This window comes from Rhizobium sp. BK181 (genome assembly GCF_014193305.1).
Lineage (GTDB): Bacteria > Pseudomonadota > Alphaproteobacteria > Rhizobiales > Rhizobiaceae > Rhizobium.
In genome coordinates this window covers 170576-225407 of record NZ_JACHZA010000007.1, presented here as the reverse complement: position 1 = coordinate 225407, position 54832 = coordinate 170576, and the positions used below count along the sequence as shown (strand labels likewise).

Here is a 54832-nt window from a genome sequence, read left to right as displayed (position 1 = left end):
AACACCCACAGCAAACACTCAGGCACCGCCTGGGTCGGTTTGATCGCCGTCGCGGCGCAACAGCGCGGAAAGGGGCTTGGTCGGCTTATCAATGCCCTAGCGGTCAGAGCGGCCTTCGAAACGCTGGGAGCCGACGAAGTGGTTGAGTTCGTCCACGCTGACAACATCATTTCACGTCGGATGATCGAGGCCTGCAGCCTCCGCCTCGATCCCAGTATTCTTTGCGGGCTTGCAACGCCAATCGTCGACGCCCGCTTTACGACCTGAGGCTCGGCAAGTGCCACCAACACTGCGGCGCGAGCAAAAGAAAAAGCCGCCGGTCTCCCGGCGGCTTTCCCATCAACTCTGGCCGTCAGCTCAGTTGCGCGAAGCGACCGGGCGAACGAGCGCCGTCACGCGGCGGATGGTGACACGGCGGTTTTCCTGGTTCGGTCCTTGCGTATTGACCTTGAGGTAACGCTCGCCGTAGCCCTGCGTTGCCAGGTTTTCGGGCGGGATGCCGTAAACGTCGGTCATGACGTTCGCGACGGATTCAGCGCGCTGATCCGAGAGGACGAGGTTACTCTGGTCAGACCCCACAGCGTCCGTGTGACCTTCGATCAGGAAGGTTTCCGACGGATCCTTGCGCAGGACCTCATTGATGGCATCTGCAACCTTGCGCAAGCTGCGCGCTTGGCTCATCGGGATTTCGGCACTGCCCGTTGCAAAGGTGATCGTATCGAGGTCAATACGGCGAACCTTGTCGCGGATACGTGCCGAGTACTTCACTTCGTTCAGCGAATAGACACGCTCTACCGGTTCCACCGGCGGCTCGCGCAGGAAGTCGTAGTAGTCGCGGCCGTCGTCGCTGCTCGTGTCCATGATGTAGTCATCGAGCGGAATGCGCAGGCGCATCGGCGGCAGGTCGCGACCCGGATCTTCGAAGTAGCCACGGTCCGGATATTCGTAGAGATCAGGCGAATAGTAGAGAACCGATTCGCGTCCTCGGTTGTCGAGGCGGGACCGCTGGATGATATCGCCATAGCGATTGCGGATCGTCACAATCTGATAGCCGTCACGGTCGATGGTCTCGCGATAGCGATCCCGTGGCAGCTGCTCGTAGATTGGACGTTCGCCATCCCGCAGGAAGCGCCTGTCGTCATCGCCGCGAACGATCGTCTGGTTGTTGATCTGAATGATCACGCGATTGTCGTCGCCGCGCTCACCGAAACGTGCACCTTCCGGCCTGTCAAACTGCGGACGCCTGTCGAGGCGCCGGCCCTCTTCGCTGGTGACGGCTTCGATCTTGATCGGAGCGGCCTTGGTGCCTTCGGTTATGATCTGGGCGTCGGCATCCGACTTCGGGACGCGGAAGTTCTGCTCCTGTCCACGCTGCCTGTCGCGGTCACGGCGCGACTGGACCCCACCGGAGCGATCGGCGTCCTTGTCGCTGTCGAGAACGGCAGCACCGTTTTCAACCGGAAGAACGACGGTTTCCGTGCTCTTGCTCGGATCAGCGGCAATCTCCTTACGACGCTCAAGCTCCTCGGGCGTGACCTTCTCTGGAGCAGGGATAGCCTGTTCTGCCTGACCGGCTGCTGGCTGGTCAGTCGGCTGCGCCGGGACTTGTTCCCCTTGCTGAACAGCTGGCTCGCCTGGCTGAGGCGCGGGAGCCTGCTCACCCTGCTGCTGAGCTGGCTGCGTGCCGCCGGGTTGGGCTTCGATCGCCGGCTCCTGCGCGGGAACCGGCGGCTTTTCGGCCGTAGGCGCCGCCCCGGGCTTAGGAGCCTTTTCAGGCGCGGGCGACTCCTGCGGAACAGGCGTATTTTCGGCTGCCGGTGCCTCCTGCTGCTGAGCAGCCTTCGTGCGCGGCTTTACCGGCTGTTCCGAGCCATCCGTGGCCTGCTTGCTTCCCTTGCGCTTTTGCTGTGGCTCTTCGGCCTGCGGCTGAGCCTGCTCCTGCTGCGTGGCGCCCTGTTCGGTCTGCGGTTGCGGCGCGGCCTCTTCCTGCGATGGCTGCTTGTCACGCTTGCGACGTGGCTTTTCCTGGCTTTCCACAGGCTGCTGTTCCTGGGCCGCCGGCGCTATCTGCTCCTGCGGAGCCGCGGGCTCAGCCGGCTCGGAGGCCGACTGCCGCTTCTTGCGCGGCTTTTCGACAGGGGCTGCTTCCTGCAACTGCTGTTCCTGGGCCGGGGCTATCTGCTCCTGCGGAGCCGCGGGCTCTGCCTGCTCGGCGGCCGGCTGCCGCTTCTTGCGCGGTTTTTCGACGGGGGCTGCCTCCTGCAGCTGCTGTTCGACGACAGGCTCTTGCTGTGGCGCGGGCTGTGCCTCTGCTGCCGGCTCACGCTGCCTGCGTGGCTTTTCGGCAGGCGCTTCCTGCGATTGCTGTGGTTGCTCCTGCTGGGCGGCCGGCGCCTGTTCTTCACCGCCGCCGTGCTGCTTGTGGTGCTTCTTCAGAATCTCCTCGTCGGATGGCGCATCCTGTGCAACTTCGAAGCTGCCCGCGACTGCTTGCGGCAATGTGCGAACCTGTTCAACGCTGGCAGCTGCTGCGAAGGAATGTACTGGAGGGATTACGAGCGACAGCGACAACAGCGGAAAGGCGGCACTGGCAAACAATCTGGATTTCATTCCCATAGGGGCTCCTCGTTGTACTTTATGTTCTTGAGACGCAGTCGTGGCCGCGTCCGATTTTGGGGCATTCACCCACGACGAAAACCGCGCGGGGACTGCATTTGTTCCACGAGTCTTAGGAACTGGACTATTAACCCGGTATGAATGTGGCAGTGCGGCATTGTTCATCTTCGCCATAGTTGACCGTTCGCCGTGCCCCTGCGATTCCAGTTGCAATTCCTCAAAAAAAGGTTTGAGTATCGCGCCAAGGCAGCGCCCAGCGCCGCCCTGCTCAGCCGCCGTCCAAAAGAAGAACACGAGCGGCAGCACCAACAGAGAGGACTAACATGCGTATCTCCACCCGTATTCTCGCCGCCGCTTCTGTCGCCGCGATGTCTCTTTTCGCAGGCGCCGCCATGGCTGATGGTGAGAAGTATGTCATCGGCACGGACTCGACCTATCCGCCCTTCGAATATGTTGACGCCAGTGGGCAGTTCCTGGGCTTCGACATGGACATCGCCCGCGCACTCTGCGCCGAGATGAAGGCCGACTGCACCATCGTCAGCAGCGACTGGGACGGCATCATTCCAGCACTCCAGGCCAAGAAGTTCGACATGATCATCTCGTCCATGTCGATCACGCCTGAGCGCTCGAAGCTCGTCGACTTCACCAACAAGTACTACAACACCCCGCCGGCAATCGCCGTGCCGAAGGATTCGACCATCACCGACGTTGCCGGCCTGAAGGGCAAGACGATCGGCGCGCAGACCTCGACCACCCACTCGAACTACGCCGAAAAGCACCTGCCCGACACCGAGCTGAAGCTCTACCCGACGGCAGACGAATACAAGCTCGACATCGCGAACGGCCGTGTTGACGCCGTCATCGACGACATCGTCGTGCTGTCGCAGTGGGTCAAGTCGGATGCCGGCGCATGCTGCAAGATCCTGACGCCGCTCCCGGTCGACAAGGAAATCAACGGCGTTGGTGCAGGCATTGCCGTCCGTAAGGGCGACGACGCGCTGCGCGAAAAGCTGAACACCGCGATCGCTGCGATCCGCACCAGCGGTGAGTACAAGAAGATCCAGGACAAGTACTTCGACTTCAACGTTTACGGCGAATAAGAAAAGCTGTAGGTCGCTCATAAAGCTGATGGCGGAAGGCTTGCTCTTCCGCCATTTTTGTTTGACAAGGATGGAAAGATCAAAGCGGTACAAACCGCGAGGGGAAAACTGGCATGGGCGGATTATTTTCCGCGCTGGGCTCATTGTGGGCCTGGATTGGGCATATCTTCGATCCGCTTTGCGGACCTGCAGGACTCTTCACCTGGTTCGGCTCTTCGACGATCCTGGCCTGCGGCGACACTGGTTGGGGCGATGAGATCGCCGCCGGCCTGAAGGTCACCGTTGCAGTCGCTCTGGTAACGCTGCCGATCGGATTGATCATCGGCTTTCTCGTGGCACTCGGCCAGCAGTCGGAAGAGAAATCGGTCCGCCTGGCCGCCGGCATCTACACCACGATCTTCCGCGGCCTGCCGGAACTGCTGACGCTGTTCATCATCTATTACGGCATGCAGATCCTGATTCAGTCGGTCCTCGCCTCCTTCGGATACGAAGGCCGCATCGAGATCAATGCCTTCTTCGCGGGCATGATTGCCCTTTCGGTCGTATTCTCCGCCTATTGCTCCGAAGTGCTGCTGTCGGCTTTCCGCGCCATTCCCAAGGGCCAATACGAGGCCGGCGACGCCTTGGGCTTCCATCGCGGCCGCACCCTGTTCCTGATCGTGCTGCCGCAGCTGGTGCGAATCGCCCTGCCCGGCCTGGTGAACCTCTGGATGATCCTGCTCAAGGACACGTCCTACGTCTCGATCATCGGCCTTGCGGATATCCTGCGCCAAACAGGCGTCGCCGTTAAGGTCACCAAGCAGGCGTTCCTCTTCTATACCGTTGCCTGCGCTCTCTATCTCGGTCTCGCCGTTATTTCCTCCTTCGGGCTCAGCTACATCGAGCGGTGGGCCAAGCGATCGGAGATCAGCCGATGAGCCACGCCCAGACCCTCATTCCGGCGCAACCGGCGCCGAAGCAAGCGCACAAGCCGATCACCGTTGCACGCATCACCGGTTACGTGGTCGTCGCTCTCTGGATTCTTCTTGCCGCCGCGCTGATTGCAATGGTGGTCAGCGGTTGGGATCCGGAAAAATTTACCCGCTACGGTCCCCGCTATCTGCATGGCCTGTACACGACGATCATGCTCGTGGTGATCTCGGTTTTCTTTGGCGCCATCCTCTCCTTGCCGCTGGCCTTTGCCCGCATGTCGAAGAACAAGGTCATCAACGGCATCGCCTATTGCTACGTCTACGTGTTCCGCGGCACCCCGCTGCTCGCCCAGCTCTTCCTCATTTATTACGGCCTCGGCGGCTTCCGGCCGCAGTTGGAAGCCGTCGGACTTTGGTGGTTCTTCCGCGACGCATGGTTTTGCGGCCTGTTTTCAATGACCATCAACACGGCCGCCTATCAGGCGGAAATTCTGCGCGGCGCCATCCAGAGTGTTCCGCGCGGCCAGCACGAGGCCGCGGCTTCGCTCGGAATCCACAAGGTCATCGCCTTCCGCAAGATCATCCTGCCGCAGGCGCTGATTGTCGCCCTGCGCCCCTACGGCAACGAGATCATCTTGTTGATCAAGGGCTCAGCGGTCGTCGCAATCATCACCGTTCTCGACCTGATGGGTGAAACGCGCTACGCCTTCTCGCGCACCTTCGATTACCAGACATACCTTTGGGCGGCGATCTTCTACCTCAGCATGGTCGAGGCGCTGCGCCATCTCTGGGCTTGGATCGAGCGCCGCCTCACCCGCCACCTGAAGCGCTGAAGAGGTTGGCAGCACTCACTGCCGACAGCTGCTAACGACTTGAAATTAAAAGATAAATCCATGAGACACTAGCAATTCGTCAAGCTTGGGTTAAGCTTATCGTGGTTCCATTTTATGGATCGCTAATACGCGATCATTGGAACCAGAAGCGAGACGACGATGCACAAGGACATGGAAAGGCAGCTGCAAGGCTACGGCCTGACGACGGCCCAAATTATCTACCGGATGCCGGATCACCGAACGATCCTCCAGACCTATATCTGGCAGGACTACGACCTTGCTCCGGACTTTCCAGAAATGCGCAGTTTCCTGAAGTTCTGGCAGGAGAAGCTCGACGGGCCGTTGCATTCGGTGCGCTACATTCACCGCAAACTGATCTCGGCCACCGAATGGCGCGCGCTGAGAGGTGAATTCATAATCAACTGATCGGCCGCACGGCCGGTCAGACATGAGCCTCCCCTTTGACGAACTCGTCTTCGTCCATCTCTCGGTGCAGTGTGCCATAGAGGATGCCGGCATAGGCCAATCCAACGACGCAGAGCACTGCCCAGCCGGGAATTGGCCCAAGTGCCGCGTTCTCGACCACATAGGTCCAGGAATGTGTCTGCGTCAGCGGATTGCCTTCGGTCTGTAGCTTGGGTGTCGTGATTTTCAAGCACCATGCGAGCAGCAGGATCAGGTACATCCAGCAATAGTTTCGCCGCAGTCGACGCTTTACCGCCCCGTGGTAACTCAGCAGAAATTGCGGATTGCGCAAGCTCTTGGCAATCGCGCCGGCCCAATCGGCTTTGAAATCACCATTCGGCGCCAGGATCTGTGCGAAATAGCCTCGCTCAAGCTTCCGTACGCGGGCACGATAAATATCGAAGAAACGATAGCGACGGGCCTCGATGAGCAGCAGCAACGTAATCAGCATCATCCCGAAAAGCAGCACGCCGTGATGCGAACTCGGTGTCGAAAGTGAAACCGAAAGCAGCGCCGCCGCCACGGTGATCGCCCAATTCGATGTGCGGTCGATGCGATCCCGCCAGCTGATCATCCGGCCGAGCTCACCGCGGTAATAGTGGCTGAGCGTATTAGTGATCTCGCCTGGAGTTGCCGGGAGCGCCGGGCGCAGACTATCCAACTCCTTCTCGAAATTTGCCTTGCTGAGTTCGGCGACCATGGCATTTCCTCCATTTTGTTCTTGTTCATTAGAGGACGCTTACTTTGCTCCTCGAACGTCGCCATTGCAAAAGACATTCAGTCGCCGTAGACGCAGCTTTGGAATAAAATGATGGTGAATTGCTATGGCCAAGAAGATCGACGAAGACGCACTCGCGGAAGCCTATGACCGGGCACTTGCACTCGAGAAGGCGGGCGACGTTGACGCCGCCGTGAAGGCCTATGAAGAGGTCCTCGCCATCGATCCGGAAGATCATGGCGGTGCCGCCGTGCGGATCGCTTCCATGGGCCGCGGCGAGACGCCGACCAAGGCGCCGGACGCATATGTCGAGACCCTGTTCGACCAGCATGCCGAAGTCTTCGAGGATGTCCTCGTGGAACAGCTCGGCTACCATGTGCCGATGATGGTCCGCCAACGGCTTCAGGAATTAAAGCTCGGCCCCTTCAAGCGCATGCTCGATCTTGGCTGCGGTACTGGCCTCACCGGCAGCGCGCTCGGTGATCTCTGCGAAGATATGACTGGGATCGACATCTCCGAAAACATGGTCGAGATCGCCCACGAAAAGGAGCTCTACGAAACGCTCTTTGTCGCGGAGGTAGAAGATTTCCTCGACGACAATGACGAGGACCCGTTCGACCTCATCACCGCAACGGACGTCCTGCCCTATCTCGGCGCGCTCGAACCGCTGTTCTTCGGCGCGGCGGAAAATCTGAACCCGGATGGTTTCTTAATCTTCTCATCGGAGGAACTTTCCGAGGCTTCGGGAAACGGCCAGCCGTATATGGTCGGACCTCATCAGCGCTTCCTCCATTCGGCGACCTATATTCGCGAGAGGCTGGCGGCAACCGGCTTCACGCTCGTCGAAATGAGGGAGATCAACGTTCGCATGCAAGAAGGCCTTCCGAGCCCAGGCCATCTGGTGATTGCGCGACGTGGCTGATGGCAGTCGCGAAATATCCACGCGACACATGGTTTTGCGGCAAAATACAACCACTAATTGCGTCTCGTTGGTAGACGAGTGACCATTTGAGGCTGAACCTCTCCAAGCAACCCTGGGGAGAGGTCGCATGGGAGAGTCGCAACCATTCAACATCGCTAACTTCCTACGCTGGCTCCATTCGGAATTGCACGACTTGGACATCCAGTGGCCGGTTTTGCTTTTGGCAGTCTTTATCCCCCTGCTGCTCATCTACGCGCGCAATGACATACGCGTGCGACGCCTGCGTATCATTTCGGACTTCATAGCCTCCTATCCGACAACGAGGGACCAGGACCCAGCGAGGGCCGGCGTTCCATCGGACAGGCCGGGTAGCAATCCGGCCCTCGAGTTTGTGACATCGAAATATTTGTCCGATCTGCGCGAACCGGACGACCAACCGATCCGGCTCGGTTCCGAGGGCCTGATCAAGGAGATCGAAAGGCGGATGCGGTCGTCGCGCATCATCGGCAACGCGGGCGACCTCCGGCTGTTTCTTTCCGCGCTCGGCTTCATGGTCATTTGCTATTTTGGGTTCGGCAGCTTGCTCAAGGCGCTTGAAACCGGGCTGCAGGTTGCAGGCGTTGAGGGCGCCCCAATATGTGGCGCAACAACCACGTGCTGCCCACCGAACGCATTCCTGGGTCAGATCCGGATCATAGGCACGCTGGCATTCGCAGGCGCCTTTATTGCAGCGATCCGCCAGTTCATTCGCAGCCTCGCAGTCTTTGACCTCTCCGCCTACACAATTATCTGGCAGACAGCGGAGATATTTGCCTCCGTGGCGATCGTAATCTTCCTCTACGTCGCTTTCACCGATCCGACACGCCTGCTGGGAACGCTGGGCGCGGGCGGCGACGGAACACGCGATTGTACCCATATTTCATGGGTGTGGCTTGCGCTTGCTCCCTTGCTGGGTCTAGCGCCGCAGAGCGCGACCAAGTTCCTGCTCATCAAGATGCAGTCGATCATCTCGTGGATAAAGATGGACGACGACCGCTTCTATCCGGTGACCCGTGTCACCCCTCTGGATGTGCTCGACGGGATCGACTACGCCACTCGCTTCCGGCTTGAGGAGTGCGGCATCTACGACGTCCAGAACCTTGCCACCTACAATCCGATCCAGCTTCACATCGAGTCGCCTTACGGCATCTATCAGACGATTGACTGGGTCGGACAGGCGCAGCTCTGCAATATGCTGGGCCTCCCGAAGTATCTGATGCTGAAGCAACTGAACATCCGCACTGTCTTCGATCTGGAGCGCGCCATCGATTACGGAGGGCGGGAGGCTGCGCCCACCGAAAAAGCAGGGCCCGACGAATTCGATAAGATCTATGCGGGCGTTCTTTTTGCCGTTACCGCAGACGCGCGCAGGATCGGCGAACTTGGCGGCCTCAACGCGTTCATCATACGCAATGAACCCACAAATTCGCTGCCACCAGGAGACAGTCCTTCGGCATCCGCTCTTCCGCCCATCCAAGCAGCAACTGTCGATGAATATTTTACCTGGGCTTGCCGAACCATCACCGAGAATCCCGCGAAAACGAAGGCTTGCGTGGAGCACTTGATCGGATGGATCGCTGACGATCTCCACGTTCGGCGGCTCCGGCGGATCTGGCAAGAGATGTCGGATGATCTAGGCAATCGCTCAAAGCGACTGGACAACGGGCCGGCACCTTCTCAACCCGTCAATAGTTAGCTAATCACGCAACTTTTTCGTTGAATACGGGGTCACGACCTGATACTTAGCCAATCATGCAAGTTTCCAACAGCGTGAAAGGCTGGCCTCATGTCGCTCTTCCTCCACAGTCACCCGCTTGCATCCTTTTGCCACAAGGTCCTGATCGCCCTCTACGAAAACGCCACGCCGTTTAAGGCCGTGCACGTCGATCTCGGGAGCGAGGCGTCCAGATCTGCCTTCTTCAGTGTCTGGCCGCTCGGGAAAATGCCGGTACTGCGCGACGAAACCCGGGGCCGCACCCTGCCGGAAACGACGATCATCATAGAGTATCTTGATCGCTATTATCGGGGCGCAACACCGCTTATCCCGAACGATTTTGATGAAGCGCTCGAGGTCAGGCTGTGGGATCGGCTCTTCGACCTGCACGTGCAGGAACCGATGCAGCAGATCGTCGCGGAGCGGCTGCGTGGCGGCGGCGATCCGAGCCGCGTGGCGGACGCCGAGGCGGCGCTACGCAAAGCCTACGGAATGATCGAGCGGCAGCTTGGCGATTGCCTGTGGATCGCCGGAGAGAGCTTCACCATGGCCGATTGTGCGGCCGCTCCCGCCCTCTTCTACGCCGAGACACTGGTTCCTTTCGTGGACCAGCCGAGGCTGCAGGGCTACTACGACAGGCTTCTTGCGCGCGCCTCCTTCGCCCGGGTCCTTGAGGAGGCGCGTCCGTACTTCAAGTTCTATCCCTATCGTGAACGGCTGCCTGCCCGCTTCCGGCCAGATGAAGCCGCAAAATGATGCACGAACCCGCCGATCTCGATCAGATGTTCCACGCGCTGTCGGACCGCAGTCGGCGCGGCATGGTCGACCGTCTCGGCCACGGCCCTGCCTCGGTGTCCGAACTGGCCGAACCGTTGTCGATGGCGCTCCCGACGGTCATGAAGCACCTGGCGGTCCTGGAGCGAAGCGGCCTTGTCCGATCGGAAAAGAGCGGCCGTGTTCGGACCTATCGCCTGCAAAGGGACGCATTGGCAGAGATGGAACGCTGGCTTGCAGCGCATAAGGCGGGTTGGAGCAAGACTTTCGATCGCCTGGAGCAGTTCCTGGCAGATGAGCAAAAACCGGAGTGATGAAGCGATGACGACGTATTCCGCCATGCACGAGACGTTCGCGATCGAGCGAAAGATGCGGGCTCCCGTTTCACGCGTCTTTGCTGCCTGGGCAGATCCGGACGCCAAGCACCAGTGGTTCGCCTGCCACGATGAATGGGTGTCCCTTGAATACAGCCTCGACTTCCGCGTCGGCGGACAGGAGCGAAACCGCGTCGCCGACAGCGATGGAGTCCCACACGTTTATGAGGCGCGCTATCTCGATATCGTGCCGCAGGCGCGCATCATCTATGCCTATGACATGAAGCTCGGCGAAACACGCATTTCGGCATCGCTCGCAACAATCACCTTCGAGGCGACGGCATCAGGGACAACCATGCTCTTCACGGAGCAGGTGGTCTTCCTTGACGGTTACACCGACGGCGGTTCCCGCCGGCAAGGAACCGAGATTCTGGTCGACCGCATCCAAGCCTATGTCGAACGCGAGAGCAGCACAACACACTAAGCCGCTTTCATGCTAGGTTGCTGTCCGAACAATCCCACGGCTGCGAGTAAGACGGCATGAGCGCAGGAAAGAGGCCTTCCCAAACCGGAACCGCTCCGAAAAGGCGGCACAAGTTTAATCCCAAGCGCGAGCCGAGACCCGAAGTCCTGGCAAGGGCCAACCACACGGTCGCATGGGCAGCGGCCTGGGTCGTCGTAGGCTTTCTGGTGATTGCGACAGCCGCTAGATTTTTGTTCTAGTCGCCCTTGAGGCCGCCGTGGTCAAAATTCACTGAGCGGTCTCCGTTCCCAGGATCGCCGCCAACAGCCGCCCTTCAAGCTCTGCCAGTGCGGGATTGCCGTGTCTGCGCGGATGCGGATAGGGAATCGCCAGATCGAGCGCAATGCGCCCCTCTTCGAGCACGATCACACGATCGGCGAGATGCACTGCCTCGCTGACGTCATGCGTGACCAGCACGGCCGTAAAGCCCAATTCTCGCCAGACGCGATTGAGTAACTCCTGCATGCTGATCCGGGTCAATGCGTCGAGTGCCCCGAGCGGTTCATCGAGCGCCAGCACGCCCGGCTTGCTCACCAGTGCCCGCGCCAGCGCAACACGCTGCCTTTGTCCGCCTGAGAGACGGGCCGGCCATTCGTTTGCTTTTTCGACAAGCTGCACCTCGGCAAGCACCGCCTCGGCTTCCCCAAGTGCGGCACCTTTATCGACGCCATCGCCGAGCCCGACCGCCACATTTTTGGCAACGCTCAACCAAGGGAGCAGGCGCGGCTCCTGGAACACGATCCTCGCGTTCCCTTGGGCATCCGCACCGTCTGCGGTTTCAAAGTGCAGTTCACCGCTCGTCGGCTCATCGAGCCCCATCAGAATGCGCAGGAGCGTACTCTTGCCGCAACCGCTCTTGCCGATAACCGCGACGAACTGCCCGGCCGGAATGTGGAGATTGATGCCGCGCAGCACACGGTTGCCGCCGAAGCTCTTCTCAAGTGCTCTCAGGGTAATCGTCGCGGCCCCGGTGCGTTCCGGCGCCGCACGATCGGACTCGTATTCGAACTCGTCGGCGGCCCCTCGAAAACGTTCATGCGCAATGATGGTCACGACGCCTCTCCTACTTCTGATAAACCGGGTTCCACTTGAGCGCTCGACGTTCGAGCGCCCGGGCGACAACATCGGCAAGCTTGCCGAGGATGGCGTAGATCACCAGCGCCAGCACCACGATGTCCGTCATCATGAACTCGCGCGCGTTGTTCGCCATGTGACCGATACCGGACGAAGCAGCGATCGATTCCGATACGATCAAGGTCAGCCACATAATGCCGAGTGCGTAGCGCAGGCCGACGAAGATGGACGGCAAGGCGCCGGGAAAGATCACCTTCCTGAACAACGTCCAGCTTCTCATACCATAGACGCGGCCCATTTCGATCAGGTCACGGTCGACGTTGCGGACGCCATGATAGGTGTTGAGATAGATCGGAAAGAGCACGCCGAGCGAAGTCAGGAACAACTTGGATTCTTCGCCGATCCCGAACCAGAGGATGACGAGCGGGATCATGGCCAGATGCGGGATCGTGCGCAGCATCTGCAGCGTCGTATCCGTCAGTTGCTCCGAAATTTTCGAGACGCCGTTGGCGATGCCGAGCAGGAAACCGATCGAGCCGCCAACCAGCAGACCGGCAAAGGCTCGGCCGGCGCTGACGAGGATATCGTGTGGCAACTGCCCTGTGGTGGTCGTCGACCAGAACGCAACGGCTACATCCGCCGGTGACGGCATGATGCGGGAGGAGATCCAACCGGCCGAAGAGGCCAGTTGCCATACGGCGATGATCGCCACGGGCACGAGGAAGGGCAACAGCTTATCTCGCCCCGGAAGAGGCAGACGGATATTTCCCTTGCGTTCAACGCGGTCGGTTAGTGCCCGCCCAATCGGCGTGTCGAAAGTCGACATGAAGGTTTTTCCTCGCTGCTGCTTGCTCCACCTCAACTTCGGAGAGGCATGGGGGTGTGGTCATCAATGAAGAAGTGTCGCCCGATAGCGGGCGGCGCCATCTGGTGGGTCAGGAGCCGGAAACTACCTTCAGGTTTCCCCCATGGCTGCCGCCACCGAAAACCTGATGCTTGGCGAAATCGGTCTGGAAGCCGTGCCGTTGCTCGTCGCGTGCGATCCCGAGTTCCGGGAACAACAACTCGGCCACACGATAGGCTTCCTCGAGATGCGGGTAGCCGGACCCGATGACGGTATCGATGCCGACGTCCTGATACTCGCGCAGCCGCGCGGCCACGGTCTTCGGCGAGCCGACCAGTGCCGTTCCAGCCCCGGCGCGCACCAGGCCAACACCGGCCCACAGGTTCGGTGAAACTTCCAGCTTGTCGCGCCTGCCGCCGTGCAAGGCTGCCATGCGCTTCTGACCGACGGAATCGGATTCCTTGACGAAGCGCTCCTGTGCCTCGCGGATCGTCTCATCGTCGAGCTTCGAGATCAGGCGATCGGCCGCCGCCCATGCTTCCTCATCTGTCTCGCGGACGATGAAGTGCAGGCGAATGCCGAAGCTCACCTCACGGCCTTTTTTCGCAGCGGCCGCGCGCACCTTCTCGACCTTTTCGGCGACCTGTGCAGGTGGCTCCCCCCAGGTCAGGTACTTGTCAACGCGACCAACCGAGAAATCAATGCCGGCATCCGACGAACCGCCGAAATAGAGCGGCGGACGCGGGTTCTGGACTGAGGGAAAACCAAGCTTCGCATTCGTTGCCTTGATGTACTTGCCGTCATAGCTCGCGACGCCTTTCTCGAGCAGCTCTTCGAACACCGTGAAGAACTCATCGGCATGGGCATAGCGCTCGTCATGGGCCAGATGAATGCCGTCGCCGGCCAGCTCCGCCGGACTGCCACCGACAACGATGTTAAGCAACAGGCGGCCATTCGAGATGCGGTCCAGCGTTGTCGTCAGGCGAGCGTAGTAAGCCGGCGACGCCGTGCCCGGGCGGATGGCGACCAGGAATTGCAGCCTCTCGGTCTTGGCGGCAAGTGCTGCCGCCGTCACGAAGGATTCTTCACAGGCTACGCCTGTCGGCAGCAGCACGCCGGAGTAGCCAAGTCGATCGGCCGCCTGGGCGATCTGGGTGAGATAGCCGATCTCGGGCGCACGCGTCTGCTCGTTCGAACCGAGATAGGCGCCGTCCCCCGAGGTCGGGATGAACCAGAGGAAATTGATGGGATCGTGTTTGCCGGTCATGGAATGATGCCTTCTAGTCGGAATAGAAATCAGCTTGCCTTGGCGCGCCAGACGATGTCGCCGGTGTTCAACTGCTTCGGGACGATGCCGAGCTTGTAGAACTCATCGGCCAGCCCCTGCTGATAAGCCGCAGCCGCATCCGTAATGCCGGAAACACTGCCGAGGTCGGCCCCAGCTCGCGTCAGCGTCACACGCGTCACTTCGGGCGGCACGCCGGTGATTTCGGAGAGCTCCTTGATTGTCTGATCGAGATTGCTCTGTGCAGACCGCCCGACCTGCGTCAGCTCATCAAGCACATCGGTGATGACCTGGCCGTTTGCATCGGTGAATTCGGCATTCGCCAGGAAGAAGCTGTAGGAGTCGACGATGCCTTCGGCCGTTGTCAGGATGCGCGTTTCCGGATCCGCCTCCGCGATTGCGAGATATGGATCCCAAATCGACCAAGCCTCGATGCTGCCATTCTTGAAGGCGGCTGCGGCGTCCGCTGGGCTGAGATCGACGCCCTCGATATCCTCAGGCGCGAGCCCAACCTTGCGCAGTGCCTTTACCGTGACGTTATGGGCGCTCGAGCCGCGCTTGAAGGCAACCTTCTTGCCCTTCAGATCTTCCAGCGACTTGATCGGCGAGTCCTTCCTGACAAGGATCGCCGAGCCGGCCGGGCTGCCTCGATAAAGTCCAACATAGTAGAGGTGACCACCGGCGGCCTGCGCGAAAAGCGGGGGGACATCACCCGTCGCGCCGAAGTCGAGCGCACCGGCGCCGAGCGCCTCAAGCAGCGGTGGGCCCGAGGTGAACTCCGACCAGCTGACGGTGATGCCGCGATCAGCCAATCGCTTCTCCAGCGCGCCGCGGCGCTTGGCCAGAGCCAGAACGCCATTTTTCTGCCAGCCGATCCGAAATTCGGTCGCCGCCGCACGCGCGCCTTTGATCCCGGGGAGCAACGCCGTTGCCGCCGCCGCGCCGAAAAGCCCCAATGTCTGACGTCGTGAAATCATCGTCGTTCCCTCGTTGGGAGTCGGCCTTGTCCGTCGCCGCTCCAGCGTTTCGATGTTTCAATCTTGATAAAACCCATTAAATCGATCGACATTTATATTTATTATCTTTTGGCGCTTGCGGGATTATCCGAACCAGCATTCGGCCCTTTCGGGGAAAATTTTTCCCTCCAGATGTTGCTGGCTCTTCCGACGGCTTTTCGGGCGCCGTGCTTTCGGCTAATCCTCATGCCCTGCATTCGGGAAAGGATAGACACATGGCAAAAGTCGCATTCATCGGTCTTGGCGTAATGGGGTTCCCCATGGCTGGCCATCTCAAGGTGAAAGGCGGCCACGATGTCACGGTCTACAACCGGACCACGGAAAAGGCGGCTGCCTGGGTGGAGAAATTCGGCGGCAAGTCCGCCCCAACGCCGGCAGAAGCGGCGAAGGATGCGGACTTCGTCTTCACCTGCGTCGGCAACGACGACGATCTCCGCTCGGTGACAACGGGCGAGGACGGCGTTCTCCTGACGATGAAGCCGGGCGCTATCCTCATCGACAACACGACCGCAAGCGCGGAAGTTGCCCGCGAGCTCGATGCCGCCGCGAAAGCAAAGGGCTGTGCCTTCATCGACGCCCCGGTATCGGGCGGACAGGCAGGTGCCGAGAATGGTGTGTTGACGGTCATGTGCGGCGGTGAAGAAACCACATTCGACAAGGCGAAGCCGGTGATCGATGCCTATGCCCGCATGGCTGGCCTCATGGGACCGGCCGGTGCCGGCCAGCTCACCAAGATGATTAACCAGATCTGCATAGCCGGTCTCGTGCAGGGACTTGCTGAGGGCATTCATTTCGGCAAGCGCGCCGGCCTCGATATCGAGAAGGTAGTTGAGGTCATCTCCAAGGGCGCGGCCGGCTCCTGGCAGATGGAGAACCGCCACAAGACCATGAACGCGGGCAAGTACGACTTCGGCTTCGCCATCGACTGGATGCGCAAGGATCTCGGCATCGTCCTCAGCGAGGCGCGCCGCAACGGCGCGAAGCTGCCGGTGACAGCCCTCGTCGACCAATTCTATGGTGACGTTCAGGCCATGGGTGGCAATCGCTGGGACACGTCCTCGCTGCTGGCTCGATTGGAGAAATGATCGCCCCTTCCTCCGCCGCAGCGGAGCTCATCGCGCATCTGCGGACGCTGCGCTCTGAGGAAGGCATATCAGGCATGGCCCGTTTCGGGATCGTCACCGAAACCGCGCTTGGGATCTCCAATCCGGATCTGCAAAAGATCGCGAGGATAGTGAAGCGGAATCACGCTCGCTCGCTTGAGCTTTGGCAAAGCAACGTCCGCGAGGCGCGCCTACTGGCGCTCTATACGGCCGAACCTAAAAGGTTGACGCCGGACCTTGCAAGAACATGGTCCGATGACTTCGCCTCGTGGGAGATCGTCGATACCGCGGCAGACCTCTATGTCGAAGCCCGTCTCGAGGCGCTGATATCGGAGTTCGCGGCCGACGATCGTGAGTTTGTTCGGCGAACCGCCTTTGCCATGATCGCGAGCGCTGCAGTTCATATGAAGAAGGAACCGGACGAAACCCTGTTGGCGTGGCTTCCTCTCATTGAGTTGCATGCTGGCGATCCACGCAATTTCGTGCGCAAGGCGGTGAACTGGGCGCTGAGGAACATCGGCAAACGCAATTTGTATTGCTACGCGAAGGCGCTCGCGGTCGCGGAAAGCCTCGCCGCATCCAGCGACCGGACCGCGCGCTGGATCGGGAAGGATGCCGTGCGGGAACTGACAAGCGAGAAGGTCATTGCCAGGCTGGAACGAAAGTCCGCCGAACGATGACCGCGCCTCACTCGTGTTGAAAACAGCGGACGGAGAATCTTCCTCCGCCCGCCGTTCCTTCTACCCAACTATTTCTGGATGCACGTATCGACCGTGTCCTTCGTGCACTCGTCAAGACCGGTGAAAACAGGATCCGGGACGGTCTTGCCGGCAATCAGATCCATCATTACCGACGGTGCCTTGTAGCCCATTTCAAAAGGCCGCTGGCCGACGAGCGCCGTAACGAGGCCTTCCTTGGCAATCGCGACTTCATCGCCGATCGTGTCGGCCGCACCGATCACGAACTCGTTCTTGCCGATCTTGTCGGCCATCGGCTTGAAGAGATCCCGATAGGGCTGTGGTGCGCCGAACAGCGGCCAACCGCCCATGATGCCAAAGGCATCGAGATCGGTATTGGCGGCGAGAATGTCGGTCATGGCCTGAACGCCCTTGGCGCCATCGTCATTGGTAAAGACCGGGCAACCGGCAACTTCCGTCCACCCACCCTCGCCTTTCAGCGCCGTCAGGCCTTTCTGGCCGGTCAGCGTGTCACGCATTCCCTGCGCACGACGCAAAATGTTGTCGGCGCCAGGGTTGCCCTCGATCGTGCAGATCTTGCCGCCCTTCGGCTTGGCTTTCTTGATGTATTCGCCGATGCGGGCGCCCATCAGATAGTTATCGGTGCCGAGATAGGTTTTGCGCAGTGCCGAGTCCTCGGCAGCAAGGTCGGCATCGAGGGTCATGACAGGGACCTTCGGATTTGCCGTCTTCAGCGTCTGCGCGATCAGCTTGGCGTTTGACGGAGAAATAGCGATGGCCGCCGTTTCGGATTTACCCAATACGTCCTGAACGATTTGCGCTTCGCCGGCTTCATCGGAAGTCGATGCGGGACCGGTGTAGAAGCATTCATATTCGGAGTCCGGGTTTTCCTTGTTCCATTTCTGGCAACCCTGGTTGATTGCCTCGAAGAACGGGTTGTCGAGCCCCTTCACGACAATGACCAGCTGTTTCTTCGCGGCAAGGGCCTGTCCAGCCGTCAGCGCCAGCACCGCGGCTGTAAGCAATAATGCCTTCCTCATAGCTTCCTCCCATTTAAAAATGGCGGACGCCATCGCCCGCCACATGATCAACCCGGATACCAGACGATGCGAGGATCCTCCTCCGAACGCATATACCCCCAGGCCGAGTCGATTAGCATTTCCAGATCGTAGACGGGCCGCCATCCCAGCAGGTACTTGGCCTTGCTATTGTCCATCCAGTTCGAATGGAACTGGCTTGGGATGTCGACCGAGTTGAGTCCGCGCGTGCGCGCCAGATGGGCGGCGACCTCGCCGTAGTCGACGGGACGATCCATGCAGATGTTGAAGAGCTGCCCCTTGGCGCGCCGATTGTCGAGCGCGGCAAGGATCGCCGAAACAAGGTCATCCACATGCACGAAATTGCGCTTCAATGGGCGACCGTCAGCGTCACGCAGGAGCGGGATCGTCTGTTCCCGCGCATAACGCATAGCGTCGCTCGCCGGAACAAGCGTCTTCCAGTCCGGCCCTCCGAAGACGTCATCACCGAACGACAACGTGAACTTGAAATCATCCTTCTCCATGATCCAGGGCGCACGCAGACAGCAGCCATTGATGCCGTACTGGATCTGGAATTGCTCCAGCATCACCTCTTCCAGAACCTTCGACAGCGCGTAGCACCCGGGATAGGCTTGGTGCGGCGTGGCCTCGGTGATCGGCGCTTCATGGCGATAGAAGAAATGGCCGATTCCGGCATCACCGCCGATAAGAATGAATTGGCGCGCAGTGGCGCTCGTCCTGAATGCCTCGAGCAGCCAGAAAAGTCCCTTGACGGTGACGTCCATGACGTCCTCAGGCGTTTCCTTGCATGTCGCCAAATGCACGACATGTGTGACGTCGGCAAGCGCCTTGGTTACCGTCTCGCGATCGCTGATCGAGCCTCGGAGGGTTTCGACCCGCTCGGTTTCCGGGCACAAGCGATTATGACAAAGCGCGCGAATGCGCGCCTTTGAAAATCGCGGATCGTCGAGCAGCCCAGCGATGAAGTGCTGCCCGACCTTGCCCGTTCCACCGGTGACAAGGATCAGCATACTCTCCTCCACCAATAGCTAATATACAGACACCTACGCGCGTCAATCGAATTGTAGTACAAAACGAATAATTGTAACGGAGCCCGTAAATTAGCAGCATCCGATTGACGGTTTCGCGCGGTTCTGGGTAATGTTGCAACGGCTCGCGAGGGAGGAACTGGCGAGCTACATCACGGCCCGAAATAGGGGTTTCGGCTTTAGGAGGCTAGACGGCTGGTGGCAGTTCTCGAGCTCGCCAACATATCAAAACATTTCGGCGCCATACAGGCGGTCAACGACGTTTCGTTTTCACTGGAAGCGGGAGAGGTCGTCGGGCTGATGGGCGACAATGGCGCCGGCAAATCGACACTCGTGAAAATGATCGCCGGCAACTTTCGGCCGAGCCATGGCGCGATGCGGCTCGATGGTCAGGATCTCATCCTTCACAAGCCGATCGATGCGAGACAGCGCGGCATCGAGATCGTCTATCAGGAACTTGCGCTCTGCAACAACCTCACCGCCGCTGCCAACGTATTCCTCGGCCGCGAACTCCGCCGTGGCCTCGGCCCGCTGCGCATTCTTGACTACCGGACGATGTACAAGCGCGCAGGCGAAATCTTCAAGGAACTGAAATCGGAGACACGCCCGCGCGACCTGGTGAAGCAGATGTCGGGCGGCCAGCGCCAAGCCGTCGCGATCGCGCGCACCATGCTGGCCGAGGCGAAGCTTGTGTTGATGGACGAGCCGACGGCCGCCATTTCCGTTCGTCAGGTTGCGGAGGTCCTCTCCCTCATCCGCCAACTGCGCGATCGCGGCATCGCCGTCATCCTGATCAGCCACCGCATGCCCGACGTCTTCTCGGTAGCTGATCGGGTAATCGTTATGCGGCGCGGCCGCAAGGTTGCCGACAAGCAGATCGGGGCAAGCTCGCCGGAGGAAGTCACGGGGCTCATAACCGGCGCAATCGAACAGGTGTGAACAAGCACCGGATGCAAGCGAACGAAGGTCGACCATGGCAATAACCCTCGATCAAACGATAGCGCAGAAGCAGCGTAACTGGCTGTCGTCAGTCTTTGCGAGCCAGACGTTCTGGGTCCTCATCGCCGTCGTTCTCGCCTGCATTTTCCTGTCCTTCGCCACGAGCTCCTTTGCTACCCCCACCAACCTCTACAACATCACCCGCAATGTCACCTTCGTCGCGATCATCGCGCTCGGGATGACGCTTGTGATTGTCACCGGTGGCATCGACCTCTCGGTCGGTTCAGTGCTGTGCCTCTGCAGCATGGTATTGGCAGTCACCATGCATGCCGGCTATGGCATCGGAACCGGCATTGCGGCTTCGATCGGCACGGCGCTCGTCGTCGGCGCCTTCAACGGCCTCCTGATCGCTTATCTTGGGTTCCCGCCCTTCGTCGTCACCCTTGGTATGCTGTCGATTGCCCGCAGCCTCGCGATGGTTGCCTCGAACAACACCGTTGTCTTCCAGTTTGGCCCGGACCACGACAAGCTGCTGGCGCTTGGCGGCGGCGCATGGTTCTTCGGCATAGCCAATCCGGTGCTCTATATGGCAGTACTGGCCCTCCTCACCGGCTTCGTGCTGCGCTGGACCCGGTTTGGCCGCTATGTGTTCGCCATCGGTGGTAACGAGCATGCCGCAACGCTGACGGGCGTGCCCGTCAGGAAGATCAAGGTCGCCGTTTACATGATCTCGGCACTCTCGGCCGGGGTCGCCGGCATCATCCAGACGGGCTGGCTTGGCGCCGTGACCACGAACATCGGTGCGGGCATGGAGCTACAAGTTATCGCCGCCGCCGTCATCGGCGGCGCCAATCTCGCCGGTGGCGTCGGCACTGCGTTCGGCGCCATCGTTGGCGCGGCACTGATCGAGGTGATCCGCAACAGCCTTGGACTGTTGGGGATCAACGCCTTCTGGCAAGGCACCTTCATCGGTGGCGCGATCGTACTCGCGGTTCTGTTCGACCGGCTGAGAAATCTCCGCCAGAGCGAGTAGCTGAGGAGCCCTCAGTCCTCGTTCGACTTGGCGTTGTCGAGGATCATATAGTCGAGCGGCAACTGCGTCGAATACTTGATCTGTTCCATGGCAAAAGCAGACGAGACGTCACGAATCTCGATCTTTGCGATCATCCGCTTGTAGAATGCATCATAGGCTGCGATGTCAGGCACGACGACGCGCAGTAGATAGTCCACATCGCCGCTCATGCGATAGAACTCGACGACCTCGGGGAAGTCGGCGACGACTTCCGAAAAGCGTCGTAGCCACTCGATCGAGTGCGTTGCCGTCCGGATCGATACAAACACCGTGACCTTGGTGTTGACCTTCTCCGGATCGAGGATGGCCACACGGCGCTTGATGACGCCGTCTTCTTCCATCTTCTGGATGCGCCGCCAGCAAGGTGTTGTGGAGAGCCCGACCTTCTTGGCAAGATCGGCCACAGCCAAAGTCGAATCCTCCTGCAAGAGACGCAGGATCTTACGGTCAAGACGGTCCATACGGCAAAGCCCCTTCGAATTATTTTCTCTGTATAGCGCGATTCCGGGAGTTTAAAAGAATTTTGTTTCAGACAGCAATGCCCCAACCCGCTCGCGCAACGTCGGCAACAACTCTGTTGCGAACCAAGGATTGCGTTTGATCCAGCCGGTATTTCGCCAACTAGGATGCGGCAGCGGAAAAATGACCGGCGAGCCCGGACGCGAAAGGGCCGTCTGCCAGGCCCGCACCGTCTCGGTCATAGTCTCCCGGCGCTCCTGGCCCATGTGCCAAGCCTGCGCGTATTGGCCGACCACGATCACCAGTTCGATCTGCGGCATTGCCGAAATCACCATGCTCCGCCAATGCGGCGCACATTCCCGCCGCGGCGGCAGGTCGCTTCCCTTGGCGTCGTAGCCAGGAAAGCAAAAACCCATCGGCACAATGGCGAAACGGTCGCGGTCGTAGAACGTCTCCCGATCGACATGCAGCCAATCGCGCAGGCGGTCGCCGGATGCGTCGTTGAATGGCAGACCTGTGTCGTGGACCTTGAGCCCCGGCGCCTGCCCCGCGATCAATATCCTCGCCTTGGAAGAGATGACCACGACCGGCCGCGGCTCATGTGGCAATCGCGCACCAGGCCCACCGAACGGTGCGTCACGACAGATCCGGCAGGCGGCAATCTCCTGCCGAAGGCGATCCAGCGCGCGCTCGTCCGGCGCGCCTTCGTCAGTCACCATCCGAGCAATCCCGCAATTCCCCGCACATTCGATCTTGGCGCATGCTCGCGCACACTGCGCGGCATCTCAAACGTCCCAGCCCAGAGTCCGACCTTTTCCATTCTCGCTTGCCTCTCCTCGTCACCATAAGCGCCATAGGACACCGCCATGCCGCTCCGCACCATCGCGGCGTTCAAATCGACGCCGCCAGCCCGGCAGATCACAAGCAGGCGATCGAAACGGTCCCGCTCCGTTCCAGCGCACTGTGTATCGACCGCCCCAACAAGACGTTGCAATGCCCGCTTCGCCTCCTGACCGCAGGTCCATACGTCACCTGCCCGTTCGCAGGTCTGGCTGAGCTCGGGTGCATCGATGCCGTGGAGCCGCATCCGCTCATTGCCGAGATTCAGACTGTCACCATCCGCGGCATGAAATCGGCCGGAATGGACCGTTTCTGTCTTGTCGTTCAACTTCGCCGCAATCAGCCACAGGAACGCCAGCAAAGCCAGCGCCGTCACGCCGTCGCGCATCACCCGCCAACCGCGCGTCACGCTTTCGCCTCCTTCAGAAACAAATCCTTGGCAAAGATGGCTAACATCATCTTAAGGATTGGGCTCTAGGGTGTAGAGACCCGCGGATCAAATTTCAACGTGCACAATGAGTACTGGCGTTAGCACATCGACCGATAAGAACATCGTCGACAAGTCACGCAGTCACCGGAACAAGCCTGTATCGAAGGCTGTTCGGCTGACGCGGGAACGCCTGCAATCGAGCCACGCCGCGAGCGGCGGGTTCGATCGCGACGTATTGGTGATGTATGTCAATGCGGTCCTGCAGGGCGCTTCGATCGTCCCGCTCTTCGTCATCATCATTGCCGCATTCGGCGTTTACTTCACGGAAGACACGCAGATCTTTCTGTGGGCACTGCTGACACTGACAGCCCATGCGGCAAACGTCTTCATCGCGCGCCGCGCCCGCAGCCAGGAAATCAACGCGACGACCGCGCGCAGTTGGCGCCGCATTCTCCTGCTCGGCCAACTCATGGTCGGCTGCTGCTGGGCAGTGTTCGCTCTGCAGGACTGCGCCGTATGCGAACCGTCGAGCTTCCTGCTTTACAAGGGCGCTACGCTACTGATCGCACTTTCCGTGACGGCCATGTCGAATTTTATGCTGACACCGTCGGTGCTGATAACCTTCGCCCCTGTCGTCCTCGGCCTGGTCGCCAAGGCTGGTCTGTCCCGAGAAATCCTCGAGATCAGCCTGACCGCCATTTTCACAACCACCGTCATTTTCTTCAACTACATCGGCGACCGGCTCTTCCAATCCAACCTCAAGATCCTCGCCTATCAGGCAGAAAAGGACGACCTGATCGCCGAACTCGAAGTCGCAAAATCGATGTCGGATGAGGCCCGCCGTCGGGCGGAGGAGGCCAACCTCGCAAAGTCCCGCTTCCTCGCCTCCATGTCGCATGAGCTGAGAACGCCACTCAATGCCATCCTTGGCTTCTCGGAGGTCATGTCCGCCGAGGTCATGGGTCCGCTCAACAACCCGACCTACAAGGAATACACCAGCGACATCCACCGCTCGGGTGAGCATCTGCTGAATCTTATCAACGAGATCCTCGACCTCTCGCGCATCGAGGCCGGCAAATACGAGCTCAGCGAGGAAGCGATTTCGCTATTGAACATTTCCGAAGATTGCATTGGCATGGTGCAACTGCGCGCACGCGGCAAGAACATCACCATCTCGCAGCAGTTCGAGCCCGAATTGCCCGCCGTCTGGGCAGATGAGAAATCGCTTCGCCAGGTCGTCCTCAACCTGCTTTCGAACGCCGTGAAGTTCACGCCGCAATCGGGCGAAATCCACGTCAAGGTCGGCTGGACCGCCGGTGGCGGCCAATACATCTCCATCAAGGACAACGGCCCCGGTATTCCGGAAGATGAAATTCCGGTGGTCCTGTCCGCTTTTGGCCAGGGCTCGATCGCGATCAAGAGCGCGGAACAAGGGACCGGCCTCGGCCTGCCGATCGTTCAGGCGATCCTCGCCAAGCACGACGGCCAGTTCATCCTCAAATCGAAGCTGCGCGAAGGCACCGAAGTTATCGCCATCCTGCCTGCCAAGCGCGTGCTTCAGACCGTTCCGGCTGTCGAGGATACCCAAGCGGTTTCCCGCAAGCGCCGCAGTTTTGCGTGATGTCGACTATTTGACGATCCGCCAAAAATCATCACTCGTCGCAAAATCCTGCAGATCGTTATCGAACGCGCCTGCGTCAGTTAAGGCAATCAACCTCGCTCTATAGCTAGGATTGAGCTGGACGGTCTTTTGCACCGCGTCAAGCACAGCACGCCTTGCAGAAAGACGCTCTGCTTCGGGTGCGTCGGCGTCCAATAGTGCGTGATGCTTTTGGCCATAGGCTGCCGACATGAGAAACCAGTACCGTGCAAGCTTGACTGCTGGCGTGGTCACGAGTTTGTTGCCGAGCTCGAGTGCTCGCGCGTATCCATCGGTTTTATAAAGGAGATTTTGGATGACATCGAGACTGTCTGCTATCGAAATCTCCGAAGCCTTCGAAGTGTACGCCATCGATAGGTTATCAGTGCCCTCGGCAAGGCTCGCCGCCGCATTTCGGAACTCGGGGACCGCGGTTAGCAGTGGTTCCGTGCTTAGCTCGTCTCCCAGAATTTCTTCAACGCGCTGAAAGAGTGGCGACAAATAGATCCGGGTATACAGATAGAAAAAGATGAATCCGCTTACCAATCCGCAAACTAGCAGGAGAGGACCGATTGCGGGGAGAACGCCGGCATTTGGCTGTCCATCGACGAGGAAAACCCGGGCCTTCGCGTCGAGAAAGCCGCTAAGGCCCATTATTGCCCGATCGAGCGAGCCGATCTGTGTGAGCCCCACGCCAACGAGCATTGTCGTAAGCCACTCAGAGATGCGCTCGAGGTTCGTGTTCGAACTGAGCAGACGCTCGCGCTTAATCGCCGCCACAGCCGCCGGCGGGGCAGATGGACCCGTCCCATTTGCTGCCGCGCCAACAATGGCGCTGAGCGGTGCTGTGCTGTCCTTCGCCAGAATTCGCGGTACCGAGAACAAAAAGCCAAGGAAACCACCAATGGACATTCCAAGGAAGGTAATCAAACCGCCGACGCCTGTAGCAGCGATCCAACCGTCAAACTGCGAGAGAAGCATAAAGAGCAGGGTTACAACCGTTGCAACTCCGCCCACGATGCAGAGAAGAAGCGCATGTCGGCCGCGCTCGCGTTCCTCGGAAGTTGAGTTTGATCTCCCAGCCATCGCCGACATCGCCACCCCTCCAGTTGGTGCGCACCTGACAGCCAGCCTAGCGTAGGTTGAAATACACCCATAAGATGCACTTGTGTAGTAACAACAACCGATTACATCAAGAAGTGGAGGCGCGCCGTTTACCCAAACAGCAGATGCTTGCCGATCGTAAACAGCAGGAACACCCCGCACGCGGCAATCGTGCAGAGCACGGCGAAAGAGCCGAGATCCTTGGCGTGCTTTGCAACCATCGAGATCTCAGGCGAAATCCTGTCGATGACTTCCTCGATCGCGGTGTTCAGCGCCTCTACGGCAAAGAGCACGAGAAACAGGACGACAGCGATCATCAGCTCCGCCAGCGTCGCTCCGACGGAGACCAGCAGGATCAGTGAAACCACGAAGAACAACAGTTCCTGCCGGAACGCCGCCTCCTTGATCAGCCGGCGAAAGCCACCAAGCGAATAGCTGGCGGCTGCAAAGAAGTGGCTGATGCCGGTGAGTTTTGTCACGGCAGGTTTCATCAAGTGCCCTCGTCGTCCGTCAATGGCAGCAATTGCCGCCATCAGTCAGAAATTGCGATACCGGTTCACGGTCCCGGCGGCAAGAACTCTGTCATCAACCTGTCACAAACCTGAAGGTTTCAGTGCTTGTTGCTGACACCTGCCTGCGAGAACGTTGCCATGCCGGAATGGCAGGCCGCCGCTGCCTTCACGATACCGGCCGCGAGCGCCGCGCCAGTCCCCTCGCCAAGCCGCATCCCGAGCGCGAGAAGCGGCGTTTTGCCAAGCATTTCAATCGCCCGCAAATGTCCGGGTTCGCCGGAGACGTGGCCGATCAAGCAGTGATCGAGCGCCGAAGGATTGGCGGCCTTCAGGATGGCGGCGGCCGCTGTCGCGACATAGCCGTCGATCAGCACCGGGATCCTCTCGACACGCGCGGCCAGGATTGCCCCAGCCATCGCCGCGATTTCGCGTCCACCGAGGCGGCGCATGATCTCCAGCGGATCGTCAAGATGGTCACTGTGCAGCGCCACAGCCTTTTCGACCGCAGCTATCTTGCGGTCCAGCATTTCGCCTTCGGAACCGGTGCCTGGGCCAACCCAGTCACGCGCGTTCCCGCCGTAAAGGGCATAGTTGATCGCTGCTGCGATCGTGGTGTTGCCGATCCCCATCTCGCCGATGCAAAGAAGATCGGTGCCGCCTGCGATCGCCTCCATGCCGAACGCCATGGTTGCCGCACAATCGCGCTCGGACAATGCGGGCTCTTCGGTGATGTCACCGGTCGGGTAATCGAGCGCGAGATCGAAGACCTTCAGCCCAAGATCATAGGCCACGCAGATCTGATTGATCGCAGCGCCGCCAGCCGCAAAATTCTCCACCATCTGCTGCGTCACGGCCGGCGGAAACGGCGTAATGCCCTGCCTGGTGACGCCGTGGTTGCCGGCGAAGATCGCCACCAGCGGCCGGTTCACTGCAGGCGCCCTGCCCGTCCAGGCGGCAAGCCAGAACGCAATTTCCTCAAGCCGTCCGAGCGCGCCGGGCGGCTTCGTCAATTGAGCATCGCGCTCGCGCGCGGCTGCAAGTGCCCTGGCATCCGGTCCCGGGAGATCGCGCAGAAGTGCCCGAAAATCGTCGAATGGCAGGCCTGAAACGCTCATGAATGCGATTTCCTTGTCTTGGTCGGTAACTTGTCTTTTCGCTGCAAATCAGCTTCTTTCGTCGCCACTCTCTTAAAGGTAGGCGCCGGGGCGAACAACTCCTAAAGCGCTGCATATGGTCGCGGAGTCGGGGTCAGAATGAACATCGGAAACTATGCGGTCGACCTCGCTCGCGCCGTCGCCTTCCTCAGCCGCATTCCGATGCCGTCTTTCGCCTTCGCCGGCTTCGACGGCAAGCTTGACCGCGCCTCTCGCACCTTCCCGGCAGCAGGCATCGTCATTGCGCTGCTGCCCGCGCTTGTCTTCCTGGTCATGCTCGGCCTGCGCGCGGACCGTCTGATGTCGGCGTTTGCAGCCCTGGCCGTTCAAGCGGTATTGACCGGCGCGCTGCACGAGGATGGCCTTGCCGACTGCGCCGATGGCCTCGGCGGCGGGCGCGACCGCGACCACGCGCTCTCGATCATGAAGGACAGCCGCATCGGCACCTATGGTGCGATCTCGCTGATCCTGTCGTTCGCGCTTCGGGCGGCTGCACTCGCTGCGATCGCACGCGCAGCGCCGCCACTTGCCGCGGCGCTCACGATTCCCGCAATCGCCTGCATCAGCCGCGGCGCGCTCGTCTGGCACTGGCACCGGCTGCCATCGGCAAGACCCGTGGGCGTAGCCGCCGCCGCCGGCCAACCCGGCGAAGGCTCGATGCACATGGCGCTCGTGTCCGGCTGTGTTGTGTCCGCTCTGCTTCTCTGGCCTAGCCTTGGTCTCCTTCCTCTCGTTTGCGCTCTCCTTGGCTGCGGCTTGTCGGTCATGGCCTTCACCCGGTTCGTGCGCCGCAAGCTTGAAGGCCATACGGGTGACACGCTCGGCGCGGCGCAACAGATTTCGGAAATCGCCGCCGTCTGCGCCCTTGCCATGGCCCTGTGAAATCTCGATATAGATTGCATGCAAACACCCTGCATCGATGTCTGCTCTATCGACCCAAAGACCGGCCTTTGTACGGGCTGCGGTCGTACGCTTGCCGAGATTGGCGGTTGGATGTCATTTTCCGACGACGAGCGCGAGCGGCTCATGGCCGTACTACCCGCACGGCTTTTCGCAAAGGGACAGGATATCTCCCAGGCTAAGCAGATTATGCCGGAGCAGCGTGCATGAACCGTCTGACGATCGTCCTTGCGGTCCTTGGCCTGGGTCTCGCCGTCCTCCTGTTCAGCGACGACACAAGCCGGATCTTCGGCATGCGGACCGACGATTTCGGCCGCTTCATCTATCTGCTTCCGATCGCGTTGATGCTGGCGGCCGGCATCTGGGCGCGCCGCGCCAGCGCCAGCGAGACCCTTCGCAACCTGGTGATCTGGCTTGTCCTGATCCTCGGCCTTGCGACCCTTTATCTCTATCGGCAGGAAGCACTCGGGGTCGGCAATCGTCTGCTCGCAGGTCTTGTCCCGGGCCGCGCCGTGGTCGTGACCACCAGCGAGGGTGATCAGGAGGTCATCTTACACAAGCTTTTGAACGGCCATTACGAGGCGTATGTCACGATCAACGGCCAGAGTATTTCGATGCTGGTCGATACCGGCGCCAGCATGATCGCGCTGTCCCGCGAAGACGCCGAGCGAGTAGGCATTATCCCTGACAACCTCGAATATTCGATGAGCGTGATGACTGCCAACGGCCGCGCCCGCGCCGCCCGTGTCATGCTTTCCGAGGTCGCCATCGGCCCAATCATCCGTCATAACGTTCCCGCCAGCGTCGCGCAGGACGGCAAGCTCGATCAGAGCCTCCTCGGGATGAGCTTCCTCTCGACCCTCGGATCCTTGCAGATCCAGACTGACGAGCTTCGGATGCGGGACTAGAGGCAGCGTTCAGCTCCGCAGCCGGTAGCCCGTCCTGAAAATCCAGCCCAGCGTCCCTAGACAGATCGCCAGGAAGATCGAGATCATCCCGAGGCTCACCAGCGGATTGACGTCCGCGATGCCAAAGAAGCTCCAGCGGAAGCCGCTGACGAGATAGAGCACGGGGTTGAAGTGGCTCACTGCCTGCCAGAAGGGCGGCAGCATGTTGATCGAATAGAAGCTGCCACCGAGGAAGGTCAAGGGCGGCACGACGAGCATGGGAATGAGGTTCAGCTGCTCGAAATTCGTGGCCCAGATGCCGATCATGAAGCCGAACAGGCTGAACGTGATCGCCGTCAACAGAAAGAACAGAACCATCATCACCGGATGCTCGATCCGGATGTCCACGAAGACATTCGCAGTGAGCAGGATAATCACCCCGATCATCAACCCTTTTGTCGCGGCGGCACCGACATAGCCAAGCAGAATTTCGGTCATTGCCACCGGCGCCGACAATACCTCGTAAATCGTGCCGGTGAACTTCGGAAAGTAGATCCCGAACGACCCGTTGCTGATGCATTGCCCGAGCAGCGTCAGCATGATCAGGCCGGGCGTGATGAACGCGCCGTAGGACACGCCTTCAACCTGCTGGATGCGGGAACCGATCGCCGCGCCGAAAACGATGAAATAGAGCGATGTCGAGATCACAGGCGAAACGACACTTTGCAGAAGCGTCCGGCGGGTGCGGGCCATTTCGAAGAAATAGATGGATTTGATGGCTTCGAAGTTCATTTTGCCCCTCCCACGAGCGCCACGAAGATGTCTTCCAGCGAGCTCTGTTGCGTGGAAAGATCCTTGAAGTGAATGTTATGCTCGCCGAGCCGCCTCAGCAGCGTGGCGATGCTTTCCTGCTCCTTTTGAGTATCGAAGTCGTAGATCAGGCGGCTGCCGTCTGCCGCAAGCGAAAGACCATTGCCGGCAAACCGATCCGGCAGCGCTTGCAGCGGCTCGTTCAATTCGAGAATAAGCTGCTTGCGGCCGAGCTTCGCCATCAGCGCCGTCTTGTCTTCGACCAACAACAGCTCGCCGCCGTTGATGACGCCGACACGGTCGGCGATCTCTTCCGCCTCTTCGATATAGTGCGTGGTCAGGATAATCGTGACGCCGGAGCGGCGCAGCTTTTCGACGACGTGCCACATGTCCTTGCGCAGCGTCACGTCGACACCTGCGGTGGGCTCGTCGAGGAAGAGAATTTCCGGCTCATGCGATAGCGCCTTGGCAATCAGCACCCTTCGCTTCATGCCGCCGGACAATTGCCGCAGCGTGTTGTCCTTCTTGTCCCAGAGGGAAAGATCGCGCAGCACCTTCTCGATATGCGCGGGGTTGGATCGCTTGCCGTGCAGACCGCGCGAGAAGCTGACCGTATTCCACACAGTCTCGAACTGATCGGTGGTTAGCTCCTGTGGAACGAGACCGATCATAGAGCGCGTCGCCCGGAAATCCTTCACCACGTCATGACCGCCGACGGAAACAGCGCCCCCGCTCGGATTGGTAATGCCGCAGACAATCGAGATCATCGTCGTCTTGCCCGCCCCGTTCGGCCCGAGCAATGCCAGGATTTCGCCTTTCTCGACATCGAGGTCGATGCCCTTGAGAGCCTGAAATCCGTTGGCGTAGGTCTTGGTGAGATTTCGGATGGAAATGATCGGGGCCATGAAGGGCTCTTCTGGAGGCTGCGGCGAAAAGTTGCTCGCCGCTATATATGCGTTTCCGGTGGTTTTGACATCCCGGCGCTGCTGAACAGAGTATTCACTTCCGTGAAAACGCTTCCAAGCGAAAAAAATGTCCAAGCCTGTGGAAAACTCCGGCGTGGCAGCATGTCATCAACCGGTGATCTTTCTGCGGCATAAAGGCGGCGAGGCAGCAAGCGCTCTCCGTCCCGCCGCACCCCTTGCGGAGCAGCCGCCTGAGCGATCTCGTTACGCTCCCGTGCTTCCTCGACATGCGTGAAGTGCATTACCAGTCATTATCATCTGACTCGGCCGGGCGGCGCCGCCCGCGCCGCGTTCGCCTTGGGCCGGCCTTCAAGCCGGCCTTTCCTTTTCAGCGGCAGTAGACCCTGCCGCTCTGGCGTGCGCGCAGATCGAAATGGAAATGGTTCCAGTGTTCCGGGTTGCTCCCGGGCCCTAGCACTGTATTGAAATATTTGCAGCTGTCGGTGCGCACGGCCTGCAACAGCCTGCCCTCCCGGAACGAGAACAGCCCCTTCTTGCGCACGTCGATCGCGTGGCCGCTCTTCAGAACGAACTTGCCGACATCGATCGCGTTGCCGCGGGCATGCTCGGACATCGGATTGTAGCGCTGCCGGCTGTTGTTCATGCGGCGGCAGCTGTATCCGCCAAGCGGCTGAATGGTCTTGATGCCCGACCAGTAGCGGAAGCGCGCGGACGGGGCGAGCTCGTTCTTGACCCATTTGGCAAAAGCGAGCGTCACCTGGCAATTCAGTGTCACCGCTGGCCTGACACCGATATTGCCGGAAAGCCCCTGCAACGAGATCGGATACGGCACCTGGCAAGCGGGCCCGTTCGAGATTGGCGGCTTCTCGGTATAGACAACGCCCATTCGCTTCAGCTCGCGGCGGCAGGCAAGCTCCGAGGCCGGCGTGACGCTCGGATCAGCAGGAGCGGCGGGCGCACTCATCATCGGCGCGGTCGGGTTGTTCGGCCGCAGCATGGCGACCTCCTGCTCGTCGTTCTCCTCGGGCACCCGCGCGGGCGCCACGACCGCCCTGCCATCGTTCCAAACAGGCGCGCTGCTCATCTGTGCTTGCGCCGCCGGCGCCGGGATCCGTGCACGATTGAGCTGGGTAGGATTGTCGGTCCCGATGCCATCGACGACCGGCTGATCGGACTGCCCCTCCGCGATCTGTTGCTGCTGTTCCTCGGCGAGGCCGACAACCGGTTCGGCACCAAGTTCGGCATCCATGTTGACGCCGCCCTCGGGCACCGAGAGCTGCTGAGTCCCTCCCCAGGTCGAAGGCAGGCTGCGAAGCGATCCGGCCGCACCCTGCGCCCCTGCCATTGCCTCATCGCTGTCGATCATAGGCAAGCGCCCAGGTTGCGGCGGTGCCTGTAGCGTCCGTGACCGAGTGCCCGCGCCACTGTGTCCCGTTCCGGCAAGATTGGGCGTGTCGAGGTAATCGACCGAACCTGCTGCATCGGCGACCGGTGCACCTGCGACCGGATAGGGTTGCTCGTTCGGCGGCATCTGCATCTGCGCCGCCGGCGCGCGGCGCTGCGGCGAAATCGATCCGACCCGAGTTCCGTTGTCGACGTCACCGGGCGGAATAAGGCCATCGGTCGAACATGTTACCAGCGCCGTCGAGAGCAGCGTTGGCAGCACGTATCGCCGAAGAATGGAAACAAACGCCATGCTCTCATCGCTTCCGAGGAACGGCAGGGATCTAAAACTTCAACCGAAATTTAGTGAAGAACGGTGAACGAAAGCTTACCCGGACCGGCGAAGGCGGGCCTTGAGCCCAAAACAGTACCGGACCAGCACACGCACGCGCGACAAGACCGCTTGCGCCGCCGCGTACAGAACGAAATCTTAAGTCATTCCAACGATTGTAGGATTGGGCCATCCAACGTTGGGTCGAGCATGAAATTCTTCGCTGCCTTCGCCAAAATCGCAGACTGCGTGGCGCCCTCCCGGCGCGGCCGCCAGGCTGCCATGGAGGCTCTCCAAAACGCGCTCGCGGAAACGGAAAAGCAGCTCGAACAACAGGCAGTTGCGCTTGCCCACAGCCGCAAGATCTTCGATCGCTCGTCTGAGGCCGCCAGGATTGGCGTATGGGAATGCAGCCTTCCGGACAATCGCCTGGTCTGGACCAAGACGGTCTATGATCTCTTCGATATGCCAGACGACGCCGAACTCGATCGCGCCGAAATCCTGAAGTGCTACTCGAAGGAGTCGCTCGCCGAGCTTGCTCGCCTCCGCACGCGTGCAATCGAGGAACGCACAGGCTTTACACTCGACGCCGAGATCGTCACGCCCAAGGGCAATACGCGATGGATCCGCATTACCGCGACCGTTGAGTGTGAAGGCGGTGTACCTGTCCGTATTTTCGGCATGAAACTCGACATCACGGCCGAGAAGACGATGTTCGACCAGATTCGCTATCTCGCAGAATTCGACATCCTGACTGGCCTCCCGAACCGCGCGCAATTTCAGACTGCGCTGCAACGTCTGCCCCTCCGCTGTATCAACGGCAGCGCCGCAGCCCTGCTTCTCATCGACCTCGATGGCTTCAAGGGGATCAACGACACGTTCGGTCACCAGGCCGGCGATGAATGCCTCAAGGAAACAGCAGAGCGCCTGCTGGCGGCATGCCAGGGGGCAGATCTGGTCGCACGCATCGGTGGCGACGAGTTCGCGGTCCTTGCCACCGGTTACGACAGCGCCGGCAGCGTCGCTAGGCTCGCTGAGACGGTCGTCGACTGCCTCAGCCGCTCCGTCGAACGGGATGGCTCCCGGATGCATGTCGGTGCCTCTGTTGGCGTCGCCTTCTTCGACCCAACCATGCGCTCCGACATCTTCGTTTGCGCCGACGCCGCGCTCTACGAGGCGAAGTCCCAGGGCAAGAACCGGTTCCGAATCTGCCAGGCTTTGGTCAGCGACGACAACCGAAAGATGGATGCAGCCTAGCCACCCGGTAAAGCCTGACGACTCTGCTGCTTTCAGGTAGGATGGCGCAACGCTATCCCGGGTTCGTTGGCAGCGTGCTGGAGGTCCATATGGCAGGCGGAAAATCCACAGTCGTCACAAGTGCACGCGAGACTATGCTGTTGATCGGCCGGCTGCTTCTTGCCTGGATCTTTCTGCATGAGGGCGTATCGCTGGCGCTGAATTTTTCCGGCGCCATCGAGATGGCCGCGCAATTCGGCTTGAGCGTCCCTTTGCTTGTGGCAACGATCGCTCTGCAGATCGTTGCTGGTCTCTCCATCGCGGCCGGTTTTTTGACCCGCATCGGCGCGACCGCCTTGGGCCTGTTTTGCGTTGCGACGGCGACGCTCTATCACACCAACTTCAGCGACCAGAACGAGCTCTTTCATTTCGAGAAGGATCTCGCGATTGCAGGCGGCATGTTCGTGCTCGCGGCCGTCGGTGCAGGCGCTCTCTCGATTGACACCTGGCTGAAGGGTCGCGGGTTCTAGCGCGAACGACAGGTCACCGCTCGGTCACACTGGCGTCGCGGCGCTCTCGTCGATAGGCTCGCAAGATTGCGTCAATCGCCCTCTTCGCCTCGTCGGCATCCGTCTGATAGTTGGAAACCGAAAGCCGCATGACGTGCCTGCCGCGCCATGCCGCTCCGCTGGCAAACAGGACGCCCTCGCGCTGCAAGGCCCCGATCGTTCGTTTCGTCAGCTCATCACCCTGCTCGGGCGGCAGGTCCGCTCCGAAGCGCACGATAACCTGGTTGAGAACGACATCATTGCCAATGGCAATGCCCGGTTCCGCGCCAAGAGCGAAAGCGACGGCCTTTGCGGCTTCACAGGCCTGATCGACCAAAGCGCCGACGCCACTGCTCCCCAGGTGTTTGATCATTGCCCATGTGGCAAAGCCGCGTGCGCGTCGCGACAGTTCCGGGACATAGTCCGAGGAATTGCGCTCACCCTCGCTGGCAAGCGGCAGATAACTCGCCGCGATGGTCATCGCGCGCCGATGCGCCAGTTCGTCGCGCACGATCGCATAGCCACAATCATACGGCGTCTGCAGCCACTTGTGCCCGTCGGTGGCCCAACTGTCCGCCTGCTCTACGCCAGCGGTCAAATCGCATCGCAGGGCGGAAGCCTGCGCCCACAGGCCAAATGCACCGTCGACATGCACCCATGCGCCTTTCGATTTGGCGAGCGGGACCAAGCTACGGAAATCGTCGCAGCCGCCGGTATTGATCTGGCCAGCCTGGAGGACCGCTATACACGGTCCGGAAACATCCGCTACCGCCCGCTCGAACGCTGCAGGCTTGATGCGCCCTTGATCATCCGTCGCGATGCGCACCACACGATCGTGTCCAAGTCCGAGAAACTGCAAAGCCGAAAACACGGTCGTATGCGCGTCATCGCCGATCAGTACGGTGATCGGCGGCGCTCCGAACAATCCATTAGCATCTGCATCCCAACCGGCCCTTAGCAGCACCTCGCCCCGAGCAGCTGCAAGACAGGTGAAATTTGCGAGGGTCGCGCCGGTGACAAAGCCGACAGAGCTGCTTGTCGGGAGCCCAAGCAGTTGAAGCAACCAGGCCGCGGCCACTGTTTCTACCGCCGCAGCCGACGGCGACACCATATGGTTGCCGGCATTCTGTCCCCATGCGCTCGTCAGGAAATCGGCAGCAACCCCCATCGGATGAGAGCCGCCGATGACCCAGCCAAAGAAGCGCCCCCCGGTCGTTAGATGCAAGCCGGGCTCCGCTGCCGTCACCAATTGCTCGAGCACGTCGACCATGGGTGATGGTTGTTGGGGCAGCGGGCCGGCAAAGGCATCCACCGAGGCGAAATAGTCATGAAATGGGTGATGGGGACGGCTGTCGTTCTTCTCTCGAAAGCGGGCCGCATGACCGGCAGCGATTGAGAACAATTCCTTCGTGCCCATGATATCCGCCCTCCACGCCGCGCCGTCAAAGCCCGCGATGGTGGAGAGTAGCCTGAACTCTATGACGGGGCCAGCCCGCCGGCCAAGCGCACCTGTCGACAGCCTTCAGGCCTTCAAGCGCCGAGGCTGCGAAACGCCATCGGCGCATCGCGTTTCTCGCTGCCGTAGAGCTCGTTCATGATCTTGGCGACTTCGATGGCATGGCCTTCGGTCAAGCCGTGCAATATCTGCCCGCCGAAAGAAGCAGGCTCTTCAGTCTCGTTGTCCCACACGATCCATGAATCGAGCGGGTCGCAAATGACATCGTAACGTTGATCGGAACTACACATGGGTAAATTGCCTTAAAGAACCCTACCCGCTTAAGCCCTCGACTCTTAACGTGCTCTTGCTTCGGACTACCAATTTAACGCGAGCGATTTCTTGTCCTGATGATCGGGAAGCCCAGAAAATACCAGGACAAGGCCGTTCCCAAGCCCACCGGCGCGATCGGACCGATGCTGCCACCACGTAGCAGGCAGGCCAGAAGTCCCGCGACCAGTCCGACGATCACCAGATCGATCAGGCATGGCCGCGACTCGGATGATGATTTCTCTCCCATGATGTCGACTTAGGTCATCCGCCTGCCTTGACAAAGGCATTGCCCCTGGGATGCCTAACAAAGCCTGAACGTCAGGCAAGGCGTCTCCCTAAGAGATGCCGGAGGTTCCGATTTGGTGCAGCTGGCGTCGCTTGCGCCGGGCAAATCCGACGCACCCCTCGTCTATCGAGCTGGAACGCTGCCCGTGACGATCCGGTCTGTCTTCATCACCTGCATCTGGGGCCAGTTGGACGCGGCTTCGCTGGCCGGACGGCTACCGACGGCCAGAATTGTTATCAGACCCGCCACGATGGCAGTAAAAAGCAAGCCGCTGTAGGTCATTGTTTCGAGCCTCAATGCTGTGGTTTCCCAGCCACTGCGGCGCAAACTGATACGAGACGCTGAATGAAAGCCTAATGAACATGGTTAACGCTCAGCGTTTCCCGATTTGAGGCGCGACCTGTGGATAACTAGTCGCCCTCGCCGGTCTGCGCTGGCCGCTGCTGGAACAACCGCTTCAAGGCGTCGACCTGCTCCGCGTCGATCTTCGCGTCCGTCACGGCGATCCAACCATCAATGTAGTGTTGCGGAGCATAGACATGGCCGTACCCCATCGGGGACGTCGTAGCGGTTGCCATGTCGACGAGCAATTGCAGCATCGTCAGCGCGGGAAACCAACGCAGGCTCGGCGAAACATCGGGTCCCCGCGGCTGCCGCATCCAGGCCGGCTCCCGGTAGAAGGAATGAGGATCGAAAAACGTCACGGCATCGCTGGCATATTGCAGATAGACAAGGCGGATGGGGCCCCAATGTGCGCCGGGAATATCCAACTGGTTCGTCTGGTTGGTGAACCGAATGAGAGATCCATCCCGGAACTGCGGCAACCACGCGGGCGATTGGGGATTGCGCGCAGCCGTCACGTCGCGCCACATTCTGCTTTCGAACGGCGGGCCACTCCACAACGCGCCCTGGAAGGGATCCGACACGATATCGAATATGTCGGCGGAGATCTGGGAATTCAGCGCTCCAAGGCTGAGGCCGTGCAGGTAGAGCTTGGGTCTCTTGTCTCGCGGCAGCGTCGTCCAGTAGCCATAGACTTCACGAAAGAGCGCCCTGGCGGAAGCCGATCCGTATTCCGGCTCGACGAGCAGCGAAAGCCAGCTGGTCAGATAGGAATACTGGAGACCCACGCTCGCCACGTCCCCGTGCTGCAGATATTCGAGCGTATCCATTGCCTCCGGGTCGATCCAGCCGGTGCCGGTTGGGACGATGATGACGAGCAGCGAGCGTTCGAACGCGCCTTGGCGCTTCATTTCGTCCAGCGCAAGCTTTGCGCGTTGCTCGATGGTCTCTGCGTTGTTGAGGCCGACGTAAGTTCGTATCGGCTCCTGCGCCACAGTCTTCCAGAAATCGCCGATATCAACGGCTGTCGGCCCCGATGAGATGAAATGACGGCCCTGGCGACCAAGTCCCTCCCAGGTGACAAGCGAGGCGGTGCTTCCGGTCTTCGCGGGGTCGGCTGGTACGGGGATGTTGTCTTCCACCAGTGCATCCAATTTCCGGAAGGATGTGTCTGCCATATGGAGAGCCGAGCGCAGCAGCACGCCGTTCACGACGGACCAGAAAAGCACGATGGCCAGTGCCCCGCCAACCACCTGCGAGACCCGACGCGGGACGAAGCGTGATAGCCATCCCGAAAAGGACAGACAGGTAAGGCGGAACAGCCGCCCAATCAGAAAGGCCGCGAAAAAGACGAGGATGGCGATGGTGGCAACCTTGAAGGGGTCGGCCGTATCGACCCGCTCCATATGCCATAAGTCGCGGATCGAATTCTGCCAGTCGGCAGCCCGCCAAAGGAAAGCCACGGCCAGCAAGAGGCCAAGTCCGCAAACGATCAGGTTGCCGGGTAGCCTGCGGCCGCCGAAAACCGGCAGTTCCAAGTACTTCCACAGCCACGTGAAACTTACCGCGATGAGATACCCGACCGCGGCGGCAATGCCGGACAGAGCGCCTTGAATGAAATAGGAGCGCGGCATGAGGCTCGGCGTCAGCGACGCAGCGAAGAAAATGAAGGCTAGGGCCAGCCCCGGCGTCGAAAACGACGCGAACAGGCGCAGCAGCAAACGGTTCATGCGTTCCCTCTCATGCTTCTGACGCCGATAACGACAGGCGTGCCCAGTCTTGCCACATCTAAAGTCCGAGGAACTTGAACGGCGCGGACTCCTTGAAGTCCTTCGTCGCGTCTCCGGCGTAGGTGTGATCCTGGTTCTCGCCCAGATCGAGCTTCATCACCTTACCGCTGTCCTTGGAGAAGTCGATTGCCTTGAGATCGACCCAAAACGTATTGGGCGTCAGCGCTGACTCGAAGAAGTAGAGCATACGCTTGTGATCTACGACCGTCCGCCAGCGTGTCGAGGAGATGTTGGGCTCTTCCGGCGTGTTCAAGCCGTAAGGCACGGAAGCGTTTCGAATGACGCTGAAGACGCTCGCCAGGGCCCTGTTCGGATCTTCATCCTTGGGAATGGCGTTCACGTAGAAGGACGCACGCGCGAACCGGTCGGAGGCGCGGTTTGTGCCCGGCAGCATGACCGTCCCGCCGATCTGCTTCCAATAGGAATTCAGGGCGAGTTGCTCGTCGAAGATCGGCGAGTTCGTCATCACCTGATATTTTCGGTCATGGTGGATGACCTGCCTACCGTTGATGTACTCCACGATCGCACTGTCGCCAGTCTTGTCGGACATCGAAAGGTGAAGCGTCGTCAGGCGGTTCTCGCCCGGGACGTTGTCTGTGACAACAGTGAAGGGCTCCTTTTCAAGCGCTGCCACCGCCTCGTCCACGGACGCAAAGTTGTCGAGCACATATTGCCCCCACGCCGCGATCGTCAGGCCCGGTTTGCTGTCCTTGTCGAACTTCGGATACTCGGACTCCACGAGCCACAGCAGATTGACATTGAGGCCCGCCTCGTTGACGCCATCGGTCGTGGATACGTCGTACCCGGTGGCAACCACACTGCCATATCTCGCCGTCCACTTGATGGAGTTCGGACCAGCCTCGCCATTGCGGTCAATGCCACGCGGCAGCACCCAAAGGTTCGTGGCGACATCGCTCTTCCAGTCCATCGACCGGGCAGTGATGATGTTTCCATCCGGGCCGAGATAGACCAGGCGCGTGCATGCCTCAGCCGCTGTCTGCCCAAGGACCAACATCGATCCGACAGCGAGCGCAACAAGTGAACGAACCAGAGGGTTACTGCCGAAGATCATCCGCTACTCCATCCGTTGTTTGAACTGAACTAGAAGCGCATCGAGAAGCCGACGACAGGACCGTGTTGGCTGACATCCCAGCGAAACTTGTTTGCGCCGGTGAAATCGCCGTTTTCATAGTCCTGATACAGCAAACGATAGCCAGCCCTCAGGATCGTCGGCTTGCCGAACATCTCCATCCGGTAGCCGAGATAGGCCTGCGCATTGACACTGACCTTCGATCCGACATCGAAACCGCCGATGTCAGCCTCGGCAAACAGATTCCAGCGCTCGGTGAGATCCGCATTCATCCGAAGGCCGATAAATGGATCGGTCCAGTCGGCGCTCTTCGTGGTACTGGTGCCGAAAGCGGAAACATCTGCCTTCAGCTCCGTCCAACGAACCCCGGCGGTTGGCTCGAAGGCGATCGTTCGAGGTTTTCCAAAGACTGTCTGCCCACCCAGATCAATCTCGTAGGCCTTGAAGAATGCGCCTGCCGAGAGTGTCGTGGTCTTGATATCAAGCCCGATCTCGTGCGCGAAAGCCTGTTCATCCTGACTTGTCTGAACGTGCTGCCCATCGAAATAGACGCCCCACTTTCCGTTCGTAACCTCGACATTTCCCATCAAGACGAAATCGAGGTGATCGAAAATCTCGGAGAATGGCACGTCCACATCCGTGTCGAAGCCGGCGAGCGATCCACTGCCATTCAGCGAGGCGGCCCAGGCATATGGGCTGACGATGACCGCCCATTCCCTCTCTGGCTCCATGCGCTCAGCATCGAAGTCAGCAGCCCTGCTCGGTGAAAACGCTATCGACGACATGCAAAACACGAGGCCGAACAAACTCATCGGCACGCAAGGCGAGAATCGAAGCATTCCTAGCCTCCGCTACGGGACGCCTCGCACCTTACTATCTGAAAGCGCAAATTCAAGGGACGCACGAACAGGTAGCCGGCACGAAAAAAGTCCCCCGCAACATTGCGCGGGAGACTTTCGATGCGTCGTTAGCCGAGTAGTCAGGCGGCGTGGGACATCCGGCCCGCGGCACCGCCAGTGGCAGAGCGCAGTCTGAAGTTGGCGAGCAATGTGCTCAGCTGCCGGCTTTCCTCGGCCAGCGTCTGGCTTGCAGCCGTAGTCTCTTCCACCATCGCGGCATTCTGCTGCGTCATCTGGTCCATGTGATTGACCGAGGTGTTGATCTCGTTGAGCCCCGTCGCCTGCTCGCGCGCCGCTGTAGCGATCGACGCAACGTGGCTGTTGACGCGATTGACCAGTTCTTCGATTTCGAGCAGGGCGTCGCCGGTGGAGCGCACCAGCATGACGCCGTTGCCGACCTCGCTTGCCGAGGTGCTGATCAGCACCTTGATCTCCTTTGCGGCATTGGCCGAGCGTTGCGCCAACTCACGCACTTCCTGTGCGACCACGGCGAAGCCGCGGCCCGCCTCGCCTGCACGCGCCGCCTCGACACCGGCATTGAGTGCGAGCAGGTTCGTCTGGAAGGCAATCTCGTCGATGACGCCGATGATCTGGCCGATGCGGTTCGACGAATCCTCGATCCGGTTCATCGCAGTCACCGCATTGCGGACAATCTCACCCGACTTGCCGGCGCTGGTCTTGGTTTCCGCTACCATCTCGCGAGCCTCCGCCGCGCGCTCCGACGCCGTCCGCACCGTCGCAGTAATCTCGTCGAGTGCTGCTGCCGTCTCTTCAAGGGCGGCCGCCTGCTGTTCGGTGCGCTTCGACAGATTGTTTGTCGCTCCGCTGATATTGCCGGCGCTGTCGTTGACGACACGCGTCGATTCGGCGATCGCCTGGATGACCCCATTCAGCGCGCCAACCGCGGTGTTGAAGTCGGATCGCAGCTTGGCATAGTCCTCGCCGAGATCGCCGATCGACACGGTCAGGTCGCCTGCCGCCAGTTTCTCGAGGCCGGCACCGAGCGACTGGATGGCAAAGCTCTGACGATCCGCCGCCGAGCGCAAATTGGCCTCGTTGCCCCGACGCTCCTCCTCGATCTGCGACTGATGCCGGCCCTCGCGATCCCGCATGACTGCGCGCTCACGGACGGAATCCCGCAACACAAGCAGGGATTTCGCCATCGCGCCGATCTCGTCACGTCTGTCGTGATCGACGATGTCGACCGCATCATGCTCATCGGCAATGGCGTTCATCGCGCCCTTGAGCCGAGCGATCGGCGACGTCACGCTGCGCACGATGCCAAAGGCAACCGCGATGATGACAATCGCGCCGACAAGGCAGGCGCCGCCCGCCCAGATCGCATTCTGACGATAAAGGGCCGCAAGATCGTCGGCATAGACGCCTGTGCCGACGACCCAGCCCCAAGGTTCGAAGCCGACCACATGCGAGTATTTCAGCACCGGCTCTGCCGCACCCGGCTTCGGCCAGTAGTAGTCGACAAAGCCTTCGCCGCTCTTCTTCACGGTGTTGGCGAACTCGACGAAGATGAATTTCCCGGTCGGATCCTTGTTCTGGGACAGATCCGTTCCGTTCAGCTCCGGCTTGATCGGATGCATGATCATCGTCGGATGCATGTCATTGATCCAGAAGTAGCCATTGCCGCCGTAGCGCATGGCTGAGATCACGTCTTTCGCCGCGGTCTGCGCCTGCTCTCGCGTCATCGCGCCGGACTGTTCCAGCTTGTAGTATTTCTCGAAGATCGCAATCGCCGTCGCGTCCATCTGCGCAAGACCATGCTTGCGCTCGCTCTCCAGCTTGGCATGCGAATAGTTGAGGAAGAAGGTGATGGCGAGCACCAGAATAGTCAGCGCCAGCCCCACAAGAGAATAGAGGCGGGTGGAAATCTTGACGTTACGCATTGAGCCCCAGCAGTTCAGAATTTGATCATAGTCAAATACTGCTATGCGGGCCTTACTGGATGGTGAATTTTAATTAGATCTCACTGAATTGCCGCAAGGTGATGATTTTCTCAAACGTCTCGCATATTCGCGCAAGTCATTGATTTATATTGACCGCCCAACATTGCTCCAAAGCACGCTAGGTAATATCTCATAGAACTATAGTCTGAGTTTTGGAGAGGGACGCCTCACCTCCAGACATCAGCGCGTTTCGCTTCCAGGGCATCTGCGCTAGGGTCCCTCGGAATCGTTGACCGTTTTCTTGAACAGGAGCCTTCCATGACCGACGCCAAGCCGAATGGCGCCCTGACCCTTCGCACCGTGGCCATGCCCGCCGACGCCAATCCGGCAGGCGACATTTTCGGCGGTTGGGTCATGGCACAGATGGACCTTGCGTCCGGCATTACGGCATCGGAACGCGCGAAGGGCCGCGTCGTCACCGCAGCGGTCAAGGAAATGGCATTCGCTCTGCCAGTGAAGATCGGCGATACACTCTCGGTCTTCACCACGATCGAAGCTGTAGGCCGCACCTCAATCACGCTGTCGGTCGAGGCATGGGCGACCCGTGCCCGCTACAACAACATGGAACAAGTGACGGCGGCGACCTTCATCATGGTCGCGCTCGACGAGACCGGAAAGCCTAAGCCGGTTCCAGCGGAATAGGCCATGGAATCGGTCAGCTCGCCCGAGGTCTTTCTCCACATCAAGGTGGTGATGGGGATGGTGATCTCGCTCAGCCTTGCGCGGCTGCTGACGGGCATCGCCGGCATCATCCAGCATCCGGGAAAGGGCAAGCCCTATGCCGTCCATCTCGGCTGGGCGGCATCGATGTTCCTCTTCATCATCCACATCTGGTGGTGGGAGTATCGGCTGCAGGCCGTGCCGGTGCTGCATTTCGGCATCTACCTGTTTCTCGTCTCGTTCTGCTGCCTGTTCTTCATGCTCTGCGCGCTGCTCTTCCCCGCCTCGCTCGACGAGTATGGCGGCTACGAAGAGTATTTCTATTCGCGTCGGCGCTGGTTCTTCGGCACGCTCGCCCTCACCTATGCCGTCGACATCATCGATACCGCGATCAAGGGGGCAGACCATATCCAGTCTATCGGCTGGGAGTTTCCGGCGCGCAACATCGCCTATGTTATCCTCTGCGTCATCGCCGCATGGACGGCCAACCGCCGCTTCCACGCCGTCTTCGTCTGGCTCAATCTGCTCTATCAGGTCAGCTTCATTTTCCGCATCTATGACGTCTTGGGATAAATGTGCAACTTTTTGGTTGCCATTTCGCGACCACAATGAGACAAAAGGCAACCAGGAGGTTGCCGATATGTCTGATCGCATCGAGAAAATCATCGAACTGAACGCTTCGGTCGAGCGCGTCTGGAAGGCCATCACCGATCATCGCGAATTCGGCGAATGGTTCCGAGTCCAGCTCGATGGACCCTTCGTGCCCGGCCAGAACTCGACTGGCCACATCACCCATCCCGGCTATGAGCACATTCGCTGGCAAGCCACCGTCAAACGCATGGAGGAGCCCAAGCTTTTTTCCTTCACCTGGCATCCCTACGGCATCGATCCCAAAGTCGATTATTCCAAGGAAGAGCCGACGCTCGTCGAGTTTCGTCTCGAGCCGACGTCGTCGGGTTCGCGCCTGACGGTCACGGAATCGGGTTTTGACAAAGTCCCGCCGCATCGCCGCGAGGAGGCATTCCGCATGAACGACGGGGGCTGGGCCGAACAGATGAAAAACATCAAGGAATACGTCGATAGATAACGTCGATTTCCACCGCGAGAACGCGGCAATCCTGTTCGCCGCCTTGGGAGACCCGACGCGCCTGTCACTGCTGACAACCCTCAGCGACGGGCGCGAACGCTCGATCGCAGGGCTTTCGGTCGGCACTGTCCTCACCCGGCAGGCGGTGACAAAGCATCTGCACGTGCTGGAACAGGCCGGCCTCGTTCGCTCCACCAAGGTCGGGCGGGAAAGCCATTACGCTTTCCAACCCGATCGGATCGGCGATATGCGTGCCTATCTCGACAGCGTCTCCCGGCAATGGGACGACGCGCTCGAACGCCTGCGCGCCTTCGTGGAGCGGTAGACACATCAGCTAGCGAATGGGCCTAGCCGCGGAAAATGAAGGATGCACCGACAGCGATCAGGGCAAAGCCGATCGCATGGTTCCACGTCAGGTTCTCGCCGAGCCAGAAGACCGAGAAACCGGAGAAGACGAGGAGCGTGATTACTTCCTGCATCGTCTTCAGCTGCGCCGTCGAATAGACGGCAGAGCCGATGCGATTCGCCGGCACGGCAAGGCAGTATTCGAAAAAGGCGATCGCCCAGCTGACGACGATGGCGATGAACAGCGCCGCGCCCTTATGCTTCAGATGGCCGTACCAGGCGAAGGTCATAAAGATGTTCGACGCGAAAAGCATGACGACCGGCCAGACGGCGGCTGGGCTGAGGGCAAAAGGCATGGGTGATTCCCGGAAATTGAAACTGGCGGCAGCATGTATCGCCAAATTTCCGCTCTGCAAGGGGCCGTGCGGACTTGCAGCCGCCTGCACGTCCGCAATCGAGTGTAACACCTCAAAGGATCACTCATTCAGCAATCAGTGGTTGATGTTGATTTGTGTGAATTTCTCAAAGGCTGTGCGCCTAATGGGAAAGGCATCCGCAGATTGACAGTCCGATACGCTGCAGCGGAACGAATTGCCCGCAACATCGCCGCGCGTCGCCCGTCCGGATCGCCTTCACCAGTCGTCTACCGGAGGGGACGCGCTATGGACACGATCACAGATATAGGCAAAACCAGCTTGGCCGGAGTGCTCGCCGCTCTGGCGCAGGCAAAAATGAAGATCGGCTCGATTGTCGATGCCGGCGGCACCTATTCGGTCACCTACGATCTCGCGTCGTCTTCTTCGGACGGAGCTAGTCTCAGCGAGACCCTGCCCAGCACGCCACCCGTCGCGAACATGGACAGCCCTGCCCCGCCGCCCGCCGGCGCGCACGGACCGTTCGTCCACGCTCGAGCAATCGCACCTAAGACGATCCTCTATACCGACGCGAGTGGCCGCGACGAAATCCGCGAAGGCGGATCACGCTCCTGGCGCAACTGCAACGCGGGGAATATCCGCAAGGGTGACTTCTCGATCAATTATGGCGCCATCGGCGATGACGGCAGCTTTGCAATCTTCCCTGACGAGGATACCGGAAAGGCGGCCATCATCGCGCTGTTGCGAACGGCAACCTATATCAAGCTCACGCTCAAGCAGGCGATTTTCCGCTACGCTCCGCCGGAGGAGAACAAGTCAGCTGAGTACGCTCAGTTCATCCACGATAAAACAGGCGTTGCGCTGACTGCGGTTCTCTCCGACCTGAAAATGGACGATTTCCGAAAGATCGCCAGGTTCATTCAGGTCGTTGAAGGTTGGAAGCCCGGCACAATCAGACCGAACGCACCGCCTGCACCGCTGATGGGAGCGGCGATTGGCGTGGCATCCTCAGCGGCATCGGCAACGCAGGACTGGATGACCATCGCCCGCCGCGAAGCAGCCCTCCCGGTGCATGAACGTAGCCAGTGGCCGGATCCCGGCGAGAACCCCCGCATCCTCAATTACTTCAAGGTCTGCGCACCGTGGTTCGAGGTTGCAGGCGGCGACGAGGTCGATTGGTGCGCCGCCTTCGTCAATTACTGCCTGGTCAGTAGCGGCCACATGGGCACCGATCATCCCGGCGCCCGTTCGTTCTTCTGGAACAAGAAGAACCAGTTCCTCGTGCTCAAGGAACCGAAACCGGGCGCGATAGCCGTTCGTCGCTACGCGCCCTTTACCGATCCGAGCTGGGCAACCGGCAACGGCCATGTCGGATTCGTGGTCTCCTGGACCAATACGACCATCACACTGCTTGGTGGAAACCAGAGCAACACGGTTTGCGAGAAAACCTTCCCCCTGATCGAAAAGAACGGAAACACCAAAGAATCCGAGTTCGTCCGTTTCCTGATGCCCGTGATCGTCTGAACTCGAACGGTAAGCGGGCGCGGCCACACCGCGCCCGCTTCCAGCGGTTCGCTTGGCCGATCATGCGCGCACGCCGTGCGGCTCCTCGGCCTCCTCCGTCCCGAACCGCACGTCCTTCTTCTCGTAACCGAAGCCCGCGAGAAGAGCCACTACGATGGCAACGATCGCCGCGACCATCAGCAGCGCGTAGGCATAGTCGCCGTCCCAATGCTCGGCCAGTCCCGCCTGCAGCGTCGCATTGCCTGACGCGAGCAGATTGCCGAGCTGGTAGGCAAATCCCGGGAACGTGCCGCGTACCTCGTCTGGCGACAGCTCATTGAGATGCACCGGCACGATGCCCCAGGCGCCCTGAACGAAGAACTGCATCAGGAACGCACCGATCGCGAGCAGCACCGGTCCCGGCGCATAGACCCAAAGCGGCGCCACCGGCACGGCGATCAGCGATGCGATGACGATCGCCTTCTTGCGCCCGATCCGCTGCGAAAGCGCACCGAAGAAGAGACCACCGCAGATCGCGCCGATATTGTAGACGATAGCAATCGCGCCGGTCGTATAGCTATCGTAGTTGCGTTGGGTCTCCAGGAAGGTCGGATAGAGATCCTGCGTTCCGTGGCTGAAGAAGTTGAACGCTGTCATCAGCAGCACGGACCACAGGAATAGCGGAACATTGTCACGCAGCACGGCGAGGAACGGTCGGCGTCCCTGTTTCTGCCGCTTGAGAAACGCCGGGCTCTCCTCGACGCTGCGCCGGATGTAGAGCACCAGCAACGCCGGCAGCGCACCGACGAAGAACATGCCGCGCCAGCCGATGACCGGGAACAACAGGAAGAAGACGATCGAGGCGAGCAGATAACCAGAGGGGTAACCGGCCTGCAGGATGCCGGAGACAATGCCACGGCTATTTTCAGGGACGGTTTCCATGACGAGTGACGCGCCGACGCCCCATTCGCCGCCCATGGCGATGCCATAGAGCGCCCTGAGCATGATGAACATGGTCAGCCCCGTCGAGAAACCGGTCAGGAACTCGAACAGCGAATAGAGCGCCACATTCACCATCAGCGTGATACGGCGGCCATATTTGTCTGATGCGAGCCCGAACAGCAGGGCGCCGAGCGGCCGCATGGCAAGCGTCAGGAAGATCGCGACCGACACGGCCGCGACGTCGGTGTGAAACTCATCTGCAATGTGCTTGAGAACGAAAACCAGAATGAAGAAATCGAAGGCATCGAGCGTCCAGCCGAGATAGCTGGCGATAACGGTGTTGCGCTGCTGCGGGGTGAGCGCGCGCAGGCTCTGCAATGCGGACATGATCTTCCTCCGTCCGAAAGCGGCGGCGAGGCGGGCAATGTCCGGATGCCGTCGAAGAGAGGGATCGCCCGGATGGGCGAGGTCGAAGCTGTGACAGGCAGCCTCGTTTAACGTCAGTATTGCTGCCCTTGTTCCCGGCTGCGACAGTTTGACCGTCGCTCAGCTTTCACCGGCAAGCTTTTCGCGAATGTGATCCGGCCCGCCGGTCATGCGCCTGGCAAAAGGCCGGTCGGGATCCACGACACGCCAGAACGGCGCGCTGCCCTCCTGGCTGATGTGCACCAGATGCCGCTGCACCGTGACGGGACAGCAGGCATCCGCACCGTATTTCGCCGCGAGCGCGCGCCGGATCTCCGCCAGATCCGACAGCTGCCCCGTCGGCACGCTTTGCAACGCATCGACGACCATGCTTTCGCTCGGGATCAGCATGCGCTGCTCCTGAGCCCTGCCCTTCGGCCGCATCTTGATAACCGGAACATCGCTCATGGCATCCTCCGCAGATCGAGAGCCGCACTCAGGTGAGGTTCCTGCGGCGCTCTACCTCGGCAGCGGTCGGCCGTTCGAATTCGAACGAACCGGTCACGATATCGCCATCACGAACATACTTGTTCACCGTGACACCAGTGCCCGAAGTCCGCGAACTGATGAGCTTCAGCTTGCCCGGAGATACTCCGTCGCCGAACAGCCGCTTGCCCTTGCCGAGCACGACAGGAAAGAACGAGATAGACAGCTCATCGACCAGATCGTTCCGGAACAGCGTCTGCAGGAAGTCGGTCGATCCCTGCGTCAGCAGGTCAGGTCCATCACTCGCTTTCAACGCCTTGAGCGCGCCGACCACGTCAGCTCCGAGCACCTGACTGTTCTGCCAGCTGGCATTGAACTCCGGATTGCGGGTCGCGACGTATTTGGTGATCCGGTCGAACAGCGGACCGATCGGGTCGTCTGACGCAACGTAAGGCCAATGCGCGGCAAAGATGTCATAGGTCTTGCGGCCAAGCAGCAGATCGAAGGGATTGGCGAACATCTCGCCGACCGACTCTCCCATCGCCTCGTCGAAATAGGGCGCGGCCCAACCCCCGTAACGAAAACCGCCGATCGGATCCTCATCCGGACCGCCCGGCGCCTGCATGACGCCGTCGAGACTGACGAATGCACCTGTCATGATCTTCCGCATCCTCATTTTCCTCCATGAAACCCTGCGTAGCTTGTGCACCAAGGACGTTCGCCCGCCGCCAACGCCGACAATCGCATCCGACAAAATCCGCCGCCACTGTTTGCCAAATCCGAACGATTCTTTTGTTTCCCTTTTGTACTCTTTGCCCCTTCACTTTCGCGGTGACTCTCGCCATATTCCGGCCATGGCCAAAACTCCGAAGAAATCCCCCGCCCCTGTTGGCTTCGAGGAAGCCCCGCAGTCGTCCTTCGAGGGCGCTCCCCTGTCCGGTTCCGTGTCCGACTGGGTGAAGCAGCTGGAGGCCGATGCCGAGGCGTCAAGTGTCGAGACGCAGCGCCAGATCGCCTCGAAGGCCGGCAAGCATCGCAAGAAGGTGGAGATCGCCGCCTCCAAATCCGCGCGCGGCACGTCGATGGGCGGCTCGACCGACCCGAAGACCCGCGCCGCTGCCGGCCTCAACCCGGTCGCGGGCATGGACACGACGCTGGAGGAAGCCGCCTCGCTGCAGGCCGGCACCGCCGTCACCGCCACCGTCGAGGCCCTGTCGGCGCTGATCGAGAGCGGCAACCCGCTGCACAAGAACGGCAAGATCTGGACGCCGCACCGCCCCGCCCGACCGGACAAGTCCGAAGGCGGCATCTCTATTCGCATGGACTCGGAATACCAGCCTGCAGGCGACCAGCCGACCGCCATCAAGGACCTCGTCGAGGGCCTCGAAAATGGCGACCGCAGCCAGGTGCTGCTCGGCGTCACCGGCTCCGGCAAGACCTTCACCATGGCCAAGGTGATCGAGGAAACCCAGCGCCCGGCCCTGATCCTGGCGCCGAACAAGACGCTCGCCGCCCAGCTCTATTCCGAGTTCAAGAACTTCTTCCCCGACAACGCGGTCGAGTACTTCGTCTCCTACTACGACTATTACCAGCCGGAAGCCTACGTGCCGCGCTCCGACACCTATATCGAGAAGGAATCCTCGATCAACGAGCAGATCGACCGCATGCGCCACTCGGCGACGCGCTCGCTGCTCGAGCGCGACGACTGCATCATCGTCGCCTCGGTCTCCTGCATCTACGGTATCGGCTCGGTCGAGACCTATACCGCCATGACCTTCCAGATGAATGTCGGCGATCGCCTCGACCAGCGCCAGCTGCTCGCCGACCTCGTTGCCCAGCAATACAAGCGTCGCGACATGGATTTCCAGCGCGGCTCCTTCCGCGTCCGCGGCGACACCATCGAAATCTTCCCGGCCCACCTGGAAGATGCCGCCTGGCGCATCAGCATGTTCGGCGACGAGATCGACGCCATCACCGAGTTCGACCCGCTGACCGGCGCCAAGACCGGCGACCTGAAATCGGTGAAGATCTACGCCAACTCGCACTACGTCACCCCGCGCCCGACGCTGAACGCCGCCATCAAGTCGATCAAGGAGGAGCTGAAGGGCCGCCTCGTCGAACTCGAGAAGGCCGGTCGCCTGCTGGAAGCCCAGCGCCTCGAACAGCGCACCCGCTACGACATCGAAATGCTCGAAGCCACCGGCTCCTGCCAGGGCATCGAGAACTATTCGCGCTACCTGACCGGCCGCGACCCCGGCGATCCGCCGCCGACGCTGTTCGAATATGTCCCCGACAACGCCATCGTCTTCATCGACGAAAGCCATGTCACCATCCCCCAGATTGGCGGCATGTACCGCGGCGACTTCCGCCGCAAGGCGACCCTTGCAGAATACGGCTTCCGCCTGCCCTCCTGCATGGACAACCGTCCGCTGCGCTTCGAGGAATGGGACGCCATGCGCCCCGACACCATCGCCGTCTCGGCCACCCCCGGCGGCTGGGAGATGGAACAGGCAGGCGGCGTCTTCGCCGAACAGGTGATCCGCCCGACCGGCCTGATCGACCCGCCGGTCGAGGTCCGCTCCGCCCGCAGCCAGGTCGACGACGTCCTCGGCGAGATCCGCGAGACCGCGGCCAAGGGCTACCGCACCCTCTGCACCGTGCTCACCAAGCGCATGGCCGAGGACCTGACCGAGTACCTGCACGAACAGGGCGTCCGCGTCCGCTACATGCACAGCGACATCGACTCGCTGGAGCGCATCGAGATCATCCGCGACCTCCGCCTCGGCGCCTTCGACGTGCTGGTCGGCATCAACCTTCTGCGCGAAGGCCTCGACATTCCCGAATGCGGCTTCGTCGCCATCCTCGATGCCGACAAGGAAGGCTTCCTGCGCTCCGAGACCTCGCTGATCCAGACGATCGGCCGCGCCGCGCGTAACGTCGACGGCAAGGTCATCCTCTATGCCGACAACATCACCGGCTCGATGCAGCGCGCCATGGACGAGACCGCGCGCCGCCGCGAAAAGCAGGTAGCCTATAACGAGGAACACGGCATCACGCCCGAGAGCGTCAAGGCGAAGATCTCCGACATCCTCGACTCGGTCTACGAGCGCGACCACGTCCGCGCCGACATTTCGGGCGTCTCGGGCAAGGGATTTGCCGATGGCGGCAACCTCGTCGGCGGCAATCTGCAGACGCATCTCAACGCGCTGGAAAAGCAGATGCGCGACGCCGCCGCCGACCTCGACTTCGAAAAGGCCGCCCGCATGCGCGACGAGATCAAGCGCCTCAAGGCCGCCGAACTCGCCGTCATGGACGACCCGATGGCGCGCGAGGAAGCCCGCTCGCAGGAAGGCAGCGGCAAGAAGAGCGGCAAGCCGGCCGCGGGCGGCAGCTCCCTCTTCGCTAAGCCCGGCCTCGACGACATGGGCCGCGACGTCGCCGACCCCGCCAACAAGAGCCTCTTCCGCCGCAACAGCCTCGACGAAATGACCGTCGGCCGCACCGAAAAACCGGTCACCGGCCACCTGCCGGACAAGCCAGAGGCCGCCAAGGGCACGAAGCGCTTCTCACCGCTGCTGGAAGGCCAGCCGGAGCGCGACGACGTCAGGCCGCTGGTGCGCGGCAAGACCGGCGTCGGCAGCTACGAGGATCTGGTGGACCAGAAGCGCAAAGGTCGGACAAAGGGCAAGACGGGGCGGCCCGGAAGATAGAGAATGTCTCCTCTCGGCCCAAAGCAGACCGTTCAGGCCGCTACAGCCGACGCCAGATGGCTTGGTCCCCCCGCAGAATCTCCCGGCGATCATAGCGTTGCGCGACAGCAAAACCGGCGATACGCTTCATCATCAAACTTCGGCAGCAGCAGCGCGACAGGGTGACAAATGGCAACTTCGTTCCGGGTAGGCAAAGGTGCGGGATACTCCACTCGGGTTTTGGTTTTGCTGTCGCTCGCGGTCAGTGGGGTTTCTGCGACCGAGTCCCGTCAGGCGCGGAACGAGTTGAAGGCATTTCCCGAGGCGACCGCGGGCCAGCAACGACACGTGATCTTCTTGCCAAAGCGTACCGACGAAGATGCGCGGCGAGTTGGAGTGATCGTAGGCCGAACCGAGTTGGTAGATTGCAACCGGAATACCTTTGGCTCCCGGTTGGAGAAGCGTACAATTGATGGTTGGGGGTATGACTACTACGTCGTTACAGGAGTTGGCTCGGTCGCGAGTACGCGAATGGCTTGCCCGGATGCCACCAAGAAAAAAGCGTTCGTGCGAAGCTCAGACGAGCCACTCTTGCGATACAACAGCCGGCTTCCCCTTGTGGTGTTTGCACCTGTCGACGTGGAAATCCGATACCGGATTTGGAAAGCCGGCCCAGAGACCCTGGCGGACTGACGTCTTCGTTCGGTAGTAAGATACAAGATCCGGGAGCGTTGATTGGGAGGCCGAGCAATGGTCCGTTCCAATCAACATGCAGGTTTCCAAGCTCGTCAAGTGCGGTGTGCAACGAGCCAGCATCTTCGCCGGTGCGCGTTATTGGGCCGACGCGCCGGAGAACGGCCCGGAAGGCTGGGGCTATCGTGTTGGACTAACGTTCCTGTTTCCGAAATGATCTGGAACCGCTCGGGGAAGGTTCTAGCCCTCTCACAATTGACGGGTTTTCAGGCCAGGCAAGGTTTCACGCATATTAGGTCGTGGGCATGGCCACAACAGGTACTTGTGTCCCCTTCTGGCGCAAACCGAACGTACAGTATTTGCGGATGGCACATACCATTCTTCCAATAAAATCAGTTGTGCCTCCAATATTATATCCCCACCCCACCTCCCCATGCCATCATCTCCTCGTCCTGTCGCGGATACACCGCAAGGCGTTGCGGCGAGGCGGGACCGGCGCGGGGTGTGAGGGTAGGACGCAAAACCTCATGCACCGGGTCCGCAGAAAATGGTCTCCCTCCGGGGACGGCGGCGATCGCGCGAATGCGGCGTCGAGTTGAGCCCCGGGCGTGCCTGTGTGGCACACATGGCCCCCAGGGGAAGCAAAGCTTCCTCGGGCAAGGCGGCAGAGGGACCGGAGTTGTGGGCATAAACCGCCGAACGGGGCGCTCGACAGCGCCATTTTACACTTTTCAGATGAGGCTCTTTCGAGCGCCCCGTCCGAACCCTGCCGCCCGCAAGGGCCGGCAAACCGATGCCAGGATCAAGCCACGGGTGAAACCAGCCGCGTGAAGGCAAAGCCGCGCGCCGGCGGCAGCGGACGGGCGCAGAGACGGAGGGGCAGACATGACGGAATCCATAGGGAAAGCGGGAGAAGGGACGCTGAGCGAATGGGAACGCCGCATCGGCGACTACGGCACGCTGAGGCTGCGCCTGCGCACCGCCGAGATGCTCGGCCTGCCGGCAAGGGTCTGCGGCGTGCGCAACTGCCGCCGCACGCGATCCTGCCTGCTCGTCTTCACCCACAACAGGCTGCCGCTCTGCTACACCATGCTGACCGACGAGGAGCGCAAGGCCCATGACGAATTCTTCGATTTCGCCGGCAGCGTCTACGAGGCGGCGCAGTGCGGCCATTTCGGCAATCTCTACCGGCTGCTGATCGACAACCCGCCCGAATATCACCAGGCGGTGACCGCGATCGTCCGCCACGCCCTGCCGCCCGGCCATCGCGCCCATGGCGGGCTCGACGCGATCGACCGGATCAGGGCCGGCCTGCCGCCTGCCGCATGGAGCTGGAAAACTCGCTACGGGAGGTGACCCGGACATCGGCCCGCGTCCGCCATGCAACCGGTGCCGATGCCTGCGGCCGGTCGCCGGGTGCGCAGATTGCCACCCATTAAACTTGCCTCAACCCCTGGATGGCATACCTGCCCCGACCGCCCAAGGAGACACGCATGGCATTCGTCGCTTTCAGGAACACCCACAACAACACCATCTACATCAATCCCGAGCAGGTCCTCTACGTCGCGTCCTTCGAGGAGGATGTCACGATCATCGCCTATGCGGTTTCCGATTCCAGCGGCAAGCCGCTCGTCTCCCACGTTCGCGGCAGCGCCGACCTAGTGCAGCACAAGCTGGCGGGCGGGGCGGCGCGCTAGGATGGACGGCCCTCAGGGCGCGGCCGGGATGGCGAAGGAGCGCAACGGTGCCGTTCCGGCACAGTTTCCCGAAACGGCACAACATCGGCTGTGAGTGCTTACGATTCGTCAAGTGTCTGAATCTTTGTCGATTCCCGTGTCGCAGAATCGCGTGCCACAATATTGCCGCTTGCCTTTTGCTTCGAATGCTGTCACCAAATGCGGCTCTCGGGCATTTGCATGCCGGTGACTGGACTGATGTGGTAAAGCTTTCCGGCAGGAAGGCGGCGTGGGGGACACCCGCGTACGTAGACGTTCTTTCCCCGTTCGTGAACTACTCGACTGACCCTTCGCGCGCTGAATTTTGATGAGGGAGCGCGAAAGCTAAAGCCGTCCGTTTCCTCTCGCGGGGGATGGATACCAAACAGACTAAGGGAAAAGGACTATCCCAATGGCCACCAAGGGCACCGTAAAATTCTTCAACCAGGACAAGGGTTTTGGTTTCATCACGCCAGAAGGCGGCGCGAAGGACGTTTTCGTCCACATCTCCGCGCTGCAGGCTTCCGGCATCCAGTCGCTGCGCGAAGGCCAGCAGGTTACCTTCGACACCGAGCCGGACCGCATGGGCAAG

Annotated in this window: 58 protein-coding genes and 1 pseudogene (2 of these 59 cut by a window edge); 31 read left to right on the top strand and 28 right to left on the bottom strand. The window is 60.5% G+C overall.

The features are described from left to right. On the top strand, positions 1–267 hold the 3' portion of the coding sequence (locus FHT77_RS18520) for a GNAT family N-acetyltransferase (protein WP_183756380.1). 522 nt of this gene lie to the left of the window's left edge; the window shows 267 of its 789 coding nt (coding positions 523–789); the start codon falls outside the window, past its left edge; it ends in the stop codon at positions 265–267. A gap of 90 nt (positions 268–357) precedes the next feature. Here the strand turns inward: FHT77_RS18520 and FHT77_RS18515 are convergent, their stop codons facing one another. After that, positions 358–2616, bottom strand: coding sequence for an OmpA family protein (locus FHT77_RS18515; protein WP_183756379.1), 2259 nt, complete (start codon positions 2614–2616; stop codon positions 358–360). A gap of 323 nt (positions 2617–2939) precedes the next feature. Between FHT77_RS18515 and FHT77_RS18510 the strand changes: the two genes are divergently transcribed. The 4 genes from FHT77_RS18510 to FHT77_RS18495 all read left to right on the top strand — a co-directional run bounded on the left by FHT77_RS18510 (position 2940) and on the right by FHT77_RS18495 (position 5886). Beyond that, complete coding sequence (locus tag FHT77_RS18510) at positions 2940–3716, top strand: ABC transporter substrate-binding protein (protein WP_016554208.1); 777 nt, start codon at positions 2940–2942, stop codon at positions 3714–3716. Between the two features lie 113 nt (positions 3717–3829). Further along, positions 3830–4633 carry an ABC transporter permease gene (locus FHT77_RS18505; RefSeq protein ID WP_016554209.1) on the top strand — a complete coding sequence of 268 codons (804 nt, stop codon included), beginning with the start codon at positions 3830–3832 and terminating at the stop codon, positions 4631–4633. Beyond that, on the top strand, positions 4630–5460 hold the full coding sequence (locus tag FHT77_RS18500) for an ABC transporter permease (protein ID WP_114712857.1): 831 nt from the start codon (positions 4630–4632) through the stop codon (positions 5458–5460). The genes FHT77_RS18505 and FHT77_RS18500 overlap by 4 nt, the downstream gene beginning before the upstream one ends. Positions 5461–5619: 159 nt before the next feature. Beyond that, complete coding sequence (locus FHT77_RS18495; RefSeq protein WP_016554211.1) at positions 5620–5886, top strand: usg protein; 267 nt, start codon at positions 5620–5622, stop codon at positions 5884–5886. A gap of 16 nt (positions 5887–5902) precedes the next feature. On the opposite strand, the gene FHT77_RS18490 is transcribed toward FHT77_RS18495, so the two are convergent. Beyond that, positions 5903–6625, bottom strand: coding sequence for a DUF2270 domain-containing protein (locus FHT77_RS18490; RefSeq protein WP_183756378.1), 723 nt, complete (start codon positions 6623–6625; stop codon positions 5903–5905). A 124-nt stretch (positions 6626–6749) separates the two neighbouring features. Here FHT77_RS18490 and FHT77_RS18485 point away from each other — a divergent pair, with 124 nt between their 5' ends. From FHT77_RS18485 to FHT77_RS18465, 5 genes are all read left to right on the top strand, one after another. Continuing rightward, positions 6750–7565, top strand: a complete 816-nt coding sequence (locus tag FHT77_RS18485; RefSeq protein ID WP_183756377.1) for a class I SAM-dependent methyltransferase — start codon at positions 6750–6752, stop codon at positions 7563–7565. Positions 7566–7692: 127 nt separating this feature from the next. Continuing rightward, on the top strand, positions 7693–9300 hold the full coding sequence (locus FHT77_RS18480) for a hypothetical protein (protein WP_183756376.1): 1608 nt from the start codon (positions 7693–7695) through the stop codon (positions 9298–9300). A 90-nt stretch (positions 9301–9390) separates the two neighbouring features. Further along, on the top strand, positions 9391–10074 hold the full coding sequence (locus FHT77_RS18475; protein ID WP_183756375.1) for a glutathione S-transferase family protein: 684 nt from the start codon (positions 9391–9393) through the stop codon (positions 10072–10074). Beyond that, complete coding sequence (locus FHT77_RS18470; protein WP_183756374.1) at positions 10071–10406, top strand: helix-turn-helix transcriptional regulator; 336 nt, start codon at positions 10071–10073, stop codon at positions 10404–10406. The genes FHT77_RS18475 and FHT77_RS18470 overlap by 4 nt, the downstream gene beginning before the upstream one ends. 7 nt (positions 10407–10413) lie before the next feature. Next, positions 10414–10890, top strand: coding sequence for an SRPBCC family protein (locus FHT77_RS18465; RefSeq protein WP_183756373.1), 477 nt, complete (start codon positions 10414–10416; stop codon positions 10888–10890). Between the two features lie 267 nt (positions 10891–11157). Here FHT77_RS18465 and FHT77_RS18460 read toward each other — a convergent pair whose 3' ends face one another. From FHT77_RS18460 to FHT77_RS18445, 4 genes are all read right to left on the bottom strand, one after another. Further along, positions 11158–11982 (bottom strand): ATP-binding cassette domain-containing protein, encoded by an 825-nt coding sequence (locus tag FHT77_RS18460; protein ID WP_183756372.1) that lies wholly within the window; start codon positions 11980–11982, stop codon positions 11158–11160. Positions 11983–11992: 10 nt separating this feature from the next. Beyond that, a complete protein-coding gene (gene ssuC / locus FHT77_RS18455) occupies positions 11993–12829 on the bottom strand; it encodes an aliphatic sulfonate ABC transporter permease SsuC (protein ID WP_183756371.1) in 837 nt (278 codons plus the stop codon). Between the two features lie 109 nt (positions 12830–12938). Then, on the bottom strand, positions 12939–14114 hold the full coding sequence (ssuD, locus tag FHT77_RS18450) for an FMNH2-dependent alkanesulfonate monooxygenase (RefSeq protein ID WP_183756370.1): 1176 nt from the start codon (positions 14112–14114) through the stop codon (positions 12939–12941). A gap of 29 nt (positions 14115–14143) precedes the next feature. Next, positions 14144–15109 carry an aliphatic sulfonate ABC transporter substrate-binding protein gene (locus tag FHT77_RS18445; RefSeq protein ID WP_183756369.1) on the bottom strand — a complete coding sequence of 322 codons (966 nt, stop codon included), beginning with the start codon at positions 15107–15109 and terminating at the stop codon, positions 14144–14146. Positions 15110–15363: 254 nt separating this feature from the next. Here FHT77_RS18445 and FHT77_RS18440 point away from each other — a divergent pair, with 254 nt between their 5' ends. Continuing rightward, positions 15364–16233 carry an NAD(P)-dependent oxidoreductase gene (locus tag FHT77_RS18440; protein ID WP_183756368.1) on the top strand — a complete coding sequence of 290 codons (870 nt, stop codon included), beginning with the start codon at positions 15364–15366 and terminating at the stop codon, positions 16231–16233. After that, entirely contained in the window at positions 16230–16931 is a 702-nt protein-coding gene (locus tag FHT77_RS18435) for a DNA alkylation repair protein (RefSeq protein ID WP_183756367.1), read from the top strand. Before FHT77_RS18440 ends, FHT77_RS18435 begins: the two co-directional genes overlap by 4 nt. Positions 16932–16999: 68 nt before the next feature. On the opposite strand, the gene FHT77_RS18430 is transcribed toward FHT77_RS18435, so the two are convergent. Both FHT77_RS18430 and FHT77_RS18425 read right to left on the bottom strand, forming a co-directional pair. After that, positions 17000–17989, bottom strand: a complete 990-nt coding sequence (locus FHT77_RS18430) for a sugar-binding protein (protein ID WP_019279868.1) — start codon at positions 17987–17989, stop codon at positions 17000–17002. 47 nt (positions 17990–18036) lie between these two features. Continuing rightward, on the bottom strand, positions 18037–19017 hold the full coding sequence (locus FHT77_RS18425; protein WP_183756366.1) for an NAD-dependent epimerase/dehydratase family protein: 981 nt from the start codon (positions 19015–19017) through the stop codon (positions 18037–18039). A 213-nt stretch (positions 19018–19230) separates the two neighbouring features. Here FHT77_RS18425 and FHT77_RS18420 point away from each other — a divergent pair, with 213 nt between their 5' ends. Further along, positions 19231–19974 (top strand): ATP-binding cassette domain-containing protein, encoded by a 744-nt coding sequence (locus FHT77_RS18420; RefSeq protein ID WP_040674400.1) that lies wholly within the window; start codon positions 19231–19233, stop codon positions 19972–19974. Positions 19975–20008: 34 nt separating this feature from the next. Beyond that, positions 20009–21007, top strand: a complete 999-nt coding sequence (locus tag FHT77_RS18415; RefSeq protein ID WP_016554227.1) for an ABC transporter permease — start codon at positions 20009–20011, stop codon at positions 21005–21007. A gap of 11 nt (positions 21008–21018) precedes the next feature. Here FHT77_RS18415 and FHT77_RS18410 read toward each other — a convergent pair whose 3' ends face one another. Genes FHT77_RS18410 through FHT77_RS18400 form a run of 3 tightly spaced genes read right to left on the bottom strand, consistent with a single transcriptional unit; the run spans position 21019 to position 22754 of the window. Next, positions 21019–21507, bottom strand: coding sequence for an Lrp/AsnC family transcriptional regulator (locus FHT77_RS18410; protein WP_007533095.1), 489 nt, complete (start codon positions 21505–21507; stop codon positions 21019–21021). A gap of 51 nt (positions 21508–21558) precedes the next feature. After that, positions 21559–22224 (bottom strand): uracil-DNA glycosylase family protein, encoded by a 666-nt coding sequence (locus tag FHT77_RS18405; RefSeq protein WP_183756365.1) that lies wholly within the window; start codon positions 22222–22224, stop codon positions 21559–21561. Further along, positions 22218–22754: a thermonuclease family protein gene (locus tag FHT77_RS18400; protein WP_183756364.1), complete on the bottom strand. Its 537-nt coding sequence runs from the start codon at positions 22752–22754 to the stop codon at positions 22218–22220. Before FHT77_RS18400 ends, FHT77_RS18405 begins: the two co-directional genes overlap by 7 nt. Before the next feature lie 106 nt (positions 22755–22860). On the opposite strand from FHT77_RS18400, the gene FHT77_RS18395 reads away from it, so the two are divergent. Next, positions 22861–24396 carry a sensor histidine kinase gene (locus FHT77_RS18395; protein WP_183756363.1) on the top strand — a complete coding sequence of 512 codons (1536 nt, stop codon included), beginning with the start codon at positions 22861–22863 and terminating at the stop codon, positions 24394–24396. 6 nt (positions 24397–24402) lie between these two features. Here FHT77_RS18395 and FHT77_RS18390 read toward each other — a convergent pair whose 3' ends face one another. The 3 genes from FHT77_RS18390 to cobT all read right to left on the bottom strand — a co-directional run bounded on the left by FHT77_RS18390 (position 24403) and on the right by cobT (position 27145). Then, positions 24403–25509 carry a hypothetical protein gene (locus tag FHT77_RS18390; protein WP_183756362.1) on the bottom strand — a complete coding sequence of 369 codons (1107 nt, stop codon included), beginning with the start codon at positions 25507–25509 and terminating at the stop codon, positions 24403–24405. A 119-nt stretch (positions 25510–25628) separates the two neighbouring features. After that, a complete protein-coding gene (locus FHT77_RS18385; RefSeq protein ID WP_183756361.1) occupies positions 25629–26009 on the bottom strand; it encodes a diacylglycerol kinase in 381 nt (126 codons plus the stop codon). Positions 26010–26128: 119 nt separating this feature from the next. Beyond that, the gene (gene cobT / locus FHT77_RS18380) at positions 26129–27145 is read right to left on the bottom strand and encodes a nicotinate-nucleotide--dimethylbenzimidazole phosphoribosyltransferase (protein ID WP_183756360.1); all 1017 of its coding nucleotides are present in this window, start codon (positions 27143–27145) and stop codon (positions 26129–26131) included. 138 nt (positions 27146–27283) lie between these two features. Between cobT and FHT77_RS18375 the strand changes: the two genes are divergently transcribed. The 3 genes from FHT77_RS18375 to FHT77_RS18365 are packed head-to-tail and all read left to right on the top strand — an operon-like array spanning position 27284 to position 28992. After that, the gene (locus tag FHT77_RS18375; protein WP_183756359.1) at positions 27284–28066 is read left to right on the top strand and encodes an adenosylcobinamide-GDP ribazoletransferase; all 783 of its coding nucleotides are present in this window, start codon (positions 27284–27286) and stop codon (positions 28064–28066) included. An 18-nt stretch (positions 28067–28084) separates the two neighbouring features. Next, entirely contained in the window at positions 28085–28294 is a 210-nt protein-coding gene (locus tag FHT77_RS18370) for a DUF1289 domain-containing protein (RefSeq protein WP_183756358.1), read from the top strand. Further along, positions 28291–28992, top strand: a complete 702-nt coding sequence (locus tag FHT77_RS18365; protein ID WP_183756357.1) for a TIGR02281 family clan AA aspartic protease — start codon at positions 28291–28293, stop codon at positions 28990–28992. Before FHT77_RS18370 ends, FHT77_RS18365 begins: the two co-directional genes overlap by 4 nt. A 9-nt stretch (positions 28993–29001) precedes the next feature. On the opposite strand, the gene FHT77_RS18360 is transcribed toward FHT77_RS18365, so the two are convergent. From FHT77_RS18360 to FHT77_RS18350, 3 genes are all read right to left on the bottom strand, one after another. Further along, the gene (locus FHT77_RS18360) at positions 29002–29763 is read right to left on the bottom strand and encodes an ABC transporter permease (RefSeq protein WP_114712880.1); all 762 of its coding nucleotides are present in this window, start codon (positions 29761–29763) and stop codon (positions 29002–29004) included. After that, positions 29760–30686 carry an ABC transporter ATP-binding protein gene (locus FHT77_RS18355; protein WP_183756356.1) on the bottom strand — a complete coding sequence of 309 codons (927 nt, stop codon included), beginning with the start codon at positions 30684–30686 and terminating at the stop codon, positions 29760–29762. Before FHT77_RS18355 ends, FHT77_RS18360 begins: the two co-directional genes overlap by 4 nt. 388 nt (positions 30687–31074) lie before the next feature. Beyond that, entirely contained in the window at positions 31075–32403 is a 1329-nt protein-coding gene (locus FHT77_RS18350; protein ID WP_183756355.1) for an extensin family protein, read from the bottom strand. Between the two features lie 228 nt (positions 32404–32631). On the opposite strand from FHT77_RS18350, the gene FHT77_RS18345 reads away from it, so the two are divergent. Next, positions 32632–33678 carry a sensor domain-containing diguanylate cyclase gene (locus FHT77_RS18345; protein WP_183756354.1) on the top strand — a complete coding sequence of 349 codons (1047 nt, stop codon included), beginning with the start codon at positions 32632–32634 and terminating at the stop codon, positions 33676–33678. A gap of 89 nt (positions 33679–33767) precedes the next feature. Next, positions 33768–34187, top strand: a complete 420-nt coding sequence (locus FHT77_RS18340) for a DoxX family protein (protein ID WP_183756353.1) — start codon at positions 33768–33770, stop codon at positions 34185–34187. A 13-nt stretch (positions 34188–34200) separates the two neighbouring features. Here FHT77_RS18340 and FHT77_RS18335 read toward each other — a convergent pair whose 3' ends face one another. From FHT77_RS18335 to FHT77_RS18305, 7 genes are all read right to left on the bottom strand, one after another. Then, complete coding sequence (locus FHT77_RS18335) at positions 34201–35622, bottom strand: aspartate aminotransferase family protein (protein WP_183756352.1); 1422 nt, start codon at positions 35620–35622, stop codon at positions 34201–34203. Positions 35623–35735: 113 nt separating this feature from the next. After that, positions 35736–35951 carry a hypothetical protein gene (locus FHT77_RS18330; protein ID WP_183756351.1) on the bottom strand — a complete coding sequence of 72 codons (216 nt, stop codon included), beginning with the start codon at positions 35949–35951 and terminating at the stop codon, positions 35736–35738. A gap of 431 nt (positions 35952–36382) precedes the next feature. Continuing rightward, a complete protein-coding gene (locus tag FHT77_RS18325; protein ID WP_176705686.1) occupies positions 36383–36556 on the bottom strand; it encodes a hypothetical protein in 174 nt (57 codons plus the stop codon). A 113-nt stretch (positions 36557–36669) separates the two neighbouring features. After that, positions 36670–38331 carry an alpha/beta-hydrolase family protein gene (locus tag FHT77_RS18320; protein ID WP_183756350.1) on the bottom strand — a complete coding sequence of 554 codons (1662 nt, stop codon included), beginning with the start codon at positions 38329–38331 and terminating at the stop codon, positions 36670–36672. 58 nt (positions 38332–38389) lie between these two features. Beyond that, on the bottom strand, positions 38390–39463 hold the full coding sequence (locus FHT77_RS18315) for a linear amide C-N hydrolase (protein WP_183756349.1): 1074 nt from the start codon (positions 39461–39463) through the stop codon (positions 38390–38392). Positions 39464–39492: 29 nt separating this feature from the next. Beyond that, positions 39493–40320 carry a hypothetical protein gene (locus FHT77_RS18310; protein ID WP_246719914.1) on the bottom strand — a complete coding sequence of 276 codons (828 nt, stop codon included), beginning with the start codon at positions 40318–40320 and terminating at the stop codon, positions 39493–39495. 140 nt (positions 40321–40460) lie between these two features. Beyond that, positions 40461–42281, bottom strand: coding sequence for a methyl-accepting chemotaxis protein (locus tag FHT77_RS18305; RefSeq protein ID WP_183756348.1), 1821 nt, complete (start codon positions 42279–42281; stop codon positions 40461–40463). 318 nt (positions 42282–42599) lie between these two features. On the opposite strand from FHT77_RS18305, the gene FHT77_RS18300 reads away from it, so the two are divergent. The 4 genes from FHT77_RS18300 to FHT77_RS18285 all read left to right on the top strand — a co-directional run bounded on the left by FHT77_RS18300 (position 42600) and on the right by FHT77_RS18285 (position 44413). Beyond that, positions 42600–42983, top strand: coding sequence for an acyl-CoA thioesterase (locus tag FHT77_RS18300; protein ID WP_016554248.1), 384 nt, complete (start codon positions 42600–42602; stop codon positions 42981–42983). Between the two features lie 3 nt (positions 42984–42986). Continuing rightward, positions 42987–43574, top strand: a complete 588-nt coding sequence (locus FHT77_RS18295; protein ID WP_183756347.1) for a hypothetical protein — start codon at positions 42987–42989, stop codon at positions 43572–43574. 67 nt (positions 43575–43641) lie between these two features. Beyond that, positions 43642–44088, top strand: coding sequence for an SRPBCC family protein (locus tag FHT77_RS18290; RefSeq protein WP_183756346.1), 447 nt, complete (start codon positions 43642–43644; stop codon positions 44086–44088). Beyond that, a complete protein-coding gene (locus FHT77_RS18285) occupies positions 44081–44413 on the top strand; it encodes a helix-turn-helix transcriptional regulator (protein WP_259128571.1) in 333 nt (110 codons plus the stop codon). Before FHT77_RS18290 ends, FHT77_RS18285 begins: the two co-directional genes overlap by 8 nt. Positions 44414–44435: 22 nt before the next feature. Here the strand turns inward: FHT77_RS18285 and FHT77_RS18280 are convergent, their stop codons facing one another. Further along, the gene (locus FHT77_RS18280; protein WP_016554252.1) at positions 44436–44789 is read right to left on the bottom strand and encodes a DMT family protein; all 354 of its coding nucleotides are present in this window, start codon (positions 44787–44789) and stop codon (positions 44436–44438) included. A gap of 306 nt (positions 44790–45095) precedes the next feature. Between FHT77_RS18280 and FHT77_RS18275 the strand changes: the two genes are divergently transcribed. After that, positions 45096–46331, top strand: coding sequence for a TIGR02594 family protein (locus tag FHT77_RS18275; protein WP_183756344.1), 1236 nt, complete (start codon positions 45096–45098; stop codon positions 46329–46331). A gap of 60 nt (positions 46332–46391) precedes the next feature. Here FHT77_RS18275 and FHT77_RS18270 read toward each other — a convergent pair whose 3' ends face one another. The 3 genes from FHT77_RS18270 to FHT77_RS18260 all read right to left on the bottom strand — a co-directional run bounded on the left by FHT77_RS18270 (position 46392) and on the right by FHT77_RS18260 (position 48813). After that, on the bottom strand, positions 46392–47639 hold the full coding sequence (locus FHT77_RS18270) for an MFS transporter (protein ID WP_183756343.1): 1248 nt from the start codon (positions 47637–47639) through the stop codon (positions 46392–46394). Between the two features lie 159 nt (positions 47640–47798). Then, positions 47799–48125 carry a hypothetical protein gene (locus FHT77_RS18265; protein ID WP_183756342.1) on the bottom strand — a complete coding sequence of 109 codons (327 nt, stop codon included), beginning with the start codon at positions 48123–48125 and terminating at the stop codon, positions 47799–47801. 28 nt (positions 48126–48153) lie between these two features. Continuing rightward, a complete protein-coding gene (locus FHT77_RS18260) occupies positions 48154–48813 on the bottom strand; it encodes a dihydrofolate reductase family protein (RefSeq protein ID WP_183756341.1) in 660 nt (219 codons plus the stop codon). Between the two features lie 184 nt (positions 48814–48997). Here FHT77_RS18260 and uvrB point away from each other — a divergent pair, with 184 nt between their 5' ends. From uvrB to FHT77_RS18235, 6 genes and pseudogenes are all read left to right on the top strand, one after another. Then, on the top strand, positions 48998–51853 hold the full coding sequence (gene uvrB / locus FHT77_RS18255) for an excinuclease ABC subunit UvrB (RefSeq protein ID WP_183756400.1): 2856 nt from the start codon (positions 48998–49000) through the stop codon (positions 51851–51853). A gap of 168 nt (positions 51854–52021) precedes the next feature. Further along, on the top strand, positions 52022–52525 hold the full coding sequence (gene eco, locus FHT77_RS18250; RefSeq protein ID WP_183756340.1) for a serine protease inhibitor ecotin: 504 nt from the start codon (positions 52022–52024) through the stop codon (positions 52523–52525). Positions 52526–52565: 40 nt separating this feature from the next. Then, a pseudogene (locus FHT77_RS31380) lies at positions 52566–52742 on the top strand (transporter); the annotation flags it as partial. A 668-nt stretch (positions 52743–53410) separates the two neighbouring features. Further along, positions 53411–53881, top strand: coding sequence for a hypothetical protein (locus tag FHT77_RS18245; protein WP_183756339.1), 471 nt, complete (start codon positions 53411–53413; stop codon positions 53879–53881). A gap of 137 nt (positions 53882–54018) precedes the next feature. Further along, complete coding sequence (locus tag FHT77_RS18240) at positions 54019–54222, top strand: hypothetical protein (protein ID WP_183756338.1); 204 nt, start codon at positions 54019–54021, stop codon at positions 54220–54222. A gap of 430 nt (positions 54223–54652) precedes the next feature. After that, positions 54653–54832 carry the 5' portion of a cold-shock protein gene (locus FHT77_RS18235; RefSeq protein WP_007533154.1) on the top strand. It continues 33 nt past the right edge of the window, so only the first 180 of its 213 coding nucleotides appear in the window; it begins with the start codon at positions 54653–54655; its stop codon lies beyond the right edge, outside the window.

What these genes read in the sequence shown, in the direction of transcription:
- FHT77_RS18515 (WP_183756379.1), bottom strand. Translation starts at nt 2,616, where the DNA reads ATGGGAATGAAATCCAGATTGTTTGCCAGTGCCGCCTTTCCGCTGTTG.
- FHT77_RS18510 (WP_016554208.1), top strand. Translation starts at nt 2,940, where the DNA reads ATGCGTATCTCCACCCGTATTCTCGCCGCCGCTTCTGTCGCCGCGATG.
- FHT77_RS18505 (WP_016554209.1), top strand. Translation starts at nt 3,830, where the DNA reads ATGGGCGGATTATTTTCCGCGCTGGGCTCATTGTGGGCCTGGATTGGG.
- FHT77_RS18500 (WP_114712857.1), top strand. Translation starts at nt 4,630, where the DNA reads ATGAGCCACGCCCAGACCCTCATTCCGGCGCAACCGGCGCCGAAGCAA.
- FHT77_RS18495 (WP_016554211.1), top strand. Translation starts at nt 5,620, where the DNA reads ATGCACAAGGACATGGAAAGGCAGCTGCAAGGCTACGGCCTGACGACG.
- FHT77_RS18490 (WP_183756378.1), bottom strand. Translation starts at nt 6,625, where the DNA reads ATGGTCGCCGAACTCAGCAAGGCAAATTTCGAGAAGGAGTTGGATAGT.
- FHT77_RS18485 (WP_183756377.1), top strand. Translation starts at nt 6,750, where the DNA reads ATGGCCAAGAAGATCGACGAAGACGCACTCGCGGAAGCCTATGACCGG.
- FHT77_RS18480 (WP_183756376.1), top strand. Translation starts at nt 7,693, where the DNA reads ATGGGAGAGTCGCAACCATTCAACATCGCTAACTTCCTACGCTGGCTC.
- FHT77_RS18475 (WP_183756375.1), top strand. Translation starts at nt 9,391, where the DNA reads ATGTCGCTCTTCCTCCACAGTCACCCGCTTGCATCCTTTTGCCACAAG.
- FHT77_RS18470 (WP_183756374.1), top strand. Translation starts at nt 10,071, where the DNA reads ATGATGCACGAACCCGCCGATCTCGATCAGATGTTCCACGCGCTGTCG.
- FHT77_RS18465 (WP_183756373.1), top strand. Translation starts at nt 10,414, where the DNA reads ATGACGACGTATTCCGCCATGCACGAGACGTTCGCGATCGAGCGAAAG.
- ssuC (WP_183756371.1), bottom strand. Translation starts at nt 12,829, where the DNA reads ATGTCGACTTTCGACACGCCGATTGGGCGGGCACTAACCGACCGCGTT.
- ssuD (WP_183756370.1), bottom strand. Translation starts at nt 14,114, where the DNA reads ATGACCGGCAAACACGATCCCATCAATTTCCTCTGGTTCATCCCGACC.
- FHT77_RS18445 (WP_183756369.1), bottom strand. Translation starts at nt 15,109, where the DNA reads ATGATTTCACGACGTCAGACATTGGGGCTTTTCGGCGCGGCGGCGGCA.
- FHT77_RS18440 (WP_183756368.1), top strand. Translation starts at nt 15,364, where the DNA reads ATGGCAAAAGTCGCATTCATCGGTCTTGGCGTAATGGGGTTCCCCATG.
- FHT77_RS18435 (WP_183756367.1), top strand. Translation starts at nt 16,230, where the DNA reads ATGATCGCCCCTTCCTCCGCCGCAGCGGAGCTCATCGCGCATCTGCGG.
- FHT77_RS18430 (WP_019279868.1), bottom strand. Translation starts at nt 17,989, where the DNA reads ATGAGGAAGGCATTATTGCTTACAGCCGCGGTGCTGGCGCTGACGGCT.
- FHT77_RS18425 (WP_183756366.1), bottom strand. Translation starts at nt 19,017, where the DNA reads ATGCTGATCCTTGTCACCGGTGGAACGGGCAAGGTCGGGCAGCACTTC.
- FHT77_RS18415 (WP_016554227.1), top strand. Translation starts at nt 20,009, where the DNA reads ATGGCAATAACCCTCGATCAAACGATAGCGCAGAAGCAGCGTAACTGG.
- FHT77_RS18410 (WP_007533095.1), bottom strand. Translation starts at nt 21,507, where the DNA reads ATGGACCGTCTTGACCGTAAGATCCTGCGTCTCTTGCAGGAGGATTCG.
- FHT77_RS18405 (WP_183756365.1), bottom strand. Translation starts at nt 22,224, where the DNA reads ATGGTGACTGACGAAGGCGCGCCGGACGAGCGCGCGCTGGATCGCCTT.
- FHT77_RS18395 (WP_183756363.1), top strand. Translation starts at nt 22,861, where the DNA reads ATGAGTACTGGCGTTAGCACATCGACCGATAAGAACATCGTCGACAAG.
- FHT77_RS18390 (WP_183756362.1), bottom strand. Translation starts at nt 25,509, where the DNA reads ATGTCGGCGATGGCTGGGAGATCAAACTCAACTTCCGAGGAACGCGAG.
- FHT77_RS18385 (WP_183756361.1), bottom strand. Translation starts at nt 26,009, where the DNA reads ATGAAACCTGCCGTGACAAAACTCACCGGCATCAGCCACTTCTTTGCA.
- cobT (WP_183756360.1), bottom strand. Translation starts at nt 27,145, where the DNA reads ATGAGCGTTTCAGGCCTGCCATTCGACGATTTTCGGGCACTTCTGCGC.
- FHT77_RS18375 (WP_183756359.1), top strand. Translation starts at nt 27,284, where the DNA reads ATGAACATCGGAAACTATGCGGTCGACCTCGCTCGCGCCGTCGCCTTC.
- FHT77_RS18370 (WP_183756358.1), top strand. Translation starts at nt 28,085, where the DNA reads ATGCAAACACCCTGCATCGATGTCTGCTCTATCGACCCAAAGACCGGC.
- FHT77_RS18365 (WP_183756357.1), top strand. Translation starts at nt 28,291, where the DNA reads ATGAACCGTCTGACGATCGTCCTTGCGGTCCTTGGCCTGGGTCTCGCC.
- FHT77_RS18360 (WP_114712880.1), bottom strand. Translation starts at nt 29,763, where the DNA reads ATGAACTTCGAAGCCATCAAATCCATCTATTTCTTCGAAATGGCCCGC.
- FHT77_RS18355 (WP_183756356.1), bottom strand. Translation starts at nt 30,686, where the DNA reads ATGGCCCCGATCATTTCCATCCGAAATCTCACCAAGACCTACGCCAAC.
- FHT77_RS18350 (WP_183756355.1), bottom strand. Translation starts at nt 32,403, where the DNA reads ATGGCGTTTGTTTCCATTCTTCGGCGATACGTGCTGCCAACGCTGCTC.
- FHT77_RS18345 (WP_183756354.1), top strand. Translation starts at nt 32,632, where the DNA reads ATGAAATTCTTCGCTGCCTTCGCCAAAATCGCAGACTGCGTGGCGCCC.
- FHT77_RS18340 (WP_183756353.1), top strand. Translation starts at nt 33,768, where the DNA reads ATGGCAGGCGGAAAATCCACAGTCGTCACAAGTGCACGCGAGACTATG.
- FHT77_RS18335 (WP_183756352.1), bottom strand. Translation starts at nt 35,622, where the DNA reads ATGGGCACGAAGGAATTGTTCTCAATCGCTGCCGGTCATGCGGCCCGC.
- FHT77_RS18330 (WP_183756351.1), bottom strand. Translation starts at nt 35,951, where the DNA reads ATGTGTAGTTCCGATCAACGTTACGATGTCATTTGCGACCCGCTCGAT.
- FHT77_RS18320 (WP_183756350.1), bottom strand. Translation starts at nt 38,331, where the DNA reads ATGAACCGTTTGCTGCTGCGCCTGTTCGCGTCGTTTTCGACGCCGGGG.
- FHT77_RS18315 (WP_183756349.1), bottom strand. Translation starts at nt 39,463, where the DNA reads ATGATCTTCGGCAGTAACCCTCTGGTTCGTTCACTTGTTGCGCTCGCT.
- FHT77_RS18310 (WP_246719914.1), bottom strand. Translation starts at nt 40,320, where the DNA reads ATGCTTCGATTCTCGCCTTGCGTGCCGATGAGTTTGTTCGGCCTCGTG.
- FHT77_RS18305 (WP_183756348.1), bottom strand. Translation starts at nt 42,281, where the DNA reads ATGCGTAACGTCAAGATTTCCACCCGCCTCTATTCTCTTGTGGGGCTG.
- FHT77_RS18300 (WP_016554248.1), top strand. Translation starts at nt 42,600, where the DNA reads ATGACCGACGCCAAGCCGAATGGCGCCCTGACCCTTCGCACCGTGGCC.
- FHT77_RS18295 (WP_183756347.1), top strand. Translation starts at nt 42,987, where the DNA reads ATGGAATCGGTCAGCTCGCCCGAGGTCTTTCTCCACATCAAGGTGGTG.
- FHT77_RS18290 (WP_183756346.1), top strand. Translation starts at nt 43,642, where the DNA reads ATGTCTGATCGCATCGAGAAAATCATCGAACTGAACGCTTCGGTCGAG.
- FHT77_RS18280 (WP_016554252.1), bottom strand. Translation starts at nt 44,789, where the DNA reads ATGCCTTTTGCCCTCAGCCCAGCCGCCGTCTGGCCGGTCGTCATGCTT.
- FHT77_RS18275 (WP_183756344.1), top strand. Translation starts at nt 45,096, where the DNA reads ATGGACACGATCACAGATATAGGCAAAACCAGCTTGGCCGGAGTGCTC.
- FHT77_RS18270 (WP_183756343.1), bottom strand. Translation starts at nt 47,639, where the DNA reads ATGTCCGCATTGCAGAGCCTGCGCGCGCTCACCCCGCAGCAGCGCAAC.
- FHT77_RS18265 (WP_183756342.1), bottom strand. Translation starts at nt 48,125, where the DNA reads ATGAGCGATGTTCCGGTTATCAAGATGCGGCCGAAGGGCAGGGCTCAG.
- FHT77_RS18260 (WP_183756341.1), bottom strand. Translation starts at nt 48,813, where the DNA reads ATGCGGAAGATCATGACAGGTGCATTCGTCAGTCTCGACGGCGTCATG.
- uvrB (WP_183756400.1), top strand. Translation starts at nt 48,998, where the DNA reads ATGGCCAAAACTCCGAAGAAATCCCCCGCCCCTGTTGGCTTCGAGGAA.
- eco (WP_183756340.1), top strand. Translation starts at nt 52,022, where the DNA reads ATGGCAACTTCGTTCCGGGTAGGCAAAGGTGCGGGATACTCCACTCGG.
- FHT77_RS18245 (WP_183756339.1), top strand. Translation starts at nt 53,411, where the DNA reads ATGACGGAATCCATAGGGAAAGCGGGAGAAGGGACGCTGAGCGAATGG.
- FHT77_RS18240 (WP_183756338.1), top strand. Translation starts at nt 54,019, where the DNA reads ATGGCATTCGTCGCTTTCAGGAACACCCACAACAACACCATCTACATC.